At 72.7% G+C, this 54,835-nt stretch carries 53 protein-coding genes and 1 riboswitch; of the genes, 15 read left to right on the top strand and 38 right to left on the bottom strand.

Annotation, left to right across the window (positions count from 1 at the left end):
- Positions 1 to 102: 102 nt before the first annotated feature.
- The 3 genes from ACFQQI_RS04015 to ACFQQI_RS04005 all read right to left on the bottom strand — a co-directional run bounded on the left by ACFQQI_RS04015 (position 103) and on the right by ACFQQI_RS04005 (position 4,237).
- Positions 103 to 822, bottom strand: coding sequence for a GntR family transcriptional regulator (locus tag ACFQQI_RS04015; RefSeq protein WP_378558277.1), 720 nt, complete (start codon positions 820 to 822; stop codon positions 103 to 105).
- Between the two features lie 86 nt (positions 823 to 908).
- The gene (locus tag ACFQQI_RS04010; RefSeq protein ID WP_378558274.1) at positions 909 to 3,467 is read right to left on the bottom strand and encodes an ABC transporter permease; all 2,559 of its coding nucleotides are present in this window, start codon (positions 3,465 to 3,467) and stop codon (positions 909 to 911) included.
- Positions 3,464 to 4,237: an ABC transporter ATP-binding protein gene (locus tag ACFQQI_RS04005; protein WP_378558271.1), complete on the bottom strand. Its 774-nt coding sequence runs from the start codon at positions 4,235 to 4,237 to the stop codon at positions 3,464 to 3,466. The genes ACFQQI_RS04010 and ACFQQI_RS04005 overlap by 4 nt, the downstream gene beginning before the upstream one ends.
- 104 nt (positions 4,238 to 4,341) lie before the next feature.
- Here ACFQQI_RS04005 and ACFQQI_RS04000 point away from each other — a divergent pair, with 104 nt between their 5' ends.
- Positions 4,342 to 4,956, top strand: coding sequence for an alpha-ketoglutarate-dependent dioxygenase AlkB (locus ACFQQI_RS04000; RefSeq protein ID WP_378558268.1), 615 nt, complete (start codon positions 4,342 to 4,344; stop codon positions 4,954 to 4,956).
- Positions 4,957 to 5,012: 56 nt separating this feature from the next.
- A complete protein-coding gene (locus ACFQQI_RS03995) occupies positions 5,013 to 6,353 on the top strand; it encodes an MFS transporter (RefSeq protein WP_378558265.1) in 1,341 nt (446 codons plus the stop codon).
- Between the two features lie 3 nt (positions 6,354 to 6,356).
- Here ACFQQI_RS03995 and ACFQQI_RS03990 read toward each other — a convergent pair whose 3' ends face one another.
- The 22 genes from ACFQQI_RS03990 to ACFQQI_RS03885 form a co-directional block, all read right to left on the bottom strand.
- On the bottom strand, positions 6,357 to 7,070 hold the full coding sequence (locus ACFQQI_RS03990; protein ID WP_378558262.1) for an SRPBCC family protein: 714 nt from the start codon (positions 7,068 to 7,070) through the stop codon (positions 6,357 to 6,359).
- Between the two features lie 7 nt (positions 7,071 to 7,077).
- Positions 7,078 to 7,932 carry an FAD binding domain-containing protein gene (locus tag ACFQQI_RS03985; RefSeq protein WP_378558259.1) on the bottom strand — a complete coding sequence of 285 codons (855 nt, stop codon included), beginning with the start codon at positions 7,930 to 7,932 and terminating at the stop codon, positions 7,078 to 7,080.
- Positions 7,929 to 10,379 carry a xanthine dehydrogenase family protein molybdopterin-binding subunit gene (locus ACFQQI_RS03980; RefSeq protein WP_378558256.1) on the bottom strand — a complete coding sequence of 817 codons (2,451 nt, stop codon included), beginning with the start codon at positions 10,377 to 10,379 and terminating at the stop codon, positions 7,929 to 7,931. Before ACFQQI_RS03980 ends, ACFQQI_RS03985 begins: the two co-directional genes overlap by 4 nt.
- Positions 10,376 to 10,846, bottom strand: coding sequence for a (2Fe-2S)-binding protein (locus ACFQQI_RS03975; RefSeq protein WP_378558253.1), 471 nt, complete (start codon positions 10,844 to 10,846; stop codon positions 10,376 to 10,378). The genes ACFQQI_RS03980 and ACFQQI_RS03975 overlap by 4 nt, the downstream gene beginning before the upstream one ends.
- 80 nt (positions 10,847 to 10,926) lie before the next feature.
- Entirely contained in the window at positions 10,927 to 11,487 is a 561-nt protein-coding gene (locus ACFQQI_RS03970; protein WP_378558250.1) for an SRPBCC domain-containing protein, read from the bottom strand.
- Positions 11,484 to 11,795, bottom strand: a complete 312-nt coding sequence (locus ACFQQI_RS03965; protein WP_378558247.1) for an ArsR/SmtB family transcription factor — start codon at positions 11,793 to 11,795, stop codon at positions 11,484 to 11,486. The genes ACFQQI_RS03970 and ACFQQI_RS03965 overlap by 4 nt, the downstream gene beginning before the upstream one ends.
- 32 nt (positions 11,796 to 11,827) lie before the next feature.
- Positions 11,828 to 13,180, bottom strand: a complete 1,353-nt coding sequence (locus tag ACFQQI_RS03960; RefSeq protein ID WP_378558244.1) for an FAD/NAD(P)-binding protein — start codon at positions 13,178 to 13,180, stop codon at positions 11,828 to 11,830.
- A gap of 42 nt (positions 13,181 to 13,222) precedes the next feature.
- Positions 13,223 to 14,449, bottom strand: a complete 1,227-nt coding sequence (locus tag ACFQQI_RS03955; protein WP_378558241.1) for a transcriptional regulator — start codon at positions 14,447 to 14,449, stop codon at positions 13,223 to 13,225.
- A 212-nt stretch (positions 14,450 to 14,661) separates the two neighbouring features.
- A complete protein-coding gene (locus ACFQQI_RS03950) occupies positions 14,662 to 15,738 on the bottom strand; it encodes an alpha/beta hydrolase family protein (RefSeq protein WP_378558238.1) in 1,077 nt (358 codons plus the stop codon).
- Between the two features lie 2 nt (positions 15,739 to 15,740).
- Entirely contained in the window at positions 15,741 to 16,079 is a 339-nt protein-coding gene (locus tag ACFQQI_RS03945) for a cupin domain-containing protein (RefSeq protein ID WP_378558235.1), read from the bottom strand.
- Positions 16,079 to 17,263 carry an XdhC family protein gene (locus ACFQQI_RS03940; RefSeq protein WP_378558232.1) on the bottom strand — a complete coding sequence of 395 codons (1,185 nt, stop codon included), beginning with the start codon at positions 17,261 to 17,263 and terminating at the stop codon, positions 16,079 to 16,081. The genes ACFQQI_RS03945 and ACFQQI_RS03940 overlap by 1 nt, the downstream gene beginning before the upstream one ends.
- Positions 17,256 to 18,374 carry a VWA domain-containing protein gene (locus ACFQQI_RS03935; protein ID WP_378558229.1) on the bottom strand — a complete coding sequence of 373 codons (1,119 nt, stop codon included), beginning with the start codon at positions 18,372 to 18,374 and terminating at the stop codon, positions 17,256 to 17,258. Before ACFQQI_RS03935 ends, ACFQQI_RS03940 begins: the two co-directional genes overlap by 8 nt.
- Positions 18,371 to 19,270 carry an AAA family ATPase gene (locus ACFQQI_RS03930; protein WP_378558226.1) on the bottom strand — a complete coding sequence of 300 codons (900 nt, stop codon included), beginning with the start codon at positions 19,268 to 19,270 and terminating at the stop codon, positions 18,371 to 18,373. Before ACFQQI_RS03930 ends, ACFQQI_RS03935 begins: the two co-directional genes overlap by 4 nt.
- Before the next feature lie 46 nt (positions 19,271 to 19,316).
- On the bottom strand, positions 19,317 to 20,183 hold the full coding sequence (locus tag ACFQQI_RS03925) for an endonuclease/exonuclease/phosphatase family protein (RefSeq protein ID WP_378558223.1): 867 nt from the start codon (positions 20,181 to 20,183) through the stop codon (positions 19,317 to 19,319).
- Positions 20,184 to 20,256: 73 nt separating this feature from the next.
- Complete coding sequence (locus ACFQQI_RS03920) at positions 20,257 to 20,820, bottom strand: NTP transferase domain-containing protein (protein ID WP_378558220.1); 564 nt, start codon at positions 20,818 to 20,820, stop codon at positions 20,257 to 20,259.
- A 12-nt stretch (positions 20,821 to 20,832) separates the two neighbouring features.
- Positions 20,833 to 21,453, bottom strand: a complete 621-nt coding sequence (locus ACFQQI_RS03915; RefSeq protein ID WP_378558217.1) for a hypothetical protein — start codon at positions 21,451 to 21,453, stop codon at positions 20,833 to 20,835.
- Complete coding sequence (locus ACFQQI_RS03910) at positions 21,450 to 21,986, bottom strand: RNA polymerase sigma factor (RefSeq protein ID WP_378558214.1); 537 nt, start codon at positions 21,984 to 21,986, stop codon at positions 21,450 to 21,452. Before ACFQQI_RS03910 ends, ACFQQI_RS03915 begins: the two co-directional genes overlap by 4 nt.
- 132 nt (positions 21,987 to 22,118) lie before the next feature.
- Entirely contained in the window at positions 22,119 to 23,747 is a 1,629-nt protein-coding gene (groL, locus tag ACFQQI_RS03905; protein WP_378558212.1) for a chaperonin GroEL, read from the bottom strand.
- A gap of 296 nt (positions 23,748 to 24,043) precedes the next feature.
- Positions 24,044 to 24,901: a RimK family alpha-L-glutamate ligase gene (locus ACFQQI_RS03900; RefSeq protein ID WP_378558209.1), complete on the bottom strand. Its 858-nt coding sequence runs from the start codon at positions 24,899 to 24,901 to the stop codon at positions 24,044 to 24,046.
- Positions 24,902 to 24,910: 9 nt separating this feature from the next.
- Positions 24,911 to 25,948 carry a glycosyltransferase domain-containing protein gene (locus ACFQQI_RS03895; RefSeq protein WP_378558206.1) on the bottom strand — a complete coding sequence of 346 codons (1,038 nt, stop codon included), beginning with the start codon at positions 25,946 to 25,948 and terminating at the stop codon, positions 24,911 to 24,913.
- A gap of 2 nt (positions 25,949 to 25,950) precedes the next feature.
- Positions 25,951 to 26,712, bottom strand: coding sequence for an FkbM family methyltransferase (locus ACFQQI_RS03890; RefSeq protein ID WP_378558203.1), 762 nt, complete (start codon positions 26,710 to 26,712; stop codon positions 25,951 to 25,953).
- Positions 26,713 to 26,742: 30 nt separating this feature from the next.
- Positions 26,743 to 27,762, bottom strand: coding sequence for a LacI family DNA-binding transcriptional regulator (locus ACFQQI_RS03885; RefSeq protein ID WP_378558200.1), 1,020 nt, complete (start codon positions 27,760 to 27,762; stop codon positions 26,743 to 26,745).
- 397 nt (positions 27,763 to 28,159) lie between these two features.
- On the opposite strand from ACFQQI_RS03885, the gene ACFQQI_RS03880 reads away from it, so the two are divergent.
- The 3 genes from ACFQQI_RS03880 to ACFQQI_RS03870 are packed head-to-tail and all read left to right on the top strand — an operon-like array spanning position 28,160 to position 30,071.
- Positions 28,160 to 28,528: a YciI family protein gene (locus ACFQQI_RS03880; protein ID WP_378558197.1), complete on the top strand. Its 369-nt coding sequence runs from the start codon at positions 28,160 to 28,162 to the stop codon at positions 28,526 to 28,528.
- Positions 28,525 to 28,866 carry a YciI family protein gene (locus ACFQQI_RS03875; RefSeq protein ID WP_378558194.1) on the top strand — a complete coding sequence of 114 codons (342 nt, stop codon included), beginning with the start codon at positions 28,525 to 28,527 and terminating at the stop codon, positions 28,864 to 28,866. Before ACFQQI_RS03880 ends, ACFQQI_RS03875 begins: the two co-directional genes overlap by 4 nt.
- A gap of 41 nt (positions 28,867 to 28,907) precedes the next feature.
- Complete coding sequence (locus tag ACFQQI_RS03870) at positions 28,908 to 30,071, top strand: RNA polymerase sigma factor (RefSeq protein WP_378558190.1); 1,164 nt, start codon at positions 28,908 to 28,910, stop codon at positions 30,069 to 30,071.
- On the opposite strand, the gene ACFQQI_RS03865 is transcribed toward ACFQQI_RS03870, so the two are convergent.
- The 6 genes from ACFQQI_RS03865 to ACFQQI_RS03840 form a co-directional block, all read right to left on the bottom strand.
- A complete protein-coding gene (locus ACFQQI_RS03865) occupies positions 30,046 to 30,321 on the bottom strand; it encodes a MoaD/ThiS family protein (RefSeq protein WP_378558187.1) in 276 nt (91 codons plus the stop codon). The two genes, ACFQQI_RS03870 and ACFQQI_RS03865, sit on opposite strands and share 26 nt — an antisense overlap.
- A 21-nt stretch (positions 30,322 to 30,342) precedes the next feature.
- The gene (thrC, locus tag ACFQQI_RS03860) at positions 30,343 to 31,608 is read right to left on the bottom strand and encodes a threonine synthase (RefSeq protein WP_378558184.1); all 1,266 of its coding nucleotides are present in this window, start codon (positions 31,606 to 31,608) and stop codon (positions 30,343 to 30,345) included.
- Between the two features lie 10 nt (positions 31,609 to 31,618).
- Positions 31,619 to 31,766, bottom strand: a riboswitch (SAM riboswitch).
- Positions 31,767 to 31,846: 80 nt separating this feature from the next.
- Positions 31,847 to 34,159 carry an endopeptidase La gene (gene lon / locus ACFQQI_RS03855; protein ID WP_378558181.1) on the bottom strand — a complete coding sequence of 771 codons (2,313 nt, stop codon included), beginning with the start codon at positions 34,157 to 34,159 and terminating at the stop codon, positions 31,847 to 31,849.
- Between the two features lie 120 nt (positions 34,160 to 34,279).
- Positions 34,280 to 35,122: a trehalose-phosphatase gene (gene otsB, locus ACFQQI_RS03850; protein WP_378558178.1), complete on the bottom strand. Its 843-nt coding sequence runs from the start codon at positions 35,120 to 35,122 to the stop codon at positions 34,280 to 34,282.
- 33 nt (positions 35,123 to 35,155) lie between these two features.
- Complete coding sequence (locus ACFQQI_RS03845; RefSeq protein ID WP_378558175.1) at positions 35,156 to 35,647, bottom strand: LytR C-terminal domain-containing protein; 492 nt, start codon at positions 35,645 to 35,647, stop codon at positions 35,156 to 35,158.
- Positions 35,648 to 35,650: 3 nt separating this feature from the next.
- Positions 35,651 to 35,947 (bottom strand): DUF3263 domain-containing protein, encoded by a 297-nt coding sequence (locus tag ACFQQI_RS03840; protein WP_378558172.1) that lies wholly within the window; start codon positions 35,945 to 35,947, stop codon positions 35,651 to 35,653.
- A gap of 117 nt (positions 35,948 to 36,064) precedes the next feature.
- Between ACFQQI_RS03840 and ACFQQI_RS03835 the strand changes: the two genes are divergently transcribed.
- Positions 36,065 to 37,084 carry a Gfo/Idh/MocA family protein gene (locus tag ACFQQI_RS03835; protein ID WP_378558169.1) on the top strand — a complete coding sequence of 340 codons (1,020 nt, stop codon included), beginning with the start codon at positions 36,065 to 36,067 and terminating at the stop codon, positions 37,082 to 37,084.
- A gap of 6 nt (positions 37,085 to 37,090) precedes the next feature.
- Here ACFQQI_RS03835 and ACFQQI_RS03830 read toward each other — a convergent pair whose 3' ends face one another.
- Together ACFQQI_RS03830 and ACFQQI_RS03825 are read right to left on the bottom strand one after the other, a co-directional pair.
- Positions 37,091 to 37,729 carry a response regulator gene (locus ACFQQI_RS03830; protein WP_378558166.1) on the bottom strand — a complete coding sequence of 213 codons (639 nt, stop codon included), beginning with the start codon at positions 37,727 to 37,729 and terminating at the stop codon, positions 37,091 to 37,093.
- Positions 37,726 to 39,027 (bottom strand): sensor histidine kinase, encoded by a 1,302-nt coding sequence (locus tag ACFQQI_RS03825; RefSeq protein WP_378558163.1) that lies wholly within the window; start codon positions 39,025 to 39,027, stop codon positions 37,726 to 37,728. Before ACFQQI_RS03825 ends, ACFQQI_RS03830 begins: the two co-directional genes overlap by 4 nt.
- A gap of 97 nt (positions 39,028 to 39,124) precedes the next feature.
- On the opposite strand from ACFQQI_RS03825, the gene ACFQQI_RS03820 reads away from it, so the two are divergent.
- From ACFQQI_RS03820 to ACFQQI_RS03800, 5 genes are read left to right on the top strand one after another with little or no spacing between them, the layout of a single operon-like run.
- Complete coding sequence (locus tag ACFQQI_RS03820; protein ID WP_378558160.1) at positions 39,125 to 39,568, top strand: nuclear transport factor 2 family protein; 444 nt, start codon at positions 39,125 to 39,127, stop codon at positions 39,566 to 39,568.
- Between the two features lie 36 nt (positions 39,569 to 39,604).
- Positions 39,605 to 41,044 (top strand): trehalose-6-phosphate synthase, encoded by a 1,440-nt coding sequence (locus ACFQQI_RS03815; protein ID WP_378558157.1) that lies wholly within the window; start codon positions 39,605 to 39,607, stop codon positions 41,042 to 41,044.
- A gap of 29 nt (positions 41,045 to 41,073) precedes the next feature.
- Positions 41,074 to 42,225: an alpha/beta fold hydrolase gene (locus ACFQQI_RS03810; protein WP_378558154.1), complete on the top strand. Its 1,152-nt coding sequence runs from the start codon at positions 41,074 to 41,076 to the stop codon at positions 42,223 to 42,225.
- 28 nt (positions 42,226 to 42,253) lie between these two features.
- Positions 42,254 to 43,624 (top strand): MFS transporter, encoded by a 1,371-nt coding sequence (locus ACFQQI_RS03805; protein WP_378558151.1) that lies wholly within the window; start codon positions 42,254 to 42,256, stop codon positions 43,622 to 43,624.
- Positions 43,621 to 45,045 carry a pyridoxal phosphate-dependent decarboxylase family protein gene (locus tag ACFQQI_RS03800; protein ID WP_378558148.1) on the top strand — a complete coding sequence of 475 codons (1,425 nt, stop codon included), beginning with the start codon at positions 43,621 to 43,623 and terminating at the stop codon, positions 45,043 to 45,045. The genes ACFQQI_RS03805 and ACFQQI_RS03800 overlap by 4 nt, the downstream gene beginning before the upstream one ends.
- A gap of 19 nt (positions 45,046 to 45,064) precedes the next feature.
- Here ACFQQI_RS03800 and ACFQQI_RS03795 read toward each other — a convergent pair whose 3' ends face one another.
- Positions 45,065 to 45,991, bottom strand: a complete 927-nt coding sequence (locus ACFQQI_RS03795) for a carbohydrate kinase family protein (protein WP_378558347.1) — start codon at positions 45,989 to 45,991, stop codon at positions 45,065 to 45,067.
- 5 nt (positions 45,992 to 45,996) lie between these two features.
- Positions 45,997 to 46,680, bottom strand: coding sequence for a class II aldolase/adducin family protein (locus tag ACFQQI_RS03790; protein WP_378558146.1), 684 nt, complete (start codon positions 46,678 to 46,680; stop codon positions 45,997 to 45,999).
- Positions 46,681 to 46,807: 127 nt separating this feature from the next.
- Here ACFQQI_RS03790 and ACFQQI_RS03785 point away from each other — a divergent pair, with 127 nt between their 5' ends.
- The 4 genes from ACFQQI_RS03785 (at position 46,808) to ACFQQI_RS03770 (ending at position 51,773) form a co-directional block, all read left to right on the top strand.
- Entirely contained in the window at positions 46,808 to 48,292 is a 1,485-nt protein-coding gene (locus ACFQQI_RS03785) for a flavin monoamine oxidase family protein (protein ID WP_378558143.1), read from the top strand.
- Between the two features lie 24 nt (positions 48,293 to 48,316).
- On the top strand, positions 48,317 to 49,009 hold the full coding sequence (locus tag ACFQQI_RS03780; protein ID WP_378558140.1) for a uracil-DNA glycosylase: 693 nt from the start codon (positions 48,317 to 48,319) through the stop codon (positions 49,007 to 49,009).
- 27 nt (positions 49,010 to 49,036) lie between these two features.
- Complete coding sequence (locus ACFQQI_RS03775) at positions 49,037 to 49,810, top strand: dioxygenase (RefSeq protein WP_378558137.1); 774 nt, start codon at positions 49,037 to 49,039, stop codon at positions 49,808 to 49,810.
- Between the two features lie 319 nt (positions 49,811 to 50,129).
- Complete coding sequence (locus ACFQQI_RS03770) at positions 50,130 to 51,773, top strand: ABC-F family ATP-binding cassette domain-containing protein (protein ID WP_378558134.1); 1,644 nt, start codon at positions 50,130 to 50,132, stop codon at positions 51,771 to 51,773.
- A 16-nt stretch (positions 51,774 to 51,789) separates the two neighbouring features.
- Here ACFQQI_RS03770 and ACFQQI_RS03765 read toward each other — a convergent pair whose 3' ends face one another.
- From ACFQQI_RS03765 to ACFQQI_RS03755, 3 genes are read right to left on the bottom strand one after another with little or no spacing between them, the layout of a single operon-like run.
- A complete protein-coding gene (locus ACFQQI_RS03765) occupies positions 51,790 to 52,737 on the bottom strand; it encodes an aldo/keto reductase (protein ID WP_378558344.1) in 948 nt (315 codons plus the stop codon).
- Positions 52,738 to 52,769: 32 nt separating this feature from the next.
- Entirely contained in the window at positions 52,770 to 53,255 is a 486-nt protein-coding gene (locus tag ACFQQI_RS03760) for a cupin domain-containing protein (RefSeq protein WP_378558131.1), read from the bottom strand.
- A 16-nt stretch (positions 53,256 to 53,271) separates the two neighbouring features.
- Positions 53,272 to 54,831: a succinic semialdehyde dehydrogenase gene (locus ACFQQI_RS03755; protein WP_378558128.1), complete on the bottom strand. Its 1,560-nt coding sequence runs from the start codon at positions 54,829 to 54,831 to the stop codon at positions 53,272 to 53,274.
- Between the last annotated feature and the right edge of the window lie 4 nt (positions 54,832 to 54,835).

Here is a 54,835-nt window from a genome sequence, read left to right as displayed (position 1 = left end):
GTCCCGTCGGTCGCCCTGGTCTCGGCACGCCGGTCCCGACCTCGCAAGCTCGGTCGAGCGGCTCGCTCGACCGCCATCAGCGGATCCGCTGACGCGTCTCCGCTAGTCCTCTGCGCCGACCTGCAGCCAGATCGTGTAGCGGTCGGCGCGGTAGACGGTGCGCGACACCTCGACGACCTTCTCGCCCGCGAGCCCCCGACGCGAGTGCCGCAGCACCGGGGCGCCGGCGGCGACCTCGAGGTGCTGCGCCTCCTCCTCCGACGCCACGTCGGCGTTGATGGAGTCCTCGGCCCAGGTGGGGCGCAGCGCGCGCGCCTCCAGCGCGTCGTACAGGCTGGTCGGCATCCCGCTCTGCAGGAAGCCGGGGATCAGCACCTCGTTGAGGTAGGCGTCCTCGATGCACATCGGCTGGCCGTCGGCGCGACGCAGCCGGCGCCAGTGGATCACCGCGTCGCCCTCGGTGAGGTTGAGGGCGCGGGCGACACCGGGCCCGGCCTGCTCGCGGCGGGCCAGCAGCGTCTGCGACTCCGCGAGGAGGCCACGACGGCCCATCTCCTCGCTGAAGCTCGTGAGCCGGCTCGGCGTACGCCGCGGGCGGGCCACGAAGGTGCCCCGTCCGGGGATGCGCTCCAGGAGTCCCTCGACCACGAGGGCGTCCATCGCCTGCCGCACCGTCATGCGGGCGACCCCGAACCGGTGCACCAGCTCGCGCTCCGAGGGTGCTGGCGAACCGGGCGCCGCTCCCGTGACGAGAGAGCGCACGTACTCACGCACCTGGACGTGCTTGAGCGCGCGTCCCTCGGTCACCAGCAACTCGTCCACGTCCCGAACTCTAGGCATTCAACGCCCTCCGCGTCCCCGGATCGGGCGGAACGAGGTATGGCGGTCGTTACGGGCGAGCGCCGTCGCTATTCGGTCGCGATCGCGCGCAGCACGTCGAGCCGGGCCGCCCGGCGGGCCGGGAAGACCGCCGCGAGCACCCCGATGACCACCGAGAGCACGAGGAACACGGCGAGCTGGACGAACGGCACGCTGATCACCTCGAGGCCCTCGTCGCGTACGGCGTACATGAGCGCGATGCCGAACCCGATGCCCAGGATGACGCCGAGCAGCGCGCCCAGGACGGCGATCACCACGGACTCCAGCGTGATCATCCGGCGCAGCTGCCGACGATTGAGCCCGATCGCGCGCAGGAGGCCGACCTCGCGGGTCCGCTCGATCACGGAGAGGGCGAGGGTGTTGACGATGCCGAGCACCGCGATGATCAGCGCGAGCCCGAGCAGCGCGAAGATCATCAGCACGAACTGGTCGATCGGCTCCCGCTGCTCTTGCGAGAACTCCGCCTGGTTCTTGACCGTGACGATCGGCAGGTCGGCGACCACCTCGTCGAGGCGCTCCTGCACGCCGGGCGAGTCGTCGGTGAACACGATCAGGACGTTGTCGCTGGCGGGGAACCCGCCCTCGGCGAAGTCGTCGAGCGTCATCAGCACGGGTGCGGGGACGACCGGGTTGTCGTCGAACGTCCCGGCCACGACGTACGTCCGCTTGCCGGCGGGCATCTCGAGCTCGAGGTCGGCGCCGACGCCGATGTCGTTGTCCTCGGCCCAGGACTGCTGCAGCATCACCGAGCCCGTGGCCAGCGGGTCGCCCTCCGTGATGTCGAGCTCGAGGCGCTCGACGTCGGCGGGGTCGACGGCCGCGACCATCTGCCGGTCGCCGTCCCGTTCGGCGGCGGCGAACCGCTCGCGCACCAGGCGGTCGACGCCGTCGACGTCTGTCATCCGGTCCCCGATCGCCGGCGTGAAGCCGGTGCCGATGACGTTGCTGACCACGTAGTCGCCGACGAAGTTGTCCTCGACCGACTTGTCGACGCTGGCCTTCGCCGAGTCGCCGACGATCGCCATCGTGCACGCGAGCGCCAGGCCGATCATCAGGGCCGACGCGGTGGCGGCGGTACGCCGGGGGTTGCGCAGCGAGTTCTGGCCCGCGAGGTTGCCGACGGTGCCGAAGACCCGGGCGAACACCGCGCGGGCGATCGCGAGGAACGGCCGCGAGATCACCGGGCTGGCCGCGGCGACGCCGAGCAGGATGGCCAGGATCCCGCCTCCGGTCTGCCAGCCGCCGTAGGGCAGGTCGCTGAACAGCCCGAACCACAGCACGAGGAGGCCGACCGCGACGAGCGCGGCGCCGACCCACATCCGGCGGTGCAGCGTGGACTCCGGCAGCGCCACGTCGTCGCGCAGCGCCTGGACCGGGGCGATCCGGCCGGTGCGCCGGGCCGGCAGCCAGGCCGCGGTCATCGTGACGATCACGCCCACGGCGTACGACGCGATGAACGTGCGCGGCCGGAAGATCAGTGACTGGCCGGACAGGTCGAGGCCGAAGTTGGCGAACAGCGCGCGGATCCCCATCGCCAGCAGGACACCGAGCCCGAGTCCGACGGTCGCGCCGACGAGGCCGAGGACGAACGCCTCGAGCTGCACCGACCACGTCACCTGCCGTCTCGATGCACCGAGGGCGCGCAGCAGCGCGAGCTCGCGGCTGCGCTGGGCGACCAGGATCGAGAAGGTGTTGACGATGAGGAACGCGCCGACGACCAGCGAGATCCCGGCGAAGATCAACAGGAAGGTCGTGAGGAACGAGATGGCCTCCAGCAGCTCGGAGGCGGACTCGTCGGCGGCGTCGTCACCGGTGACCGCCTCGAGCCCGTCGGGCAGCACGTCCGCGACCCGGTCGCGCAGCTCCTCCTGGGAGACGCCGTCCTCGGCGGTGACCCAGACGTCGGTGTAGGCGTCCGCGCCGCCGAGGAAGAGCTCCTGTGCCGTGGGGGTGTCGAAGGCGGCGTACGTCGCGCCGTTGAGCGAGCCGCCGCTCGGGAACCCGGCGATGCCGACGAGGGTGGGCTGGAGGCGGAGCGAGGCGAGGTCGGCGCCGGGTTCCTGCTCGATCGCCGTCGACGGGATGATCGTGATCTTCTCGCCGAGGTGGTAGTCCGCGCGCTCGGCGGTGCGCACGTCGAGGACGACCTCGTCGCGCACCTGCGGCTCGCGGCCCTGGACGATGGCGAGGCCCTGGAGGTCGTGCCCGGCCGGGGCGTCGGACCAGTTGCCGCCGATCGCCGGCGGGCCGAAGCCGCTGACGACCTTGCCCTCCTTGCTGACCACGAACACGCCGAACGCGTTGACGTTGCCGTCGACCCGCGCTGCGCCGTCCACGGCCCGCATCTCCTCGAGACGGCTCGCCGGGATGGTCACGGTCGAGGGCGCGCCGTCGACCGTCGTACCACCCTCGGGCCGGACCACGACGTCGCCGACCGTCGACGCGAAGAGCGCGGTGAAGCTGCGGTTGAGCGTGTCGCTGAAGATCAGGGTGCCGGCCACGAACGCGACGCCGAGCACGATCGCGAAGGTGCTCATCAGCAGGCGCAGCTTGCGCCCGAGCAGGCTCTTCAGAGCAGCCTTGATCATGTGGTCGGGATCTGCTCGGGGACCTGCTCGGCCATCCGGTTCATCACGTCGAGCACCTGCTCGCGGGTCGGGTCGCGCAGCTCGTCGACGACGCGACCGTCGGCGAGGAAGACGACGCGGTCGGTGTACGCCGCGGCCACGGGGTCGTGCGTGACCATGACGATGGTCTGGCCGTAGTCGTCGACGCTGCGGCGCAGCAGCTCCAGCACCTCCGCGCCCGAGCGGGAGTCCAGGTTGCCGGTGGGCTCGTCGGCGAAGACGATCCGCGGCCGGCTCGCGAGCGCGCGGGCGACCGCGACCCGCTGCTGCTGGCCGCCCGAGAGCTCGTTGGGCTTGTGGCTCAGCCGGTCGCCGAGCCCGACGGTCGCGATGACGTTGTCGTACCAATCCGTGTCGGGCTTGCGCCCCGCGATCGCCATCGGGAGCTTGATGTTCTCCTCGGCGGTCAGGGTCGGCACCAGGTTGTACGACTGGAAGACGAATCCGATCTCGTCGCGCCGCAGGCGGGTCAGCGCCTTGTCCTTGAGCCGGGTGATGTCCTGGTCGCCGATCAGCACCTCCCCGGAGTCGGCGGTGTCGAGCGCCGCACAGCAGTGCATGAGCGTCGACTTGCCCGAGCCGCTGGGACCCATGACGGCGGTGAACTCGCCGGCCGCGATGTCGAGCGAGACGTCGTCGAGCGCGCGGACCAGGGCCTGGCCGGTGCCGTAGGTCTTGGTGAGGTTGCGGACCCGCGCGGCGGGCGGCGAGGTGGGAGGGGCCTCGGTCATGGGTCAAGCCTTCCGTGCCGGCACCCCGGGCGCCACCGGATTCACCCCGAGATCACCCCGATATGACATCGAACATCTGTTCGATGTCGGCGTATGCTCGGGGCATGGACTTCCAGGGCTCGCTGTTCGGGGCGCCGACGATCGAGGCGCCGACCTTCGACCGCGTCGAGCGGCGGACGCTGACCCGGGGCGCCTGGGTCGACGTCTGCCCGACCTGGCTGCCCGAGGCCGACGACGTGTTCCTCACGCTGGTGCGTGAGGTGCCCTGGCGGGCCGAGCGCCGGCAGATGTACGACCGCGAGGTCGACGTACCTCGCCTCCTGCACACGTACGGCGCGGGCGAGCCGCTCCCCCACCCGGCCCTGGCCCGGGCCCGGGGCGCGCTGTCGGCGCACTATCGGCCGGAGCTCGGGGAGCCGTTCGTGACCGCCGGCTGCTGCTACTACCGCGACGGGCGCGACAGCGTCGCGTGGCACGGCGACACCATCGGCCGCGGCAAGACGCAGGACACCATGGTCGCCATCGTCTCGCTCGGCGACCCGCGCCGGCTGGCGCTCCGGCCACGGGTCGGCGGCTCGTCGATCTCCATCGAGATGGGCCACGGCGACCTGCTCGTGATGGGCGGCTCCTGCCAGCGCACCTGGGAGCACGCCGTACCCAAGGTCGCCCACGCGGGGCCGCGGATCTCGGTGCAGTTCCGGCCGCTCAACGTCTTCTGAGATCGACGCCGATAACGATTCGCCCACTGTCGGCTCGCGCTGCGAGACTTCCGCCGATGTCCAGCGCGAACGACCCCAGCCGGCTGACCCTCCGCTCCTTCTGGCACGACCTGCCGCGCGAGGGCAAGCTGCTGCTCTCGGTGGTGGTGTTCGAGTTCATCGGCACCGGCCTGGTGCTGCCGTTCAACATCGTCTACCTCCACGAGGTGCGCGGATTCGCCCTCAGCGACGCCGGCCTGCTGCTCGCCGTACCGCCGCTCGTCGGCTTCCTGGTCGTGGGCCCGGGCGGCGCCGCGATCGACCGCTGGGGCGCCCGGCGCATCCTGATCGGCGCGCTGGCGCTGCAGGTCGTCGGCAACACGATGCTGGCGTTCGCGGCCACGCCGGCGGTCGCGGGGGTGTCGCTCCTGCTCACGGGGCTCGCGTTCGGCGTCGCGTGGCCGGGGTTCCAGGCGTTCATCGCCACGGTGATCCCGTCCGAGCTGCGGCAGCGCTACTTCGGCGTGAACTTCACCCTGCTCAACCTCGGCATCGGCATCGGCGGCCTGGTCGCCGGCACGTTCGTGCGCGTCGACGACCTGTCGACCTTCCAGGCGATCTACCTCGGCGATGCCGCGAGCTACCTGCCCGCGCTCTTCCTGATGCTGGTGCCGCTGCGCCACGTCACCGGCGGGGCCGTCCACCACGACGAGACGACCGTGAAGGTCGGGTACGTCGAGGTGCTGCGCCGCCCCGCGGTCGCCTCGCTCATGGTGCTCAGCTTCGTGTCGTCGTACGTCGGCTACGCCCAGCTCAACGCCGGGATGCCGGCCTTCGCGCGCTCGGTGGGCGAGGTCTCGACGCAGGGCCTCGGCTACGCGTTCGCCGCCAACACGCTGGTGATCGTGCTGCTCCAGCTGGTCGTGCTGCAGCGCATCGAGGGCCACCGCCGCACCCGGATCATCGCGCTGATGGCCGCCGTCTGGGCGCTGTCGTGGCTGCTGCTCGGCGCGACCGGGCTGGTGTCCGGCACCTGGGGCGCGACGATGCTCGTCGCCGCCTGCGCCTCGGTCTTCGCGTTCGGCGAGACGCTGCTCCAGCCCACGGTGCCGGCGCTGGTGAACGACCTCGCGCCCGACCACCTGCGCGGTCGCTACAACGCCGCCAACTCCGCGGCCTTCCAGGCCGCCCAGATCATCGCGCCGCCGATCGCCGGCTTCCTGATCGGCCACCACCTCGGCAGCGTCTACATCGGCACGCTCGTCATCGGCTGCGTGCTGCTCGGCGCCCTGGCCGTCGTACGCCTCGAGCCACAGCTGCCGACCGGGGTCAACGGCGTCCGCGAGGCCGAGCTCGTGGCCGACGCGGACGTCGTACCGGAGCCCACGCCGAAGACCCGCGCCAGCGCCCTCGAGTGATCCCTACCGGGTCGCCCACCAGACGATGACCCCGACCACCACGGCCGCCGCCACCGCCGGCTTCCAGTAGGTCTTCGCCAGCACCGGCAGCACCGCCGACCCCAGGTTCAGGGCGTCGTCGCGGTCGCTCGGCTCGGGGGCTTCGCGGGATGCTCCCTGACGTTGTGGGGGTTCCGTCGGCGTGTCGACCCCCGAATCGTCAGGGACTACAGCGGTGGCGGCCTCCGGCGCCGCCTCGGCCGGCGGCTCCGGGGAGGTCCCCGCGGGCTCGGCGGCGAGGCGTTGCTCGAGGCACTGCACGAACTGCCCGAGCAGCTTGTCCGAGACGTCCTGCATCACGCCGCGGCCGAACTGGGCGGGCTTGCCGGTGATCGCGAGGTCCGTGACGACCACGACGTCGGTCGAGGTGCCGTCGGCCGCCGGGGCCATGGTCAGGGTGACCTTGGCCCCGGCGGTGCCGTTGCCGCGCTTGTCCCGTCCCTTGGCGTCGACGACGAAGCGGTGCGCCGCGTCGTCCTTCTCCACGAAGGTGCCGGAGCCGTTGTAGAGCAGCGCGATCGGTCCGAGCTTGACCTTCACCGACCCCGAGAAGCTGTCCTCCTCGACGGACGTGACCGTCGCTCCCGGGAAGCACTCCGCCACCGACGCGATGTCGTTGAAGTGCGCCCAGGTGTCGTCGACCGACGTCGGGACGGTGAAGGTGTGGGTGAGGTCCATTCCTCGATCATGCCCCCGCTGCCGCGAGGACCGCGCGGCGGGTGAGGACCGTCGCGAGGTGCCGCCGATAGTCGGCGTCGCCGTTGAGGTCGCTCGGCGGGTTGGCGCCGTCGGCTGCGTGGGCGGCCGCCGCGCGTACGGCGTCCTCGGTCGCGGCCTGCCCGGCCAGGGCGGCCTCGACCGCGGTCGCACGGAGCGGGGTCGACCCCATGTTGGTGAGCCCGATCCGCGCCTCGGTGATCGTGCCACCGTCAACCCGCACCGTCGCGGCGACCGCCACGATCGGCCACTGGTGCGCGACGCGCACGAACTTCTCGTAGTGCGCGCCCCACCCGGTGTGCTTCGGCACCCGCACCTCGGTGAGGATCTCGTCGTCGCCGATGGCGGTCTCGAAGAGGTCGACGAAGAAGTCGTCGGCCGACACCGTCCTCGTGCCACCCGAGCCCTGGATGACGAACGACGCGTCGAGCGCCCGCGCGGGGGCGCCGAGGTCGCCCGCGGGGTCGGCGTGTGCAAGCGCGCCGCCGAAGGTCCCGCGGTGCCGCACCTGCGCGTCGGCGAGGTGCTCGACGGCCCTGGCGATCAGCAGCGCGTGCTCGTTGACGAGGGGGTCGGCCCCGACCACCGAGTGCGGCGTCATCGCGCCGATCACGATCGCGTCGCCGTCGTCGCGTACGCCGCGCAGCGAGTCGATCCGGCCGAGGTCGATGATCATCTCGGGTGCGTTGAGCCGCATCCGGAGCACCGGCAGCAGGCTCTGCCCGCCGGCGATGATCTTGGCGTCGTCGCCGTGCTGGGCGAGCGCGGCCAGCGCGTCCTCGACCGAGGTCGGCGCCACGTAGTCGAACGCTGCGGGAATCATGCCTGGCCGCCTTCCGCGTCGAAGTGGGGCATGGCATCCCCGGTGGTCGAGCCGCCCGAGCCCGGCCCGTTGATGGCCCGCCACACCCGCTCGGGCGTGCACGGCATCTGGATGTCGTTCACCCCGAGGTGGCGTACGGCGTCGACCACCGCGTTGACGACCGCCGGCGTCGAGGCGATGGTGCCGGCCTCGCCGACGCCCTTCACGCCGAGCGAGTGGTGCGTGCACGCCGAGACGGTGTGGTCGATGTCGAAGCTGATCGTGTCGGCCGCCGTCGGCAGCAGGTAGTCGACGAACGAGCCCGAGACGAGCGTCCCGCTCTCGTCGTACACCGCCTCCTCCCAGAGCGCCTGCGCGATGCCCTGCACCAGGCCGCCGTGCACCTGTCCGCTGACGATCAGTGGGTTGATGATGTTGCCGATGTCGTCGCAGGCGACGTACTTGCGCATCTTCAGCTGGCCGGTCTCGGTGTCGACCTCCATCGCGCACAGGTGGGTGCCGTGCGGGAACGAGAAGTTCACCGGGTCGAACGTCGCCTCCGAGTCGATCGACGGCTCGACGCCGTCGGGCAGGTTGTGGGCGGCGAACGCCGCCGTCGCGATCTCGGTGATCGCCATGCCCTGGTCGGTGCCACGCACCGAGAACCGACCGCCGGAGAACTCCAGGTCGTCGACCGACGCCTCGAGCAGGTGCGCCGCGATCGGCTTCGCCTTCTCGACGACCTTGTCGGCCGCGCGCACGATCGCCTCACCGCCGACGGCGAGCGACCGAGAGCCGTAGGTGTCCAGGCCCTTGGGTGCCACCTGGGTGTCTCCGTGCAGGATCTCGATGTCCTCGAACGGCACCCCGAGTCGGTCGGCGACGATCTGGCTGAAGGCCGTCTCGTGGCCCTGGCCGTGCGCCGAGGCGCCGGTGACCACCTCCACCTTGCCGGTCGGCAGCATCCGCACGCTCGCGTGCTCCCAGCCACCGGCGCCGTAGTCGAGCTGGCCGAGCACCCGGGACGGCGCGAGGCCGCACATCTCGGTGAACGTCGAGATGCCGATGCCGAGCTGGACCGGGTCGCCGCTGGCCCGGCGCGCCATCTGCTCGGACCGGAGCTCGTCGTACCCGAACATCTCCCGGGCCTTCGCGGTGGCGGCCTCGTAGTTGCCGGAGTCGTACTCGAGCCCGGCCACCGTGGTGAACGGGAACTCCTCGTGCTTGATCCAGTTCTTCTCCCGGATCGCGAGCGGGTCCACGCCGACCTCGGTGGCGAGCTCGTCCATCAACCGCTCGATGCCGAACGTCGCCTCCGGTCGGCCGGCGCCCCGGTAGGCGTCGGTCCAGGTCTTGTTGGTGAGCACCGTCTGGCAGGCGAAGTGGTACGCCGGGAACTTGTAGATCGCGTTGAACATGAACGCGCCGAGCACCGGTACGCCGCCGCCGACGATCGCGACGTACGAGCCGAGGTCGGCGAGCAGCTCGACCTTCAGGCCGGTGACGGTGCCGTCCTTCTCGGCCGAGAGCGTGAGCTTCTGCCACTGGTCACGGCCGTGGTGGCCGCTCATCAGCGACTCGGACCGGGTCTCGGTGTACTTGACGGGCTTGCCGAGACGACGCCCGACCGCCCACGCGATCCACTCCTCCGGCGTCACCTGGAGCTTGCCGCCGAAGCCGCCACCGACGTCGGGGGCGATCACGCGGATCTTCGACTCCGGCACGCCGGTCGTCGCGGCCAGTGCGAAGCGCAGGATGTGCGGGATCTGGGTGGCGGAGTACATGACGTACTGCTCGCCGGTCGGGTCGACAACGACCGAGCGCGGCTCCATGAACGCGGGGATCAGCCGCTGCTGGCGGTACTCCCTCTCGATGACGATGCCGTCGGTGCGCGCCTTGCTGATCGCGTCCTCGACGTTGCCGCCGGTGCCGGCCTCGCCGGAGTCGAAGACCCACAGCGCGGACTTGTTGGTGCCGAGGTCGGGGTGGGCGAGCACCTCGTCGGCGGCTGCCTTCTTCAGGTCGAGCGCAGCCGGCAGCTCGTCGTACTCGACGTCGACGAGCTCGGCGGCGTCGCGGGCCTCGGCGGCACTGCGCGCCACCACGACGGCGACGATCTCACCGGCGAAGGAGACCCGGTCGCTCGGCATCGGCGAGTGCACCGGCGCGACCTGGTCGGGCGTGATCGGCCAGGCGTTGATGCAGACGCCGAGCTCCTCGCCGAAGTCGGCTCCGCTGAGGACGGCGACCACGTTGGGCGCGGCCTTCGCGGCGCTGAGGTCGACGCTCGTGATCGTCGCGTGGGCGAACGGGCTGCGCACCATCGCGAGGTGCAGCATCCCGGGCAGGGTGATGTTGTCGGTCCAGCGGGTCCGGCCGGTGATCAGGCGCTGGTCCTCCTTGCGCCGGCGGTCGCGGCCGATCTCGCGGTCGACCTCGTCGGCGGGGCGCTCCTGGGTCGCAGTCATGACGTCACCCCCTGACCGCTCGCGTGCTGCACCGCGCGGACGATGTTGTGGTAGCCCGTGCAGCGGCACAGGTTGCCCTCGAGCCCGAGCCGGATCTCCTCCTCGGAGGGCTTCGGGTTCTCCTTCAGGAGGTCGACGCTCTGCATGATCATGCCGGGCGTGCAGAAGCCGCACTGGAGGCCGTGGCACTCGCGGAACGCCTCCTGCACCGGGTGCAGCTGGCCGTCCTGCGCCAGGCCCTCGATGGTGGTGACCTCGCCGCCGTCCGCCTGGACGGCGAGCACGTTGCACGACTTCACGCTGGTGCCGTTGAGGTGGACGGTGCACGCGCCGCAGTTGCTGGTGTCGCAGCCGATGACGGTGCCGGTCTTGCCGAGACGTTCGCGGAGGTACTGCACGAGCAGCATGCGGGGTTCGACGTCGTCGGTCACCGTGGCGCCGTCGACGGTCAGGCTGATCCGGGTCATGGACTCTCCTCGAGGACGTGACCTGCTGTGGTGCGGGTCACGCTAGGAGGGTCCGGTTGGCGAAAGGTAGGCCCGTCGGGTCAGCCGCCGTTCGCCACCAGCGCGGCGTACCGCTCCTCGAGGTCGCTGACCTCGGTCGCCGCCACCGGGGTGCGGGTGCTGCCGGTGTCGAGCAGCTCCCCGAGGGCGTCGAGGCAGGCGTGGTAGCCGGCCGCTGCGCCGGTGAGTGCGGGCGGCGACTGGTCACCGGGCCACGTGGTGAAGCGCAGCCGGGTGCCGTCACCATCGGGCTCGAGCTCGTAGCGCAGCCGGTCGGTGTCCCAGGTCAGCTCGAGCAGCCGGGGCGGCTGCCAGGTGAGGAGCTCGCCGGGGAGCGCCGGGTCGGCGAGGTCCACCCCCATCGACGCGATGGCGTCGCCGGCGGCCTCCACGGACTCGGGCCAGAACCGGATCGTGAGGCTCGCGCCCTCGCGGCGCTCGCCGAGGATGTCGGCGGGGAACCAGTGCCGCAGATGCTCGGACTCCGTCAGGGCCCGCCACACCTTCTCGGGCGGGTGCGCCAGCCGGCGCTCGTACCGGAGCCGCACCCCCTCGTCGTCGCGCACCACCGAGCCGAGCCGGTCGGTCAGGTCGTGGGTCATCGTCGGTCCTCCATCTCGTCGAGGTGTCGTTCGAGGGCGTCGAGGCGCTCCGCCCACAGGTGGCGGTACGGCGCGAGCCACGCCTCCAGCTCCGCGAGCCCGTCCGGCTCGAGCCGGTAGTGGCGACGCGGCCCGTCGACGCGCACCCGCACCAGCGCGGCCCGGTCCAGGGCCCGCAGGTGCTTCGACACGTTCGGCTGGGCCACGCCCAGGAGCTCGACCAGCTCTCCCACGGGGCGCTCGCCCTCGCGCAGCAGGTCCAGGATCCGGCGCCGGGTGGGGTCGGACACGACCTCGAACACATCCATGCACCGACCATGCCCCTACGGGCATATGCCTGTCAAGGCATGGATGCCTCGGGCGCCTTGTCGAGGACCAGCCGGGCCACCTCGGCCGCCTGCGCGCGGATCTCCGGGATGGCGGTGGACTCCCAGAGGGTGCCCTTGCGCGGCGGGCCCACGGCGTACAGGCCCTCGACGACCGCGCCGTCGGCGCCGACGACCTGGCCGGAGACCGTCGACTCCAGACCGAGCCGGAGCGGGTCGGGCGTGACGAGACCGCGCTCCTGGAGCGCCCGGAGCAGCGGGTCGTCGGTGCGGCCGATGTCGGTGAGCGGGCCCGTGCAGTTGACGACCGCGACGGCGGCCTCGACATCGACATGCGGCGTGCCGCCGGCCACGAGCTCGAGCCGGCCCTCGCGGCGGTAGCGGTCGATCCGGTCGGCGACCTCGGGGGCCATGCGGTGGCGGCGGACCTCCCAGTCGCGCGCGTACGCCGCGAGGAAGCGCCGCCGCTCGTCGATGTCGAGCCGGCGCCAGATCGACTGGGTCTGCGGCCGCAGGCCGTCGACGACGTTGCGCCAGTCGACGCCGTGGGCGCGGGCCGCATCGACCTGTCCGCGCACGAGCGAGGCGAGCCCGTCGGCGGTCAGCGGTCCGGCGGGCACGTCGGTCACCCACGCCGTGGACTGCTGGGCGATGTGGGCACACGGGAGCAACCCGCTGCGGCTGACCATCACCGCACGGCGCCTCGGCTCGTCCTCGAGCAGGGTGATCGCGGTGTCGATGGCGGTGAGGCCGGTGCCGACGATGACGACGCTCGCGTCGCCGGGCAGCGCCCGGATGGCGGCGAGGTCCCAGGGGTTCCCGATGAGGCCAGACACCCCGGCGAGCTCGGTCAGCTCCTGGGGCTTCTGGTTGCCGTACGCGAGCACGACGACGTCGGCCGCACTGGTCCGCCCGCGGGTGCGCAGCTCGAAGCCGGCGCCAGTGGGCACGATGTCGTCGACCCGGCCGGCGCTGATCGTGAGCCGCTGGTCGGCGGTGTCGGCCAGGGTGTCCTGGAGGTACGCCGAGTACTCCATCCGCGGCAGGAAGCCCTGCGGGTCGGGGTCGCGGCCGGCCCGCACGGCCCAGTCGAGCAGGTCGGAGGGCACGTCGGCGAACGCGCTCATGTGCCGGGCGCGCACGTTGAGCAGGTGCCGCGGGTCGGACGTCCCGTAGGCGATGCCGCGGCCGAGCACCCCGCTGGCCTCGTGGACGGTGATGCACAGCGCGGGGTCGTCGGAGGTGGAGAGGAGCTGGAGCGCGGTCAGCACGCCGCTGGCGCCGCCGCCGACGATCGCCACCCGGCGCGGGGACGGTGCCGCGGGGGTCGCGGCGGGGGCGGGCTGGGCGCGGTCGACGACTGCCATGGCGTGAAGTGTAGTGAATGGATTGTCTTTGATAGGAAAGGGTCAGCGCTGGGCGGCGGCGAGCCGCCCCTTGAGGAGGGGTACGGCGGGGTGGCGCAGCGGCAGCCGGGCCAGGCAGACCTCGATCACCTCGGTGTCGTACGGCGCGCGCTCGCCGTAGCGCAGCACGGCGTCCGGGTCCGGGTCGGCGAGCAGCGCCTCGCGGACGGCGACGGCGACCAGCTCGGCGAGCTCGGCGAGGGCCGGGGAGTTCGTGCCGGGCAGCAGGTCGCCGCCGTACGCCTCGACGGCCGCCGCGACCCGGCCCCGCCGGAGCAGGCCGAGCACGAGGTCGACGTCGGTCGAGACCGGCATCGTCAGGCAGTAGGGCCGCGATGCGAGCTGACCGCCGAGCGCCGCGCGCAGGTGGGAGACCTCGGCCTTGAGGGTGGAGGTGGTGACGGCCTGGTCGCCGTACACGAGGGCGTGCAGGTGCTCGAGCGACAGCCCCTCGGGGTGCATGGCGAGCAGCGCGAGGATCTCGGTCTGCCGGCGGTTGAGCAGCAGCCGCTGGCCGTCGAGCCAGGTCTCGGCGGTACCCAGCAGGTGCATCTCGAGGCCGGGCTCGCTGCTCTCGCCGGGCCGCACGACGTGCTGGTGCGTCAGCGGCATCGCCGCCTCGATCAGCCGCGCCATCACCCGTGCGGTGGCCAGGCCGATCGGGTGGGTGCGGTCCCAGGTGGTCGAGAGGTCGATGACGCCGAGCTGGGTGCCGGTCGTGGGGTCGTGGACGGGCGCGGCCCAGCAGACCCAGTTGTGCACGATCGAGGCGTAGTGCTCGGCGCTGAACACCATCGCCGGCTCGGCCAGCCGGTTGGCCAGGTCGAGGGCGTTGGTGCCGACCGACTCGTCGTCCCAGCGCCCGCCGGGCACGAAGTTGACGGTCTCGGCCTTGCGGCGCATCACGCGGCCGCCGTACGTCCACAGGATCCGGGTCTGAGGGTCGGTCACGGCGATCACGAGGTCGCCGTCCTCGGCCGTGCGGCGCAGCTCGGCCTGGACCCGCTCGACCGCGGTCTGGAGCGCCGATCCCCGCCAGTACGCCGCGGTCTCGGACTCGTCGGCGAGCGGCGCCTCGGCGACGTCCGGCCCGATCGCGGCCTCGGACCTGGTCCAGCTGGTCAGGATCTCGGGCCGCACCATGGTCGCGGCGTCATCGCCGTGCTCGACGAAGGTCGTCCACGCGCGGACGGCCTCCAGCCGACGCGTCTGCAGCTCGGTGCGTGCCATCGAAAACCCCCCAGGGTCGTGCCAAGCAACGTAGCCGACGGGGTGACGCCAGTCACGTCCCGGATGAGTGACGCCAAGGGATCGTGCAAGCGAGCGGCGCTCGGCGCCGCGCCGGCAAGGCGCCGGCGCGAAGGCAGACTGGGCGTCCGTCAAGCGTTGGCAACGCAGCCGGCGTGGATGCCGGGCGTCGCGGAGCGTGCGAGACCTTTGCGTCACTCATCGAATTGATGACGCAGGAACTGGACGGTGCGGACGATCGAGTCCTGCCAGCGCGCGTAGAACGTGTGGTCCTCGCCGGGGTAGGTGACGAGCGTGCTGTCGACGTCGGCACGGCGCAGCAGTGCCTGGGTCTCCCGGGACCAGCGTGGCGGGCAGGTCCCGTCGACCGCGCCGTGGAGGACGAGCACCGGCTCGGTGATCCGGTCGAAGTGGGTGCGCGACGAGAGCCCGCGGTAGAACGCCGGGGACCGCTGGGGCGTGCCGTACGCCGCGTAGAGCGCGCTCACCGCCTCGGGCCGGTTGGGCCTCGTGAAGTGGTTGAGGTTGTCGAGGTAGCGCGAGCTCACGCTGGCGTAGATCACGGCGGCGTCGACGAGCCCGGGCGCTGCCACCAGCGCGTTGAGCGTGACGCCGCCGCCCATCGACCGGCCGACCATCCCGGTGCGGTCGTCGTCGACGTACGGGAGCTTCTCGAGCGCGAGGACTGCGTTGATGCTGTCGCGGGCGTAGGCCAGGCGCAGCTCGCGCTCGCGGTCGCTGGCGGGGGCACCGGCGGCGTGGCCGCGGTAGTCGGTGTGCAGCACGACGAACCCGGCCCGGGCCAGCCAGTCCTGCTCGCGGGCCATCCCCTGGCCGGTGACGTAGATCGACGGCTCGATGTAGCCGTGGTTGAGCACGACCGCGGGGAACGGGCCGCGCCCGTGCGGGCGGAGGAGCACGCCGGAGACGCGGGTGCCGTTGCTGCTGTAGACGACCTGCTGGCGCGTGTAGGCGTCGGTGGTCGTCTCGGTGCGCAGCACCCGCAGGCCGCGGCCGTCGAAGTCCTCGCGCATCAGGTTGGCCAGCGACGGGGTGTCGGTGCGCGGTGGCAGGCTCTCGCCCTGCACGGCGGGGGTGGGGGGCTGGGTGGGGCCCGGAGACGGCTCGGCGGACTCCGACGAGGGGGTCGAGGACGTCGGGGAGTCCGGGGACGCTGTGGCGGACGCCGGGGGCGGGTCGGCGGCGGGCTCGTCGTCCGAGCATCCTGCGAGCACCAGCGCCAGCACGACCAGGGCCGACGCGCCCCGCACGGTCAGTCCCCGAGCCGGTTCGCGACGGTGAGCAGGACGGCGGCGTCCTCGAGCGCCTCGAGGTCGTGCCGCTCGGGCGGGATCAGCAGGAAGTCCCCGGCCTCGCCGGTCCACTGGGCGCCGCCAGCGTGCAACGTCACCCGGCCGCGCAGCACCTGGAGCGTCGCCTCGCCGGGGCTCTCGTGCTCGCCGAGCGCGCGCCCGCCGGCCAGCGCGATCAGCGTCTGTCGCAGGTGGTGCTCGCGACCTCCGTGCACGGTGACGGCGCTGCGACCGCTGCCGTGCTCGCGGGCGATCGCGAGGTGCTCGTCGGCCAGCCGGTCAAGGGAGTGTCCGTCCATCACGCGATCTCCTTGTGGATCCGTCCGTCCAGCGACGCGAGCCGCTCCCCGCTGCCGCCCCACCGTCCGGCGATGATCTCCGCGGCGATGCTGATCGCGGTCTCCTCGGGCGTGCGCGCCCCGAGGTCGAGGCCGATCGGGCTCGACAGCCGCTCGATCTCCTTGTCGTCGACGCCGGCGTCGCGCAGGCGCGCCAGCCGGTCGTCGTGGGTACGACGGGAGCCCATCGCGCCGACGTACGCCACCTCGGGCAGCCGCAGCGCCACCTCCAGCAGCGGTACGTCGAACTTCGGGTCGTGCGTCAGCACGGTGATCACGGTCCGCCCGTCGATGCGCCCCGCCTCGGCCTCGGCGGTCAGGTAGCGGTGCGGCCAGTCGACGACCACCTCGTCCGCCTCGGGGAACCGGGTGTTCGTCGCGAACACCGGCCGGGCGTCGCAGACCGTCACGTGGTAGCCGAGGAAGCTGCCCACCCGCGCGACCGCCGCGGCGAAGTCGATGGCTCCGAACACCAGCATCCGGGGCTTCGGCGCGAACGCCCACACGAACACCTTCATCCCCTCGCCCCGCCGCTCGCCGTCGGGCCCGTAGGTCAGCGTCGCGTTGTGGCCCGCCACCAGCAGCCCCAGGGCGTCGTCGTGCACGGCGTCGTCGGCGCGCGAGGAGCCCAACACCGGGATACTCCCTGACGTCTTCGGGGTCGACACGCCGCCGGAGACCCCGGAGACGTCAGGGACCATCCCCCCGTCCGGCCGTACGACGAGCCGCCGACCCAGCCGGGTCGGGTCCGGGTGCTCGATGATCGTCGCGACGGCGACCGGGCGGCCGGCCTCGACGTCGGCGGCGATCTCCTCGAGCTCGGGGAACGTCTCGCGGCTGATCTTCTCGACGTACACGTCGAGGATGCCGCCACAGGTCAGGCCGACGGCGAAGGCGTCGTCGTCGGAGACGCCGTACCGCTCCAGCACCGGGTCGCCCGAGGCCACCACGGACTCGGCGAGCTCGTAGACGGCGCCCTCGACGCAGCCGCCGGACACCGACCCGACGGCGGCGCCGTCGGGTCCGACCAGCATCGAGGCGCCGGCGGGGCGCGGCGCGGACTGGAAGGTGGCGACGACGGTACCGACGCCGACCGTCTCCCCGGCCCGCCACCAGGCCATCAGCTCGGGCAGCACGTCACGCACGCGAGATCACCTCCGACAGCTCGGCGAAGGTCGCCAGCGAGTGGCCGGCGACGAAGTCGTCACAGTGTGGCAGCGCGGCCAGCACACCCTGCTGCACCGGCTCGTAGCCGGCCTTGCCGCGGTGCGGGTTGACCCACACGACCCGGTGGGCGACCCGGCGCAGCCGGGCCATCTGCTCACCGAGAAGGGTCGGGTCGCCGCGCTCCCAGCCGTCGCTGAAGACCACGACCACGGCGCCGCGCGCCATGCCCCGCTGGCCCCAGCGGTCGAGGAAGAACCGGAGGGTCTCCCCCAGCCGCGTGCCACCCGACCAGTCCGGCACGGTCTCGCCCGCGGCGACCAGCGCCCGCTCGGGGTCGCGGATCCGCATCGCCCGGGTCAGGTGGGTCAGCCGGGTGCCGACCGTGAACGTCTCGACGACCCCGCCCTGCTCGCGGACGACCTGGGTGAAGCGGTGTGCGAGCCGCAGCAGCGCGTCGGCGTACCCGCTCATCGAGCCGGACACGTCGATCAGCAGCACCACCCGGCGCGGGCGCGCGCCGCGCCGGCGCCAGGCGATCTCGGCCGGCTCGCCCATCCGGCGCAGCGAGGCGCGCAGCGTGCGCGACGCGTCGACCTGACCGCGGTGCCAGCGCTGGTGCCGGGCGGTACGCCGCACCGGCGGCCGAGGTCGGAGGGTCGCGAACATACCGGCGAGCCGGTGCTTCTCGGACGCCGACAGCGTCGCGACGTCGCGGTGCCGCAGGACCTCGGTCGCGCTGGCGCGGGCGCGCACGACGTCCTCGTCGGCCGCATCGCCCGCGCCCGATCCCTCGGACTCCGGCAACTCGGAGAAGCCGGGCACGCTGTCGGGCTGCGCGGGCCGCGAGCGGGGCAGCCCGTCGCGGCCGAAGTAGGCGGTGAACACCCGGTCGTAGCGCTCGAGGTCGTCGGGGCCGGCGCACAGCGTCGCCCGCCCGGCGAGGTACGTCGCGCGCTGGTCGTCCATCCCCAGCACCGAGGTCGCGGCGAGGAAGCCGTGGGCGCGGTCGTGCGTCACCGCGACCCCCGCCGCCCGCAGCGCCCGGGTGAACGCCAGCAGGATCTCGTCGCCGCCGCGGTCCATGGTCATGCCCGGAGCATCTGGTCCAGCGCGTGCCGCACCCGGTCGGCGTCCTCGCGGTACTTCACCAGCGCGCCGAGCGTCGCCGACGCGGCGGCGAGGTCGATCTCCGCGGTCCCGAGGTAGGTCAGCGCCCGGGCCCAGTCGAGCGTCTCCGCGACGCCGGGCGGCTTCTGCAGGTCGTCCCGCGCACGCAGGCCCTGCACCACTCCGACGACCTGACGGGCCAGGTCGGCCGACACCTCGGGCGCCCGCGAGCGCACGATCTCGACCTCCCGCTCCAGGCCGGGGTGGTCGATCCAGTGGTAGAGGCAGCGCCGCTTCAGCGCGTCGTGGAGCTCACGGGTGCGGTTCGACGTCAGCACCACGATCGGCGGCGTCGCGGCGCGCACGGTGCCGAGCTCGGGGATGGAGACCTGGTACGTCGACAGCACCTCGAGCAGGAACGCCTCGAACTCGTCGTCGGCACGGTCGACCTCGTCGACCAGCAGCACCGCCGGGCTCTCCTGCAGCGCCTGCAGCACCGGCCGGGCGAGCAGGAAGCGCGCGTCGTACAGGCTCTTCTCCGCCTCCTCGACGCTGCCGACGTCGCCACGCGCGGCCGCGCCGGCCGCCTCGAGCGCGCGCAGGTGCAGGATCTGCCGCGGGAAGTCCCAGTCGTAGAGCGCCTGCGTCGCGTCGATCCCCTCGTAGCACTGGAGCCGCACCAGCGGCAGCCCCAGGCTCTCGGCGATCGCCTCGGCGAGCGCGGTCTTGCCGGTGCCCGGCTCGCCCTCGAGCAGCAGCGGCCGCTGCATCTTCAGCGCGAGGAACGTGACCGTCGCGAGTGCGTCGTCGCACAGGTAGCCGGTCGCGCCCAGGCGTTCAGCGACGGCCTGGGGGGCGGCGGGGGTGGACGACTCCATACGACGAGGGTAGACGCGCGGGTGTTGGCCCGCGGTCGGCGTCCGGTCAGGGAGCGCGGTACGACGACACCACGGGGAAGTGGTCGGAGATGCGGAACCGGTCCTCGCGCAGGACGTCGACCGACCTCGCCTTCCGGGTCGACCAGATCACGTCGAGGTAGGCGCCGCTGCGCGCGCCGGAGCCCTGGCCGGGCTGGAGCTGGCCCTTGCGGGCCTCCCAGGAGGCGACCAGGTCGCGGCGCCGCATGGTCGAGTACGCGAACTTCCTGTTGCGCACCGCCTTGTCGCGCCCGTAGTTGACGTTGAAGTCACCGAGCACCCAGACCGGGCCGCCCGCCCACTGCTTCTCCTTCGACACGACCTTGCCCAGGTTGCGCACCTGGTCGAGGTACATCCCGACCCGGCGCGGCACGCCCGGCAGCCGCTTGCCGGCGTTGACCGCACCGGAGAGCAGGTGGACGTTGACGACCGAGATGGTCTCGCCGCTGAGCTTGCTGCGCAGCCGCACGACCGTGGCCAGCGTGGCCTCCTGGTGCACGAGGCCGGGGCCGGTCTTGTCCTCGACCTTCCGGCCGTCGGCGATCTTGGCCGCGCGGCCGCGGAGCAGCTTGTAGGCGTCCTTGTTCCAGAAGACCGGCTCCTGGAGGAAGCGCTTCGACCGCCAGCTGCCGATCCCGGGCATCGCCTTCATGGCCGCGGCCTTCTCGGTGCCGGCCGCCTCCTGGATGCCCCCGACGTCGACGAGAGTGCTGAACTCCTGCACGGCCTGCCGCCACTGGTCGAGAGGGAGTGCCGCGTTGATGTTGAACGTGCCCACCCGCACCGCCGAGGCCCGCTCCGCGGGCGCGGAGCTGCGCCCTTCCGGCGCGGGCTGCGCCGAGGCCGGCTGGCCGCTGAGGAGGAGTGCTCCCACCGCTGCAGCGGCGATCGACGAGCGAACCGTCCCGAGTGTCGGAGTACGCATATGAGCACACGTACCCACGACCTCAGCCGTCAATCGTGTCGACGTCCCTGCCGCTCGCGAGGTCGCCGCACTCCACCAGCGCCACCGGCCGCGCCGCGAGGTAGTCGCGCGCTCCACGATCACCGGACGCGCCGCCCGCCACCGCCCCCCAGTGGTCGCGGCCGAGCACGACGGGGTGGCCCGGGCGTCCGTCGTACGCCGCCCGGCGCAGCGTGCCTGCGTCCGGCGGCTCTGCCAGGAGGCGACGGACGACGTCGGCGCCGACGTCGGGGAGGTCGACGAGCGTGACGACCGCGGCGGTCGCGTCGGTGGCCTCGACCGCGGCGAGCCCCGCCCGCAGCGATGCCGACATCCCGCTGGCCCAGTCGGCGGCGACGACTGCCGTGGCGCCGGTGCCGTCGAGCATCGGGAGCGCGTCCTCGGCGGCGGCGCCCAGCACGACGTCGACCTGGTCGCACCCGCCCTCGTGCAGCACCCGCACCCCGCGGACCAGCCACGGCTCGCCGTCGTCGCCGCGCACCAGCGCCTTGGGCCGGCCCATGCGCCGCCCGGCGCCGGCCGCGAGCAGGAGGCCGTGGACGGTCACGGGGTCAGTGTGTCAGCCGAAGGCCTGCTGGTAGATCGCCGCGAGGTCGTCGTCGTACGCCGCCGAGAAGCCGCACAGCGTGACGTGGCCGTCGACGGCGGAGACCAGGTAGCGCCCACCCTCCTCGAAGGCGACCCCGGACGCGACCCGCTGCATCTGCTCGCTCGGCGCGGTCACGCTGACCTCGTCGCTCGGCGCACCGGCGTACCAGTGCGTCGGCGCCAGCGTCACCACATCGCCCTCGATCGCGGTGACGGTGCCGTCGAACGCGACGTCGGCCTGCGCGAGCGCGTCGGCGTTCGGCACCATGCACTTCTCGGCTCCCGCCGGCTCGCCGACCGCGAGATGGGTGGTCGACGGCCCGGCCTGACCGGGGTCGCCCGGCGGGGTGCCGTCGTCGGTCAACGCGCGGAGGCCCAGGAACCCGGCGCCGGCGATCACAAGAACCGCGGCCGCCGCGACCATCCAGGTGAGCCCGCTGCGCTCGTGGGTGCCGGTCTCGCGGTTCTCGGTGGTCAGCTCGGTGCTCATGACGTCCTCCACGAGTCGGGCCACCCCGTCCGGGTCGGCCGGCGGGAGGGAGGCTGCCGGGTCGGCGGCCCGGAGCCGGGCGAGCAGCTCGTCGTCGGTCACGGTTTCCTCCCCTCTCTCGACTCCTCATGTCCGGACGACGCCCGGGTCTTTCGCAGCTGACCGCGCAGTCGTCCGCGGGCGCGGTGGAGGCGGATGCTCGCGGCGTTGGCCGAGATGCCGAGCACCGTGGCGATCTCGGCGGGCGTCAGCTGCTCCCATGCCCACAGCCGCAGCAGTTCCGCGTCGTCGGGGCGCAGGCGGCCCAGCGCCAGCGCCAGGTCGGGGTCACCCTCCGTCGGCGCGGGCTCGGGCTGGGTGGCGGTGGGTGGGTCGAGGGCGGCGACCTTCGCCGCCACCCGACGCTGCCGCCGCGCGGCCCGCTCGGCGTTGCGCAGGCAGTTCGCGGCCACGGCGTACGCCCAGGGGAGCGGCGGCTCCGGCAGCTCGCTCGCGCGCCGCCAGCAGACGAGCAGGGTCTCGGCGAGGACGTCCTCGGCGGTGTCGGGGTCGGTACGCCGCGCGAGGTAGCGCCGCAGCGGGTCGACCAGCCCCGGCGCGATCTCCTCGAATCGCTCGCGTCGGCTCTCGTCCACGTGTCCACCGTCCCATGTAGCGGCCACCGTCGCGGCACGAGTACCCGGCGGGCCTGTCCGGAAACGCCGAGCGGCCCCAGTCCGTGGACTGGGGCCGCTCGGGTCGTTCAGGTGTTCAGCGAGGCGCTGGACTCAGAAGTCCATGCCGCCCATGCCGCCGGTCGGGTCGCCACCCATGGGGGCGGCCTTCTCCGGCTTGTCGGCCACGACGGCCTCGGTGGTGAGGAAGAGCGCCGCGATGGAGGCGGCGTTCTGCAGCGCGCTGCGGGTCACCTTGGCGGGGTCGATGATGCCCTCGCCGATCATGTCGACGTACTCGCCGGAGGCGGCGTTGAGACCGTGACCGGGGGTCAGGTTCTTCACCTTCTCCGCGACGACGCCACCCTCGAGACCGGCGTTGATCGCGATCTGCTTGAGCGGGGCCTCGGTCGCGAGACGCACGATGTTGGCACCGACGGCCTCGTCGCCCGTCAGGTCCAGCTTGTCGAACGCCGTCGCCGACGCCTGCACCAGGGCGACGCCACCGCCGGCGACGATGCCCTCCTCGACGGCCGCCTTCGCGTTGCGAACGGCGTCCTCGATGCGGTGCTTGCGCTCCTTGAGCTCGACCTCGGTGGCCGCGCCGACCTTGATGACGGCCACGCCGCCGGCCAGCTTGGCGAGACGCTCCTGGAGCTTCTCGCGGTCGTAGTCGGAGTCCGACTTCTCGATCTCGGCACGGATCTGGTTGACGCGACCGGCGATCTGGTCGGCGTCGCCCGCACCCTCGACGATGGTGGTCTCGTCCTTGGTGATGACGACCTTGCGGGCCTGGCCGAGCAGCTCGATGCCGGTCGACTCGAGCTTGAGGCCGACCTCCTCCGAGATGACCTGGCCGCCGGTCAGGATCGCGATGTCCTGCAGCATGGCCTTGCGGCGGTCACCGAAGCCCGGAGCCTTGACGGCGACGGACTTGAAGGTGCCGCGGATCTTGTTGACGACCAGCGTGGACAGCGCCTCGCCGTCGACGTCCTCGGACAGGATCAGCAGCGGCTTGCCCGACTGCATGACCTTCTCCAGCAGCGGGAGGAGGTCCTTGACCGACGAGACCTTCTGGTTCGCGATGAGGATGTAGGGGTCCTCGAGGACCGTCTCCATGCGCTCCGGGTCGGTGACGAAGTACGCCGAGATGTAGCCCTTGTCGAAGCGCATGCCCTCGGTGAGCTCGAGGTCGAGCCCGAAGGTGTTCGACTCCTCGACGGTGATGACGCCTTCCTTGCCGACCTTGTCCATCGCCTCGGCGATGATCTCGCCGACGGTGGTGTCAGCGGCGGAGATGCTCGCGGTGGACGCGATCTGCTCCTTGGTCTCGACGTCCTTGGCCATGCCGAGCAGCTGCTCGGACACGGCGGCGACGGCGGCCTCGATGCCGCGCTTGAGGCCCATCGGGTTCGCACCCGCGGCCACGTTGCGGAGACCCTCGCGGACCATCGCCTGCGCGAGGACCGTCGCCGTGGTGGTGCCGTCACCGGCCACGTCGTCGGTCTTCTTGGCGACCTCCTTGACCAGCTCGGCGCCGATCTTCTCGTAGGGGTCCTCGAGCTCGATCTCCTTGGCGATGCTCACACCGTCGTTGGTGATCGTGGGGGCGCCCCACTTCTTCTCGAGCACGACGTTGCGGCCCTTGGGACCGAGGGTGACCTTGACGGCGTCGGCGAGCGTGTTCATGCCACGCTCGAGACCGCGCCGGGCCTCCTCGTCGAATGCAATCAGCTTCGGCATAACTCCAGCGATTCCTTCGCATGCTGAGTTCGTGGACCGGGGCGGCGGGTTGCCCGCGACGGACGGCCCCTGCTGGACCCGGCGAACCCTTTCTCGCCGGCGCACAGAGCCTCAACGACGCCGTTCCGGATTGTCACTCTCTGGTCGAGAGTGCCAGCGTCATGTTTAGCACTCGCCTCCTGCGAGTGCAAGCGGTCGCGGGCTGGGCGCGAGGTACGAGCACGCGGGCTGAAGCGACCGGGTCGAGCAAGCGCACGCCCGAGCCCGCGAGGGCGTGACCGCGTGTCGAGACCGGCTCAGGACCGTCGGCGGGCGCGGTCGGCGATGACGTCGGCGAACGGGCCGGCGTTGTCGGGCACCACGTCGAGGTAGAGCCCCGGCTCGATCAGCTCGAGCTCGCTGACGACCAGGCGGCCGTCGTACGTCATCAGGTCGACGCGCGCGTAGGGGAGGTCGGCCTCCAACCGGGCCGCCGCCGACTTGACGGCGTGCTCTGCGAGCCGGGCCGTCTCCGCGTCGAGGACGCCGAGCCGGGTGGTGCCGCCGTACAGCTCGTGCACCCGGATCTCGCCGTCCGCCGGGAGCTTGTCGAAGCGCGACACCGCCCGTCCGTCGAGGACGTAGACCGAGATCTCGCCCTCGGTGCGCACCGACTCGACGAGCGGCTGCACCACCCACGGCGCCTGGACCAGGCCCTCGAGCGAGGGGTCGTCGACGCCGCGCGCGACCACGACCCCGACGCCGCCGGCGCCGATCGCGGGCTTCATGACGACCGTGCCCCACCGGTCGGCGGCGGTCCCGAGCCCGGCGACGAGCGTGCGGTCGTCGAGCACGATCGTGGGGATGACGGGTACGTCGCCGAGGTCGGTCAGGTAGGACTTGTCCGCGTTCCACGCGAAGACGTCGGCCCCGTTGAGCAGGCACGTCACCTCGTCCACCGACCGCGCCCAGGCCAGGAACTCGGCGCAGCGCCGCTGGTAGTCCCAGGTGCTGCGCGCGGCGACCACGTCGGCGGCACCCCAGTCGACCGTCGGGTCGTCCCAGCACACCCAGGCGGCCTCCACGCCTCGCTCGGCGAGGGCCGCGACGAGCAGCTCGCCGCCGGGCTCGCCTTCGGGCATCAGGTTGAACGTGGCAAGGAGGGCGCGGGTCACCGGCCGAGGCTATCGGTCGGCCGGACCGCCGGACGCACGGCGCCTCCTCGGGCCGCGGCGCCGGTCGTCGACCTGACTCTCGAGCTCGTCCTTCCTGGTGCGCAGGCGCCGCACCTTGCGGCGCAGCCTCTCCACCTTCTCGGCGAGCAGCTGCTCGCTCCGCTCCAGGGTCGCGACCTGCCCCTGGAGGCGCTGGACCTCAGCAGCGCGGTCGGCGTTCAGCTCGGCGACCTGCTGCTCGAGCCCGGCGACCAGGTTCTCGCGGTGGTCGACCGCGGCAGACATCTCGCGGGTCGTGATCTCGAGCTGCCGCTGGAGCTCTCCCAGTCGGGCGGTCGGCGACCAGAGGTGGTCGGAGACCTGGAGCTGCTGGGGTCGGGGGCTGCGACCCTCGCCCGGCATCCACTCGTGCACCTCGGACCCGAAGGTGCTCAGGTCCAGCAAGCGGAAGCCGGCGCCACTGAGTGCCGCCGCCTCGACGAACGACAGCTGGTCGCGGCGGGAGTAGCGCAGGACGTGCCGGAGCCACTCCTCCCCGAAGCGACGTACGTCCGGAGTCCAGCGCCGCGCGATCAGGCCGGTCCAGGGCACCGGCTCCTGCAACCGGTCCGGCGCGACTGCGGTGTAGTGGTTGAGCTGCTCGTACAGCCGCGAGGACTCGTCCATGCCGGCGAGCAGCACCTCGACGAACTCGGTGGCGACGTCCTTGCGGTACGAGTGCCGGGCCACGGCGAGGTCACCCGTCGCCAGCCAGTCGTCGAGGAGGTCGGACGGATCCCCGCGCAGCACGACGCGCGCGTCGATCCAGAGGACCTCGTCGTAGTCGTCGAGGTCGGGGTGCCCGACGATCTTCAGCGAACGGGCGCTCCGGACGGGGTCGAGCGGCAGCAGCGGATCCACCACCCGGACGTCCCACGTCTCGCTGCGCAGCGTGGCGTCGTCGGTGAAGCAGACGAAGTCACACGCGCTGTCGGGAGCGGCGGGCTGCTCCTGCAGCAGCTCGTGTCCCCCGATCATCGCCGTGTAGACGAGCCGGCGCTTCTCCATCATCACCCCTCTATCTCGGCCAGGACGGCGTCGCTGACGACCAGGCAGTCGTGTGCGTGCAACCAGCGCTTCGCGAGCAGATCGTCCACGAGCTCGGCGTTGCCGCCCGGGACCCGCACCAGGGCCCCGGTGCGACGGTCCATCAGCAGGACCACGCGCTCCTCGGCGAGCGCCGCGAGGTAGGGCCGGGACATGTGGGCGACCTCCAGCAGCATCGCCCAGTGGCGGGCCGAGCGCATGGCGTCGGCGGCACCGGCGACGACGTCGCGCTCGAACCCCTCGACGTCGACCTTCGCGCAGAACGTCCGGCCCGGGTCGATCACCCGGTCGAGCGTCGTCACCGCCACCTCGAGGCTGCGCCACCCGACGCTGTCGGCGTGCCGCTCGTCACGCAGCGAGGACGTGCCCGACCAATGGCTGTCGACCATGAAGGTCGCCGTGCCGGCCGTGGCGGACACGGCCTCCGGGCGGATCTGCGCCTTGACGCCGCTCTCGGCAAGGGTGAGGGCGAGCAGCTCGCGCACCGCCGGGTTCGGCTCGAACCCGATCACCTCGGCGCCCTCCGGGAGCTCGACGCCGACGAGCATCTCGCCGTAGTTGACGCCGACGTCGACCACGACGTCCCACGGGTGCATCGCCAGCGCACACCGCCACAGGCGCAGCGTCCCTGGGTTCAGGTCGCCGTCGGCCTCGACCAGGCGCTCGCCCCGTGGATCAGCTGGGTCGACGTAGATGCGGCGCCCGGTCGCCGTCACGGCATGCATATTCGTCGAGGGTACCCAGACGGACGTGCCTCACGCGCTGCCGCGGACCACCAGGTGGGTGGGCAGCATCCGACCCGGTTGCGGGGTGCCTGCGCTCCGGGTGGCCTCGAGCACCATGGCCGCCATCTCGCGACCCATCTCCTCCGGCGACTGGTGGACCGTGGTGAGCGGCGGCGTGGTCGACTGCGCGACCGGAGCGTCCTCGAACCCGACGACCGCGACGTCCTCGGGCACCCGGAGCCCGGCCTCGCCGAGCACGCGCAACGCCCCGGCGGCCATCAGGTCGTTGGCGCAGAAGACCGCGTCGACCTCGCCGCCGGCGAGCAGCGCGCGCATCGCCTCCTCGCCGCTGACCCGGCCGAAGTCGCCGCGGGCGACGAGGCGCTCGTCGACCGGCAGCCCGGCGGCGGCGAGCGCGGCGGCGTACCCGTCGAAGCGCGAGTGGCCCGCGACCATGTCGGCCGGCCCGGCGATGGTCGCGACGTGGCGTCGGCCGAGGCCGAGCAGGTGCTCGACCGCGAGCCGGGCGCCCTGGACGTTGTCGACGTCGACGAAGTCGTGCTCGACGTCCGCGCCGGCACGGCCCCCGACGACCACGGGTACGCCGTGGGCGCGGATCCGGGCCGGCAGTTCGTCGTCGTCGTGGAGCGAGAGCAGCAGCACGCCGTCGACGTGCTGGCGGGTGAGGTACTCGTCGAGCGCGCCCGGCCTGCGGGAGGCCTGCGCGAGCACCAGGATGAGCTGGCGGCCGGCCTCGGCCAGGGCGGTGCCGATGCCGCGGATGATGCCGGCGAAGAACGGCTCTCCGAAGACGCGCTCCTCCGACTCGGCGATGACCAGCGCGATCGCGTCGGTCCGGCGGGTGACCAGCGCCCGGGCGGCGGCGTTGGGCACGTAGCCGAGCTCGTCGATCGCCTGCTCGACGGCGAGCCGCGCCCGCTCGGAGACCTTCTCGCCGCCGTTGATCACCCGCGAGGCGGTGCCGCGGCCGACACCGGCGCGAGCGGCCACCTCTTCGAGGGTGGGACGGGTACGCGGCGGCCGGGTCATGGCGTCAGTATGCCGACGGCGGCCGGTCCGCGAGTCCGGGTTCGACGTGCGAACGGCGGGCCCGGGAGGTCGAGGAGACCCCGGGCCCGCCGCACGTCGGGGCCCGAACCGGGACCGCGGTCCCGGACGGGCACTCCTCCACGCCGTTGCGAGGCCATCGCGCGGTCCACCCCTCGTAGCGTCGTGGATGTGGGAGCGTTCCCACCACACACTTTGCGGGTTCCGGCGGAGTGCTGTCAAGGCTGTAACGGGGTGTTGTGGCGTCCTCTCACCCGTCATGACGGGTCAACAGCGCCCACAACACCCCGATACAGCTCCAGCGCTCAGCGAGCTGTCGAATTCGTGGGGTGCCGCCCGTCATCCCGGTGTCAGACTCACAACGACGAGAGGAAACACCATGACCACGTACGTCGTCCTGCTCCCCGGAGACGAGACCGTCTGGGAGTCCGCGACCGAGGAGCAGCGCTCCGCCATGTACGCCAGGCACGGCGAGTTCTCCCGTGCCCTCGAGGAGCGCGGCCACAAGATCCTCGGCGGCGCCGAGCTCACCCACTCCCGCGAGGCGAAGGTGGTGCGGCGCACGGGCGACGGCACGACCGTCACCGACGGGCCGTACGCCGAGACCGTCGAGCAGCTCGGCGGCTACTACCTCGTCGACAGCGACGACCTCGACGACCTCCTCGACGTGTGCGGGATCCTCGCGGACGAGACCTGGCCGGTCGAGGTCCGCGCGACCGTCGGCGGTGACCTGGCGGAGGCACCGTGAAGTTCGTGCTGCTGATGGCCGAGGAGGACCACTTCGAGAGGTGGGACGCCGCGGACGAGGCCGCGCGGCAACGCGTGGTCGCCGACTTCGAGGCGTTCGACGCGGCCGTGGCAGAGCGCGGGTCGGTAGTCGGGGGCGAGGCCCTCGCCCGGCCGGCCGACGCCAGGACGCTGCGCGCGGGCGCGGTGACCGACGGCCCGTTCGCCGAGACCGTCGAGCAGATCGGCGGCTTCTACGTCATCGAGGTCGAGTCGATCGAGACGGCCGTCGAGCTCGCCGGGCTGCTGCCTCGGGACTACACCGTCGAGGTCCGACCGGTCCCCGAGGTCCCGATCTGACCCCGATCGAGCGGCTGCTGCGCGAGGAGTGGGGCCGGCTGTTGGCCCTGCTCGTCGCGCAGTACCGACGCCTCGACCTGGCCGAGGACGGGCTCGCCGACGCGTTCGAGGCCGCCGCCCGCACCTGGGACGCCCTTCCCGACAACCCGCCGGCGTGGCTGCTCACCGCGGCCCGGCGCCGCATCGTCGACCGGCTGCGGTCCGAGGCCGTCGCCGCCCGCAAGCTTCCGCTGCTCGCGGTCGAGTCGTCCCTCCAGGAGGAGGCCCAACGAGTCATGGCCGACGACGGCTCGGTGTCGCTCGACGAGCGGCTGCGGCTGGTGCTCCTGTGCGCGCACCCGTCGCTGGCACCCGAGTCCGCGGCGGCGCTGACCCTGCGGCTGGTGCTCGGCGTACCCACCGAGGACGTCGCCCGCCTCTTCCTGGTGCCGACGCCGACGATGGCCGCGCGGCTCACCCGCGCCCGCAAGCGGCTGGCCGGCGAGTCCTTCACGATCCCCGACGACCTCGGGCCGCGGGTGGCGGTGGTGGCCGACATCGCCTACCTGGCGTTCACGGCCGGCTACGCCCCGGGCTCCGGGCCCGACGTCGTGCGGACGGCGCTGGCCGGAGAGGCGGTCCGACTGGCGCGCGTGCTGCGCGCGGTCGTGCCGTACGACGACGTCGAGGTGGACTCGCTCCTGGCGCTGATGCTGCTCCAGCACTCCCGTCGCGACGCCCGCGTTGCCGATGGCCGGCTGGTGCTGCTGCCCGACCAGGATCGCACCGCCTGGCACGCCGACGAGATCGCCGAGGCGCTCGGCCTGCTGCGCCCCCTGGTCGACGCGCCGCCCTCGCCGTACCTCCTCCAGGCGCTCGTCGCCGCCGAGCACGCCATCGCGCCGTCGGCGGCCGAGACCTCGTGGGACCGGATCGTGCTGCACTACGACGAGCTGCTCGCGCTCCGCGACTCCCCCGTGGTCCGGCTCAACCGCGCGGTCGCCGTCGCCGAGGCGTCCGGCCCCGACGCCGGGCTCGCCGCCCTCGACGGACTGGTGCTGCCGGGGCACCGGCTGGCGGCGACCCGGGCCGAGCTGCTCGCCCGCGCCGGCCGCGTCGACGAGGCGCGCACGGCGTACGACGAGGCGATCGGGCGCTGCTCGAACCTCGCCGAGCGAGCGCACCTGATCGAGCGGAGCCTCAGCCTCCCGCCACCGCGGGGATGACGGAGATCTGCGTGCCGTCGGGCGTCGGCGTGGCCAGGTTGTCGAGGAACCGCACGTCGTCGTTGCCGACGTAGACGTTGACGAAGCGGCGCAGCTCGCCCGACTCGTCGAGGATCCGGCCCTTGATGCCGCTGAAGCTGGAGTCGAGGTCGTCGAGCACCTCGCTCAGCGTCGCGCCCGAGGCGGTCACCTCGGACTCGCCACCGGTGTAGGTGCGCAGGATGGTCGGGATCCGGACGGAGACGGACATGCGGGGCTCCTCGAGATGGGGTCAGGCCAGGCCGGTGGCGGCGAAGGCGGCGTACGTCGGTTCGATGGTCGCAGCCGGCCCGACCGAGCCGGAGACCGCGTCGAGGGTCTTGAGGCCGTGGCCGGTGTTGATCGCGACGGTCTCGAGGTCCGGGTCGAGCTGGCCGGTCTCGACGAGCTTCTTCAGCACCGCGACGGTCGTGCCACCGGCGGTCTCGGTGAAGATGCCCTCGGTGCGGGCGAGCAGGACGATGCCCTCGCGGACCTGGTCGTCGGTGACGTCCTCGACGGCTCCGCCGGTCTGGCGGCAGATGTCGAGCACGTAGATCCCGTCGGCCGGGTTGCCGATCGCGAGGCTCTTGGCGATCGTGTCGGGCTTGACCGGGCGGATCGCGTCGACGCCGGCCTTGTAGGCGACCGACACCGGCGAGCAGCCCTCGGCCTGGGCGCCGAAGACCTTGTAGGGCTTGTCCTCGACGAGGCCGAGCCTGATCAGCTCCTGGAACGCCTTGTGCACCTTGGTCAGCTGCGACCCGCTGGCGACCGGGATCACGATCTGGTCGGGCAGCCGCCAGCCGAGCTGCTCGGCGATCTCGTAGCCGAGCGTCTTGGAGCCCTCGGCGTAGAACGGGCGGACGTTGACGTTGACGAACGCCCAGCCCTCCTCCTCGCCGGCGATCTCGGAGGCCAGCTTGTTGACGTCGTCGTAGTTGCCGTTGACGGCGACCAGCGACTCGGTGAAGACGGCCGAGTTGACCTGCTTGGGCTGCTCGAGGTTGCTCGGGATGAAGACGACGGTCTTGATGCCGGCACGGGCGCCCGCCGCGGCGACGGCGTTCGCGAGGTTGCCGGTGCTCGGGCAGGCGAAGACCTTGGCGCCGAGCTCGCGGGCAGCGCTCAGCGCGCACGCGACGACGCGGTCCTTGAAGGAGTTGGTCGGGTTGGTCGAGTCGTCCTTCACCCAGAGGTTCGTGATGCCGAGCTCGGCCGCGAGGTTGTCGGCCTTGAGCAGGCGGGTGAAGCCGGGCTCGGTGTTGGGGCTGGTCTCGATGTCGGTCGGCACCGGCAGCAGCGCCTTGTAGCGCCAGATGTTCCGCGGGCCGGCCTCGATCTGCTCGCGGGTGACGGTGCCGAAGTCGTAGGCGATCTCCAGCGGTCCGAAGCACTCCGGACACGCATAGTGGGGACCGAGCTCGACGTGGTGCCCGCACTCGCGACAGGACAGGGCCTTCGCGTTCCCGAACGCGCCCTCGCGCAGGACCGGCTTCTCGACAACAACGGCGCTCATGAGTTCCTCCTTCTCATCTTCCCCGGCTGCGACGGTCGCGCCGGGCGGAATTGGCACCGTTTCCACGAACCGCAACCGGCTGGTCTGCCGGGGGCGGAGGCTCGTGGCGGTTGCCGGGACGTCGTAGGGCCGTATCCCTCAGTCCCTCTGGATGAGCTGTCGAGAACACTACCGGTCGTGTCTCAACATGCGTACGCCGGTCCCGAATGCTGGGCATCCGGGACCGGCGTACGTCGGGTCAGGCCGCTGCGCGACCGCTCGCCGCGGAGGCGAGCGCGCCGCGGACCACGTCGAGCACGTCGCCGACGACGTGCACGGTCAGCGACTCGAGCACGTCGGCCGGGACGTCGTCGAGGTCCGGCTCGTTGCGCTGCGGCACGAAGACCTCGGTCAGGCCCGCCCGCTGGGCGGCGAGCAGCTTCTGCTTCAGGCCGCCGATCGGCAGCACCCGCCCGTTCAGCGTGACCTCGCCGGTCATCCCGACCTCCGAGCGCACCGGGCGTCCGGTGAGCAGCGACGTCAGCGCGGTGACCATCGTGATGCCGGCCGATGGGCCGTCCTTGGGCACCGCGCCCGCCGGGACGTGCACGTGGATCGCCTTCTCGAACGCCCCCGGGTCGACGCCGAGCTCGGCCGCGTGGCTGCGGACGAAGGAGAGCGCGATCTGCGCCGACTCCTTCATCACGTCGCCGAGCTGGCCGGTCAGCGTGAGCCCGGCACTGCCCTCCGCGACGGAGGCCTCGATGAAGAGCACGTCACCGCCGAGGCCGGTGACGGCCAGGCCGGTCGCGACGCCCGGGACCGCCGTACGCTCCGCCGACTCCGGCGTGAAGCGCGGCCGGCCGACGAGGTCCTTGAGGTCGGCGACGTCGACGTCGACCCGCTCGGCGCCCGTCGCCAGCCGGGTCGCCGCCTTGCGCAGCGCCTTCGCGAGGAAGCGCTCCATCTGCCGCACGCCCGCCTCGCGGGTGTAGTTGGCGGCGATCTCGCGCAGGGCGCCGTCGGTGATCGCGACCTCGTCGACCGTCAGCGCGGCCCGCTCCAGCTGGCGCGGCAGGAGGAAGTCGCGGGCGATGGCGACCTTGTCGTCCTCGGTGTAGCCGTCGATCGTGACGAGCTCCATCCGGTCGAGGAGGGCGCTCGGGATCTGCTCGACCACGTTGGCCGTGGCGATGAAGACGACGTCGGACAGGTCCAGGTCGAGCTCGAGGTAGTGGTCGCGGAACGTGTGGTTCTGCGCCGGGTCGAGCACCTCGAGCAGCGCGGCCGCGGGGTCGCCGCGGTAGTCCGCGCCGACCTTGTCGACCTCGTCGAGGAGGACGACCGGGTTCATCGAGCCGGCCTCCTTGATCGCGCGGACGATCCGGCCGGGGAGCGCGCCGACATACGTGCGCCGGTGACCGCGGATCTCGGCCTCGTCGCGGACGCCGCCGAGGGCGACCCTGACGAACTTCCGACCCATGGTCCGGGCGACGGACTCGCCGAGCGAGGTCTTGCCGACGCCCGGAGGTCCGGCGAGCAGGATCACGGCGCCGGACCCGCGGCCGCCGACCACCTGCAGGCCGCGCTCGGCGCGGCGGGAGCGGACGGCGAGGTACTCGACGATCCGCTCCTTGACCTCGTCGAGGCCGTGGTGGTCGGCGTCGAGCACCGCGCGGGCGGCGGCGATGTCGGTGGAGTCCTCGGTCGTCACGCTCCAGGGCAGCTCGAGGACGGTGTCGAGCCAGGTGCGGATCCACGAGGCCTCGGGGTTCTGCTCGCTGGACCGCTCGAGCTTGTCGACCTCCTTGAGCGCGGCCGCGCGGACGTGCTCGGGCAGGTCGGCGGCCTCGACGCGGGAGCGGTAGTCCTCGGCGCCCTCGGGCTCGCCCTCGCCGAGCTCCTTGCGGATCGCCGCGAGCTGCTGGCGCAGCAGGAACTCGCGCTGGCTCTTCTCCATGCCCTCGCGGACGTCCTCGCCGATCTTGTCGGTGAGCTCGGCCTCGGCGAGGTGCTCGCGGGTCCAGCCGATCAGCCGGAGCAGCCGCGACTCGACGTCGGGGTCCTCGAGCAGCTCGCGCTTGCGGTCGACGGAGAGGTACGGCGCGTAGCCGGCCGCGTCCGCGATCGCGCTCGGGTCGCTCATCTGGTGCACCTGGTCGATGACCTGCCAGGCCTCGCGGCGCTGGAGCACGGCGACGACCAGCCGCTTGTACTCCTCCGCGAGCTCCGTGGCCCGGTCGGTGACGACGTCCTCGACGGGCTCGACCTCGACCCACAGGGCCGCGCCGGGACCGGTGACCCCGCTGCCGATGCGGGCGCGGGTGCCGGCCTTCAGGACGGCGGCGGGGCCGCCGCCGCTGAAGCGGCCGACGCGGTCGATCGTCGCGATCAGGCCGTACGACGCGTAGCGGTCCTCGAGCCGCGGCGCGACGAGGACCCGGCTGTCAGAGCCGGCGCGGGCCGCGTCGATCGCGGCCCGGGAGGACTCGTCGAGCGCGAGCGGGACGACCATGCCCGGCAGCACGACGAGGTCGGAGACGAAGAGAACGGGAAGTCTGGTGGCAGTCACGCGACGGCCCTCCCTTTCGGAATATTGAGTGATGACGACTCAACTTCCGGGCGGCTCCCAGTGTTCCGGAGGCCCTCTCCTGTTCGTCGACAGCGAACAACCCACCGGGATAGTCAGGGACTACCGCGACGAGCGCGCATCCACCGTCAGCTGGCGGAGCAGGTCGAGGACCCCGTCGGGGCCGGTGACGACGACATCGGAGAGCGGGACGAGGGCGCTCTCCTCGGCGGAGGCGGAGCAGACCAGGAGGGTGGGCATGCCGCCGGCACGGAGCTCGCCGATCGCCTCGAAGGCCTCGAGGTCGCCGAGGTCGTCGCCGGCGAAGAGGAACGCGCCGGCGTCGATCTCGTCGACGAGCGCGTGTACGGCGAGGCCCTTGTGCATGCCGGGCGAGCGGACCTCGATGACGTTGCGGCCCGGCTCGACGACCAGGTCGCAGCGCTTGGCGAGGTCGCCGATCGCGGGCAGCAGCCGCTGGAACGCAGCGTCGCGGTCGGGCAGCCGGCGCGTGTGGACGGCGACGGCGAGGCCCTTGTCCTCGACGTAGGCGTCGGCGGCGTCGTGGCGCCGCAGCAGGGCGGGCAGGTCGCGCTCGAACGTCGCGAGCCCCTTCGGCGGGCGGGGCGAGAGGATCCGGCGGTTGGTCGACGACCAGCGCTCGTTGCCGTACTGGCCGAAGACGTGCAGGTCGCTGCCGGCGTCGCCGAGCCGTCGGCCCACGTCCTCGAGCCCGCCGAGGTCGAGCACCTGACGCGCCGGGCGCCCGGTGATGACCGCGATCCCCGCCACCTCGCCGGCGAGGTCGACGATCACGTCGGAGGCGTCCGGGTGGATGTGGGCCTGCTCGGGGTCGTCGACGATCGGGGCGAGCGTGCCGTCGAAGTCGAGGCCGACCACGGCCCGTGACGCGGCCCGCACGAGGTCGGCGTACCGCTGCTCACCGTCGCGCGAGGTGAACTCCATGGGTCCACCCAACCACGGCGCCTGCGGGCAGGCTCAGCCGAGCGGCTCCGTCAGGATCAGCGTGAGCCGGTCCTGGCGCATCGGGTCGACCGCCGGCGCGGTGCGCTGCACGCCGAGGTCGAGGGCGAGCGTCTTCGCCGCGCGCTGGAGCTTCTGCGGGTAGTAGACCGTGGTCGACGGGATCGTGCCGTACCAGTTGTCGGTGGCGACGACCGCCCAGCCGATCCCGGTGGCGCGCTCGGCGACGCGGCCGGCCAGGCCGGTGACGCCGGAGTTGTTGTAGACCTCGACGTAGACCTTGCCGCGCTGCACGGGCGGCTTCTCGGGCTTGGCCTTCTTCGTGGGCTCGTACGTCGGGGAGGGCGACTCGCTCGGGGTCTCCTCCTGGACGACCGGGGTGACCTCGCGCTCGGTCGGCTCGCCGCCGCGGGTCGCGACGTACGCGATGCCGGCCATCGCGACGGCCAGCACGCTGAGGATGACGACCGGGGACGGGAAGACCGCTCCCCGCTGGTTGCGCGCCACGGCTCAGACCTCGAAGCCGAGGCGGCGGGCGGAGCGCTGGCGCTGCCGCGCGGCGCGGAGCCGGCGCAGCCGGCGGACCAGCAGCGGATCGGCCTCCAGGGCCTCCGGACGGTCGATCAGCGCGTTGAGCACCTGGTAGTAGCGCGTCGACGACATGTCGAACTGCTCCCGGACGGCGGTCTCCTTGGCACCGGCGTACTTCCACCACTGCCGCTCGAACGCCAGGATCTCCTGGTCGCGCTCGCTCAGGCCGGGCGTCGCGTCGCCGGCGTCGCCGTGAAGTGCGTTGGCGGCGTCCATGGTGCTCCTCCCCCGGAGATCTGCTGTCGACACTGCTGGTCAGCCTCACTATAGGGCGGCGAACCACAACGATGTGATTCGGGTGGCGGCGAGTCGTGGCCCGCTACTGTCCGGGCCATGACCGACACGACAGGCGAGATCGGGTGGGGCATCCTCGCCACCGGAAAGATCGCGCGGACCTTCGCCGAGGACCTGGCGCTGGCGCCCGGCGCCCGGCTCGCCGCGGTGGGTTCGCGGCGGCTCGGCAGCGCCGAGGCGTTCGCCGCCGAGCACGGCGGCACGGCGCACGGCTCCTACGAGGAGCTGGTCGCCGACCCGGCCGTCGACGTCGTCTACGTCGCGACCCCGCACGCGCTGCACCTCGACAACGCGCGGCTGGCGTTCGAGGCCGGCAAGCACGTGCTGTGCGAGAAGCCGCTCACGCTCGACACCGCCGACGCGGAGGAGATGGTGCGACTGGCGCAGGAGCACGACCGCTTCCTGATGGAGGCGATGTGGACGGCCTGCCACCCCACGATCCGGGCGCTCCGCGACCGGCTGCGCTCGGGCGAGCTGGGGCGGCCCCGGCACCTGCACGCGGAGCTCGGCTTCCGGGTCGAGGCCCCGCCGGAGGACCGGATGTTCGACCCGGCGCTCGGCGCCTCCGCGCTGCTCGACATGGGCATCTACCCGCTCACGTTCGCCCACTTGATGCTCGGCCCGGCCACCGACGTGCGCGCGACGGCCGACCTCAGCGCCGGCGGCATCGACCTCGACGTCTCCATGACGGGGCGGTACGCCGACGGCGCGCTCGCGACGATGACCGCCTCGGTCACCTCCTGGTCGTCGCGGCGCGCGGAGATCGCCACCGACCTCGGCCGCATCGAGCTCGACGACTTCCACCACGCGACGCACGCGACGTTCACGCCGTACGTCCAGGCCGAGGGCAGCTGGGTCTTCGAGCCCGGCGAGCCGGTCAGGATCGCCGGCGAGGAGCCGGTCATCGGCCGCGGCTACGCCCACGAGATCGTCGAGGTCGGCCGCTGCCTGCGCGAGGGCCTGCGCGAGAGCCCGCTGGTGCCACACGAGCAGACGCTGGCGATCCTGCGGACCATGGACGACGTACGCCGCCAGGTGGGCGTGACCTTCCCGGCCTGAGGCGGGTCAGCGCAGGAACTTCAGCACCGCTGCCACCCGGCGGTGGGCCGAGTCGTCGTCCGGCGACAGGCCGAGCTTCGCGAAGATCCGCTGGGTGTGCTTCTCGACGCCGCCGAGGGTGACCGTCAGCGCATCGGCGATCGCGGCGTTCGAGCGACCCTCGGCCATCAGCGCCAGCACCTCCCGCTCGCGCGGGGTCAGGTCGGCCAGCGGGTCGCGGTTGCGGCCCATGAGCTGGCGCACGACGAGCGGGTCGAGCGCGGTGCCGCCCGCGGACACCGCCTGCACCGCGCCGAGGAAGTCGTCGAGGTCGCTGACCCGGTCCTTGAGCAGGTACCCGACGCCGCCGTCGCCGGTGGCGAGCAGCTCGTCGGCGTAGGACACCTCGACGTACTGCGAGAGAACGAGCAGCCGGGCGTCGGGCCAGGTCCGGCGCACCTCGACCGCGGCCCGCAGCCCCTCGTCGGTGTGGCTGGGCGGCATGCGCACGTCGACGATGCCGAGGTCCGGCCGCTCGCCGAGCATCGCGTCGACGAACGCCGGCCCGTCGGCGACCGACCGCACCACCTCGTGACCCGACTCCGCGAGCAGCAGCTGCAGGCCCTCGCGGAGCAGGAACGAGTCGTCGGCGATCACCACCCTCATACAGGGATCCTCGCAAGGATCGTGGTGCCACCGCTCTCCGGCGACGTGACCTCGAGCGTGCCGTCGACGGCGGCGAGCCGCTGCCGCAGGCCGGCGAGGCCGAGGCCCTTGGCCGGGTGGGCGCCGCCGACGCCGTCGTCGACGACGCACACCTCGACCTGACCCGCCTGCGCGACCACGGTCACGTCGACCGAGGCCGCCTCGCTGTGCTTCGCGACGTTGGTGAGCGCCTCGGCGACGACGAAGTAGACGGCCGTCTCGACGTGCGGGGGCAGCTGCGCCGGCACGTCGATGAAGGAGCCCACGGGCACGCTGCTCTGGGTCAGCATCTCCTCCAGCGCCGCCTTCAGACCGCGATCGACGAGCAGCGGCGGCGCGATGCCACGGCTCAGCGCACGCAGCTCGGCCACGGTCTCGCGGGCCTGGGCGAGCGCAGCGTCGAGGGTCTCGGTGGCACGCTCGGGGTCGTCCGCGACCTGGCGCCGGGCGCGGCCGAGGTCCATGGTCAGGCGGACCAGCCGCTGCTGCGGGCCGTCGTGGATGTCCCGCTCGAGCCGGCGCAGCGACTCTGCCTCCGCCATCCGGGCCGCGTCGCGACCGCCCTCGACCCGCGCGACCTCGCTCTGCAGCTCGGCCCGGCTGCTGAGCAGCACCCACGCCAGGCTCGCGTGCATCGTGGTCACCAGGCGCACCACCCACGGCAGCGTCAGCGCCAGCGCGGCTCCGATGGCGAGGTTGAGCCAGCTCTCCGCCGTACGCCCCTCGCCGAGTCCCAGCAGCTCGGCGAGCCCGGTGTTGTCGGGGTCGTCGGGGATGAAGCGCTGCCAGAACCAGTAGGTGAGCCCGCCGGCCGCGCCGGCCCACCAGACGATCGCGACGGTGAAGGCGATCGTCCCCGTGACGAGCCCGACCAGCGCCCAGACGACGTCGAGCCAGGACTGCGGGTCGCGGAGCGGCGTGAGCTGGCGGCGCCAGAAGCCGTCGCCGGGGCGCGCGCAGACGTACGACGGGGTCGCGGCGCGCCGGCCGAGCATGCCCTCGAGCCGGATCCGCTCGAAGCGGGCGAAGCCCCGCGCCACCATGACGCCGACGCTGATCAGCAGGATCCCGCCGATGAAGACGGCCAGCGCGACTCCGAGCGAGAGGTCGATGACCACCACCACGAACGCCACCAGCGCGATCGGGAACGCCGACAGCGAGTAGCCGGTCTCGTAGAGCACCCGGCGCAGGCCGCGCGGGCGCTCGACCGGGCGCGCGGTGGTCGGTGGGGCCAGGGGCATGGTCAGCGTCTCCGTCATGCCATGAACGCTAGGAAGATCAGGGGTCGGCGCCGATCCTGCCAGCAGGACAGTCGTTGTCGGGCCAGCCCGACAACGCCGTACCTATGCTGTCGCCGTGACCGACGCCGTCCGCGACATCGAGAACCTCCTCTACGAGTACGCCGAGAGGGTCGACGCCGGCGACCTCGACGGCGTCGCCGAGCTCTTCGCGCACGGCCGCGTCCTCGGGCAGCAGGACGGCCCGCCGGAGACGGTCTTCGAGGGTCGAGACGGCGTACGCCGGCTCTACGGCCGGGCGGTCCGGATCCACGAGGACGGCACGCCGAAGACCCGGCACCTGACGACCAACGCGCGCATCGTCGTCGACGACGACGCCGGCACCGCGACCGCGCGCAGCACCTACCTCGTCACCCAGGCGACCGCCGAGCTCCCCCTCCAGGTGATCGTCACCGGGCGCTACCACGACACGTTCCACCGCATCGACGGCGTCTGGTGGTTCGACAGCCGGACGATGTTCCTCGACCAGGTCGGCGACGTGAGCCACCATCTCGGGCTCTGAACCCGGACCGCCCACCTCTCACCTAAGGTGAGGACCGTGGCCACCTCGGGCGGAGCAGACCTCGTCATCGTCGCGAACCGCCTGCCCGTCGACAGCGTCGAGAACCCGGACGGCTCCCCCGGCTGGCGCCCGTCGCCCGGTGGGCTGGTCTCCGCGCTCGAACCGGTGATGCGCGCGAACGACGGCACCTGGATCGGCTGGCCCGGCGGCACGGACACGGGCGACCAACCCTTCGAGGCCGACGGGCTCGACCTCGTCCCGATGTCGATGTCGCCCCAGGAGGTCGAGGAGTTCTACGAGGGCTTCTCCAACGCGACCCTGTGGCCGCTCTACCACGACGTCGTCGCCAAGCCGGAGTTCCACCGCGAGTGGTGGGACACCTACGTGACGGTCAACCGGCGGTTCGCCGAGCGCGCCGCGCAGGTCGCGGCCGAGTCGGCGACCGTGTGGGTGCACGACTACCAGCTCCAGCTGGTGCCGGCGATGCTCCGCGAGCTGCGACCCGACCTGCGGATCGGCTTCTACCTGCACATCCCCTTCCCGCCGGCCGAGCTCTTCCAGCAGCTGCCGTGGCGACGCCAGCTCCTCGAGGGCCTGCTCGGCGCGGACCTGGTCGGCTTCCAGCTGAGCGGCGCCGCCCAGAACTTCGTCCGCCTCGTCCGCCAGCGCGTCGGCCACAAGACCCACCGCGACCTCGTCTACCTGCCCGACGGGCGGATGGTGCGGGCGAAGGCGTTCCCCATCTCGATCGACTCCGCCGGCTACGAGGAGCTGGCGCGGTCCGCGGAGGTCACCCAGCGCGCCAAGGAGGTCCGCGAGGCACTCGGCAACCCGCGCAAGATCTTCCTCGGCGTCGACCGGCTCGACTACACCAAGGGCATCTACGCCCGGCTGCGCGCGTTCGCCGAGCTCATGCACAGCGGTGAGTTCGACGTCGAGGACGCCGTGTTCGTCCAGGTCGCGACGCCGTCGCGGGAGCAGGTCGAGCAGTACCGCATCCTGCGCGACGACATCGAGCGCCTGGTCGGCCGCATCAACGGCGACCTCGGCAAGATCGGGCAGCCGGCGATCCACTACCTGCACGCGTCGTACCCGCGCGAGGAGATGGCCGCCTTCTTCCGGGCCGCCGACATCATGGTCGTCACCCCGCTGCGCGACGGCATGAACCTCGTCGCCAAGGAGTACGTCGCCTGCCGCTTCGACAACGACGGCGCACTGGTCCTGTCCGAGTTCGCTGGTGCGGCCGACGAGCTGCGCCAGGCGTGGCAGATCAACCCCTACGACATCAACGGCATGAAGTCCGCGCTGCTCGAGGCCTACCACGCCGAGCACCGCGAGCTGACGCGCCGGATGAGGGCGATGCGCAAGCAGGTCATGGAGCACGACGTGGGCGCCTGGGCCGACAGCTTCCTCACCGAGCTCGGGGCGGTGCGGCCCACGCACGGCAAGAGCGTCCGCCCGGCCCGGCGTTCCTGACCGCGCCCGGCGCGAGTAGGTTCGAGGCCATGGATCTCGTGCCGAAGCCGGACCAGGTGGCCGCGGCGGCAGGGAACCTCGCTCACCTCATGGTCTACGGCGGTCTCGCCGACCTGCGCCCGATGCCGCGCACCCTGATCGACGACGGCACGCTGCGCGAGGTCTACCACTACCGCCCTGACGCCGCGGTCGAGCAGCACGGCGACCCGGTGCTGCTGGTGACCCCGCTCGCCGCCCCGGCGAGCTGCTTCGACCTTCGCCGTGGCTGCTCGCTCGTCGAGCACCTGGTCGAGGGCGGGCGGCCGACGTACCTCGTCGAGTACGGCCCGGTCTCCTTCCGCAACCGCACGCTCGGCCTGGAGCACTGGGCCGAGGAGGTCGTGCCGGCCGCGATCCGCGAGGTGTCGCAGCATGCGGACGGCCGGCCCGTGCACGTCGTCGGCTGGAGCCTCGGCGGGATCTTCGCGATGCTGGCGGCCGCCGACTTCTCCGACCTGCCGATCGCGTCGCTGTCGGTGCTGGGCTCTCCCGTCGACGTGACGAAGGTGCCGCTGGTCGCGCCGCTGCGCCCGCTCCTCACCGCCTCGGACTGGCCGGGCATCGTCACGCGCACCTACCGGGCTCTCGGCGGCGCTCCTCCCCCGCTGGTGCGCTGGGCCTTCCAGCTCACGTCCTTCCAGAAGCTCGTCACGAAGCCGCTCGCGATCGCGGTCCACCTCGACGACGCCGAATGGCTGGCCCAGGTCGAGGCCGTGGACAGCTTCACCGCCGCGATGACGGCGTACCCCGGCCGCAGCTTCGGCCAGCTCTACCACCGCTTCGCCAAAGGCAACGCGCTGGCGAGCGGCACCGTCGAGCTCGGCGACCACCCGGTGTCGCTGTCGTCGATCACCGCGCCGACCCTGGTGTTCGCCGGCGCCACCGACGGGATAGCGCCGGTCGCCGCGGTGCGCGCGGTGCTGCCGCTGCTGAGCGGAGCGCGCGACGTCCGGTTCGAGATCGTGCCGGGCGGCCACCTCGGCATGCTGGCCGGTCGCGGCGCCCGCACCACGACGTGGCAGGTGCTCGACGAGTGGTTCGAGCAGTGGGACCGGAAGCGGCGTGCGCCGAGGAAGTCGGACATCGGCGCGAACCCTCGGCGCCGACACTCCTCCGCCGCGTCGCGCGCACTCGCCCCCTGAGCGCGCCGCGGGCGCTAGCCTCCGGTCCATGCCAGCCACCTCGTCCGGGAGCGCCCTCCCGCGCGGCGTCCGGGTGGGCTACGGCTCGGGCTCCGTCGCCACCGGCGCCTTCGGCACCGTGCCGGGCCTGATGCTCCTCCCCTACCTGACCGACAGTCTGGGCATCGCCGCGATCGCGGCCGGGTTCATCGTGTTCCTGCCGAAGGCGTGGGACGTGATCCTGAACCCGATCGCCGGCCGCATCAGCGACCGCTCCGTCGACCCGCGCGGGCCGCGCCGGCCGTGGCTGCTGCGTGCCGGCCTGGCGCTCGCCGCCGGCTTCGCGCTGCTGTTCGCGGCGCCGGAGATGGCGACCGGGCTCGAGGCGCTGTGGGTGCTCGTGCTGTTCCTGGCCTGCGCCACGGCGTACGCGTTCTTCCAGGTGCCGTACGTCGCCATGCCCGCGGAGATGACCTCGTCGTACGACGAGCGCACGCGGCTGATGACCTGGCGGGTCGCGATCCTCGCGTTCACGATCATGCTGGCCGGCGCGAGCGCGCCCGCGATCCGCGACGCCGTCGGCGGCCGCGACGGCTACCGGGTGATGGGCGTGGCCATGGCCGTCATCATCCTGGTCGGTGTCGTCAGCGCCTACGTCGGCACGCGGCGCGCGCCGGTCACCGCGCCGCAGCCGGGCGCCGGGAGCCTGCGCGACCAGCTGCGGATCGTCGCGAACGCCCGCGACTTCCGGTGGCTGCTGACGTGCTTCGTCGTCCAGGCGCTCGCCACCGGGTGCATGCTCGCCGGTGTCGACTACCTCGCCTCCGACGTGCTCGGCCGGGACGGAGCGGCCACGATCCTCTTCATCTGCTTCGTCGGGCCCGCGCTGCTGCTCACGCCGGTCTGGTCGGCGATCGGGACCCGGGTCGGCAAGAAGCGCGGCTACGCCGCCAGCTCGCTCGTCCTCGCCGCCGGCGCCCTGCTCGCGGTGACCGCGCAGTCCGCGCCGACGGCCTTCGTCTACCTCGCCGTGGTGCTGGTCGGCGTCGGGTACGCCGGCTGCCAGGTCTTCCCGATGGCCATGCTGCCCGACGCGGCCGCGGTCGACGCCCGGCGCACCGGCTCCAACCGCGCCGGCGTCTACACCGGCGTGTGGACGGCCGGCGAGACCCTCGGCCTGGCCCTGGGACCCGGCGTCTACGCGCTCGTGCTCGCGCTCGGCGGCTACCGGTCATCGACGGACGGCGACGCGGCGCAGCCCGACTCGGCCCTCACGGCCATCACGCTCGGCTTCTCGCTGCTGCCGGCCGCCCTCATCCTGCTCAGCCTGCTGTGGCTGCGTCGCTACTCCCTGACCGCGGCGGACGTCGACGGCGATGCCGGGGTCTCGACGGGCTCGACCACCGGAGGACTCGCATGACCGACCCCCTCGCCCGGCTGCGCGAGATGCAGGCCGCGGACCTGCCCGTGCACGGCGGCCGCACGCTCGCCTACGTCTACGACTCCGGGCTCGCCGACGTCGACCGGATCGGTCGCGAGGCCGTCGCGGCGTACGCAGGCTCCAACGGGCTGGACCCCACGGCGTTCCCCAGCCTGCTGCAGATGGAGAACGACCTGGTCGGCTTCGCGGCCGGCCTGCTCGACGCCCCCGACACCGTCGTGGGCACCGTGACGTCCGGCGGCACCGAGTCGTGCCTGCTCGCCGTGCAGGGCGCGCGCGACAGCCGTCCCGAGGTCCAGCGGCCGCGCATGGTCGTGCCGTCGACGGTGCACGCCGCCTTCCTCAAGGCCGCCCACTACTTCGGCGTCGAGGCCGTGGTCGTCCCCGTCGGCGCGGACTTCCGCGCGGACCCGGCTGCGATGCTCGCCGCCGTCGACGAGGACCCCGAGCGGACCGTGCTCGTCGTCGTCTCCGCCCCGTCGTACGCCCACGGCGTCGTCGACCCCGTCGCCGAGATCGCACCGGCCGCCGCAGCGCGCGGGATCCGCTGCCACGTCGACGCCTGCATCGGCGGCTGGGTGCTGCCGTACGCCGCGCGGCTCGGCCGGGAGGTGCCACCCTGGACGTTCGCCGTGGAGGGCGTCACGTCCATCTCGGCCGACCTGCACAAGTACGCCTACGCACCCAAGGGCACGTCGCTCCTGCTGCACCGGACGCAGGAGCACCGCAGGCCGCAGTACTTCGCCCACGCCGACTGGCCGGGCTACACGATGCTCAACTCGACGATGCAGTCGACGAAGTCGGGCGGCCCTCTCGCCGGCGCGTGGGCCGTGGTGCAGTCGCTGGGTGACACGGGTTACGAGCTCCTTTCCCGAGAGGTCTTCGAAGCCGTCGACGCGATCGTCGCAGGCATCACCGACACTCCCGAGCTGCGCGTCGTGGTCCGCCCGGACTCCACCCTGGTCGCGCTCGTCACCGACGACACGTGCGACCCGTTCACCGTCTGCGACGAGATGGCCGCACGCGGGTGGTACGTCCAGCCCCAGATGTCCTACGCCGACCAGCCGGCCACCATCCACCTGTCCGTGAGCGCGGCGACGCTGGCCGGCGTCGGCGACTTCCTCGCCGCGCTGCGCGATTCCGTCGCGGCCGCCGTCGCCGCAGGCCCGGTGACCGTCGATCCCCAGGTCGCGGCGTTCATCGAGGCCCTCGACCCGGCGGCGCTGACCGACGACGACTTCGACGGGCTGCTCGTCGCCGCCGGGCTGGTGGGCGGCGACGACCTGGCGCTCCCCGACCGGATGGCCGAGGTCAACGCGATGCTCGACCTGGCGTCGCCGAGGATGCGCGAGGCTCTGCTCGTGGCCTTCCTCGACCGGCTGCAGCGGCCGACGCGCTGAGAACTCCGCCGACCGCCGGTTACCGCCGCGCCGCGGACGACGCGAAGGTCTCCACCGAAGCCAGGTCGTAGCTGCCCGCGTCGGTGCCGAGCCCACCGGCCACTTGGGCCGCGGTCGCGCAGCCGAGCTCGGCGGCCGCGCGCAGGTCGCGACCCAGCGACAGCCCGCGCACGAAGCCCGCCGAGAACGCGTCGCCGCACCCGGTCGTGTCGACCACGTCGACGACGTACGCCGGCACCTCGATCACCTCGTCGGCCGTGACGACCAGCGCGCCCTTCGCCCCCTGCGTCACCGCCACGCAACCGGCGCCGGCGTCGACCAGCGCCCGGGCGCCGTCGGCGAGCGACGCCGCGCCGGTGAAGCCCAGCACCTGCTCGTCGTTGGGCAGCAGGTAGTCGGTGTGCGGCAGCGCGTCGGCGATCCACGCGAGCATGTCGGGGTCGCCCGGCGCGAGGACGTCGAGCGAGGTGACCGCCCCGATCGACCGCGCGTGGGCGAGCAGCTTGCCGGCCGCCTCGCCGCCGAGGAACTCCGGTCCACCGAGGTGCAGGTGGTCGATGCCGTCGAGCCGGTCGAACGGCAGGTCGTCGACGGTGAACGCCCCGTTGGCGCCGATGCAGTGCCACGCCGGGCGGTCCCCGTTCGGCCGCACCGGCAGCACCGACGCCGACGTCTGCGCCTCGGCCTTGCGCACCAGCCCGGACACGTCGACGCCCTCGCGCTCCAGCAGCGTGAGCAGCGTGTCGGCGATCGGGTCGGTGCCGACGGCGCCGTACGACGCGACCTCGGCGCCGAGCCGGCTGAGCACGAGCGCCGTGCCGCCCGCCGTACCGGCCGCGGACATCCGGATCGTCTCGACGAGCTGACCGTCGGAGCCGCCGGGGATCGACTCGATGCCGATCACGTGGGTGTCGAGAACGTGCACGCCCACCGCGGCGACCCGCATGCCGGTCACGCGGGGTCCTCGCCGAGCGGCCCGTAGTTGCGCACCATCGCGGCCATCGCGACCGCGGCCTGCTGGTCCTCGGAGAGCAGTCGCGGTGTGCCCAGAGCGACCGCCCGATGGTGGAGCGTGGCCACCCACTCGAGCAGGTAGGCGTTCTCCACGGCCTCGTCGAGCTGCCGCCCGGTCGCCACCGCCCCGTGGTTGGCCATCAGCGCGGCCTTCCGGCCGACCAGCGCGGCGCGCACGTGGTCGGCGAGCTCGTCGGTGCCGAACGTCGCGTACGGCGCGACGCGGATCGCCCCGCCGAGCAGCAGCTGCTGGTAGTGCATGACCGGCAGCTCGTCGAGCACGCAGGCGACGGCCGTGCAGTACGGCGCGTGCGTGTGGACGACCGCGGACACGCGGTCGGTGTCGTCGTCGGCGTACACGCCGAGGTGGAGGGCGAGCTCGGAGGTCGGGGTGACGTCGCCCGCGACGACGTTGCCGTCGAGGTCGACGACGGTGATGTCGTCGGGGCGGCACCTCGCGAGCACGATGCCGCTGCCGGTGACCGCGACCAGGTCGCCCTCGCGCGCGCTGACGTTGCCGGCGGCGCCGGCGAGCAGTCCGACCTCGGCCAGCCGCAGCGCGGCGTCGGCGACCGCGGCACGCAGCGCGGTGAGGTCTGGTGTTGCGGTACCGGCTGCCACGCTCGCTCCTCGACGTCGTCGGTCCGAGAGTTCGTGGCAGATCGTAGTGCCAGACATCGGCTCTTCCGCATACCCAACTCGGTGCCTCATCGTTGGGACACCGTCCGCACCGGACCCGAGGAGCGTCATGCCCGAACCCGTCCTGTCCCGCCGGTTGCTGCTCGGCGGCGCCTCTCTGGGCGGCCTGGCCGTCGTCGGGCTCCACGACGCCGTCGCGGCGGCCACCCTGCAGGGCCCGCTCCCCGCCGACGTCGACGCCGTGGTGGTGGGCGGCGGCATCTCCGGACTGGTCGCGGCGCGCGACCTCGCGAGCCGTGGCCACGACGTGCTCCTCGTCGAGGCGCGCGACCGCGTCGGCGGGCGGGTGCTCAACCACCACCTGGCGACCGGCGGCGCGGTGATCGAGTCGGGCGGCGCCTTCGTCGGCCCGACGCAGGACCGCATCCTCGCCCTGGCCGACGAGATGGGCGTCGCCACGTTCCCCGAGTACAACGAGGGCAACAGCGTCTACGTCTCGTCGATGCTCGGTCGTCTCGAGTACTCCGGCACCGTGCCCCCGGACCCGACGATCCTCCTCGACGCCGCGCTCCTCATCGCACGGATCGACAACATGGCGGCGGGCATCGACGTCGCGGCGCCGTGGGCGCATCCCCGGGCGGCCGCCTGGGACGCGATGAGCCTGGGCGAGTTCATCCGCCGCAACACCGTCAACGCCAAGGGCATCGGCAACCTGATCAGGTCGTGGACCCAACCCGGCTTCGGCGCCGACCCCGACGAGGTCTCGCTGCTGTTCACGCTCTGGTACGTCGCGGCCTCGGGCAACGAGAGCAACGTCGGCACGTTCTCCCGCAACTCCGACACCGCGAACGGCGCCCAGGAGCGGCGCTTCGTCGGCGGCTCGCAGCTCGTCCCGCTCCGGCTCGCGGACACCCTCGGCGACGTCGTGGCGCTGGGTGCCCCGGTGCGACGCATCGAGCAGCGCGACGACCGCGTGGTCGTGCAGACCGACCGCGGCACGGTTCGGGCGCAGCGAGCCATCGTCGCCTGCCCGCCCCCGCTCGTGCTCGACATCGACTGGTACCCGCAGCTCCCGACCAGCCGGCTGCAGCTGCTGCGCCACCTCGACATGGGCCAGCTGATGAAGTGCGACGCCGTCTACGAGCGGCCGTTCTGGCGCGACGCCGGGCTCAACGGGTTCGGCGTCAACGACTCCGGCGCCGCCCGCGTCGTCTTCGACAACTCCCCTCCGGAGGGCACACCGGGCGTGCTGCTGGCGTTCGTCGGCGGCTCGACCTGGCGCACCTACGGGCCGATGGCCGTCGACCAGCGACGGCAGGCCGTGCTCGAGGGGTTCGCGGCGATGTTCGGCGAGCAGGCGCTGCACCCGGTCGAGTACGTCGAGCACGACTGGACCGAGGAGCAGTGGACCCGGGGCGGCCCGACGGCCTTCCACGCGCCGGGCACGATGACGACGTTCGGGTCCGCCGTCCGGCGCCCGTTCGGCCGCGTGCACTGGGCGGGCACCGAGACCTCGACGTACTGGAGCGGCTACATGGACGGCGCCGTGCGTGCCGGCGAGCGGGCGGCCGCCGAGGTGGCCGCGCTGTTCTGAGCGCGCTCGATAGCCTCACCGTCCATGAGCGCTCTCGCGGGACTCGTCGACAAGGGCCTGATGGCTCAGGACTGGGCCGACGCGCTCGCGCCGGTGGACGAGCAGATCGCCACGATGGGTCGCTTCCTGCGCGAGGAGCTGGCCGCCGGGCGGGGCTACCAGCCCAGTGGCGACCGGGTGTTCCGGGCGTTCGAGCGACCGCTGAGCCAGGTGCGGGTGCTGATCGTCGGTCAGGATCCCTACCCGAACCCTCAGCACCCGATCGGACTGAGCTTCGCCGTACGTCGTGACGTGTGGCCACTGCCGCCGAGCCTGGTCAACATCTACCAGGAGCTGCGCGACGACCTCGGGATCATGCCGCCGCGACACGGTGACCTGACCGCGTGGGCCGACCAGGGCGTCATGCTGCTCAACCGGAGCCTGACCGTGCAGCCCGGTGCCTCGAACAGTCACCGCGGTCGAGGCTGGGAGCCCGTCACCGAGCGGGCGATCGAGGCACTCGCGGCGCGGGGCGGTCCCTGCGTGGCCATCCTGTGGGGGGCCGACGCCCGCAAGCTCAAGCCGCTGCTCGACCCGATCCCGTCCGTCGAGTCCGCCCACCCGTCGCCGCTCTCGGCGTACCGCGGCTTCCTCGGCTCCCGGCCCTTCAGCCGGGTCAACGCCCTGCTCGTCGAGCAGGGCGGATCGGCCGTCGACTGGTCGCTCCCGTTGGAATAAAGTTGAATCTTGCATCATTATGGAGGCATGACCTCCCGGATGCCCGCCCTCTACATCGGCCACGGCGCGCCGCCGCTCCTCGACGACCCGATCTGGTCGGGCCAGCTCGCGGCGTGGGCGCAGGACCTCCCGCGCCCGAAGGCGATCCTGATCGTCAGCGCCCACTGGGAGTCGGCGCCGGTGATGCTGTCCGCGTCCGGCGCGCCGCTGGTCTACGACTTCGGTGGCTTCGACCCGAAGTACTACCGGATGACCTACGAGACCCCCGACGCCACCGCGCTCGCGGAGCGAGTCGCGGCGATGATGCCGGCGACGGAACCCGTCCACCAGCACACGAGCCGCGGCCTCGACCACGGCGCCTGGGTCCCGCTGCGGATCATGTACCCCGACGCCGATGTGCCGGTGCTGCAGATGTCGCTGCCGACCCAGGACCCGGCGCGGCTCATGGCGCTCGGCGAGCGGCTGCGGCCGCTGCGCGACGAGGGCGTGTTGATCGTCGGCTCCGGGTTCCTCACCCACGGCCTCCCGTTCCTCCGGGAGTTCCGCATCGACGCCGCGGCCCCGGGCTGGTCGGCCGACTTCGACGCCTGGGCGGGCGAGGCCCTGGCCCGCGGCGACGTCGACGAGCTCGCGCGCTACCGCACCCGTGCGCCGGGCATGCCCTACGCGCACCCCACGGTCGAGCACTACTCGCCGCTCTTCGTCACCCTCGGCGCGGCCACCACCCCGGACGAGCCCGGCCTCCAGGTCATCGACGGCTTCTGGATGGGGCTCTCGAAGCGGTCGCTCCAGGTTGCCTGAGCAGCGGTGCGCGAGGAACGAGCGCACCGCGTGGGCGAAGGCAGATTGAGCAAGCCCCGCGCCTGAGCTCGCGAAGGCGCGACGGGCGCGTCGAAATTCAGTGCGGCGCGAGGCAGCGTGTCGCCGTTCGACGATTCGGAGCGCCCCGACCCGGCCACCTAGGATTGCCCCCATGTACACCGGTACCGCCTCGATGAGGATGCGCCCCGCCGCCTGACGGCGGCGGCCCCTCGACGAACTCTCTCCGCTGCCGTCCTCGGCGACCTCGCCGGGCGGCCTCCTCGTGCTGCCCGGCTCACCTCGAGCTGCGGAGAGCACCGTGACCCACCCCCTTCCTTCCACCCATCCCGACCTGCCCGCGCGCGAGCGGGCCCAGCTGGTCGCCGACGGCGTCGTCGTACGCCGCGGCGGCCGTCTCGTCCTCGACAGCGTCGACCTGGCGCTCACCAGCCGGACCCGGCTTGCCGTCGTCGGCGAGAACGGCCGCGGCAAGTCCACGTTGCTGCACGTCCTCGCCGGCACGCTCACCCCCGACCACGGCAGCGTGCGCCGGACGGGCACCCTCGGCCTGGCCGAGCAGGAGCTCGAGGTCACCGGCGACCTGCGCGTCGGCGACCTCCTCGACGACGCCCTGCGCGGCCCGCGCGCCGCGCTCGCCGCGCTCGACCGCGCCACGGCGGCGCTGGTCGACGGCCGGCCCGGCGCGGAGGCGGCGTACGCCGAGGCCCTCGAGCGCTGCGAGGCGTACGACGCGTGGGACGCGGACCGGCGCCTCGACGTCGCGCTGGCCGCCCTCGGCGCGTGCCGCGACCGGAGCCGGTCACTGGCCACGCTGTCGGTCGGGCACCGCTACCGGGTGCGGCTCGCGTGCCTGCTCGGCACCGAGCTCGACCTGGTGCTGCTCGACGAGCCGACCAACCACCTCGACGCGGACGGGCTGGCCTACCTGACCTCCCGCCTGCGCGAGCACCCCGGCGGGATCGTCGTCGTCAGCCACGACCGCGCCCTGCTGGCGGACGTCGCCGACCAGGTGCTCGACCTCGACCCGAGCCGCGACGGGCGACCGCGGCTCTACGGCGGCGGCTACACCGGCTGGCGGGCCGGCCGCGTGGCCGAGCGCGCCCGCTGGCAGGCCGACCACGAAGAGCAGCTGGCGGAGCGCCGCCGGCTGGCCGAGTCACTCCAGCAGGCGCAGTCCCGGCTGTCGACCGGGTGGCGCCCCGACAAGGGCACCGGCAAGCACCAGCGCCAGTCCCGGGCGCCCGGCATCGTCCAGGCGGTGCACCGGCAGCGGGCCGCCCTCGAAGCCCACGAGATCACGGTGCCCGAGCCACCGCTCGAGCTGCGGATGCCGCCGCTCGGCGGACGCCGCGCGGGGACGCTGCTGCGGGTCGACGAGGTCGGCGTCGACGGTCGTCTGGCCGGGCCGGTCTCCCTGGCCATCGAGCCCGGCGACCGACTGCTCGTCACCGGCGCGAACGGCTCCGGCAAGTCGACCCTGCTCGACGTGCTCGCCGGCGTGCGCCAGCCGACGAGCGGCACCGTCCACCGTGCGGCCGGCGTACGGGTCGCCCACCTGGCCCAGGAGTCGTCACGGCTGACCGACCGCGGCCACGCGGCCGCGGCGTACGAGCGCCACGTCGACCGACTGGTCGCACACGGCCACCTCCACGCAGGAGAGGTCGTCGGCCTCGGCAGCCTCGGCCTGCTCGACCGGGAGGCCCGGCGGACGCCCGTCGGCCGGCTCTCCAAGGGCCAGCACCGCCGGCTGGAGCTCGCCCTGCGTCTGGCCGAGCGGCCCGACGTCCTCGTGCTCGACGAGCCGACCAACCACCTGTCGCTGGCGCTGGTCGACGAGCTCGTGGCCGCGCTGCGCGAGACCGGCGCCGCCGTCGTGCTCGCCTCCCACGACCGGCAGCTGCTGCGCGACCTCGCCGACTGGCCGCGACTGCAGGTGCACTGAACGTTGAACCCCCGACTCAACGTGTGGTGGCGTCCAGCTCGACGAGGTCGGCGGCGGACGGCTGCCAGCGCAGAGCGGCGGCGTTGGCGCGCACCTGGTCGCCGGAGGTCGCACCGGAGATGACCGAGGCGACGGCGGGCTGGGCGGCCAGCCCCGCGATCGCCACGTCGAGCGGGGCGAGGCCGCGCGCCTCGGCGTACTTCTCGAAGGCCTCGATGCGGTCCCAGTCGGCGTTCGCCAGCCACTGCGCGCGGGAGGGGTCGAGCGCCGCGCGCGATCCCTCCGGTGCGACCTGGCCGCGGCGGTACTTGCCGGTCAGCAGGCCGTACTCCAGCGGGAAGAACGGCAGGATGCCGAGCCCGAAGGCCTCGCACGCCGGCGTCACCTCGGCCTCGACGGTGCGGTCGAGCAGGGAGTAGCGGTTCTGCACCGACACGAAGCCCTCGAGGCCGGCGGTGCGGGCGGTCCAGGCGGCGTCGGCAACCTGCCAGCCGTCGAAGTTCGAGCAGCCGACGTAGCGGACCTTGCCCTCGCGCACCAGGTCGGTCAGTGCGGACAGCGTCTCCTCGATCGGCGTGACGCCGTCGGGCTCGTGCAGCTGGTAGAGGTCGATGTGGTCGGTCTGCAGGCGGCGGAGCGACGCCTCGACGGCGCGGCGGACGTAGCGCCGCGAGGCGCGGGCGCCGAAGTCGTTGCCGTTCGCGCCGCGCATGTCCATGCCGAACTTCGTCGCGAGCACGAACTCGTCCCGCTGCCCCTGCAACGCCTTGCCGAGCAGCTCCTCGCTCGCGCCCGGCGGGTCGCCGTAGATGTCGGCCGTGTCGAGCAGCGTGACGCCGACGTCCCGCGCCGCCGCCAGGATCCCGCGCACGCCGTCGAGTTCCACCCGCCGGCCGAATGCGTTGCAGCCGACGCCGACCGCGCTCACCATCAGGCCCGAGTCGCCCAGCGGGCGGTAGGTCATCTCAGTCACGACCCCGACAGTACGACGGGGCGTCACACCCAGAAGGTGTCGTGCCGGAGCATGAACTCCGCGCGCTGCTCCTCGGTCATCTGCTCACCGCGGGCGAGCGTCTCGAAGTAGTCCTCGCGCGGGCCGCCGGGGGCGAACATCAGCAGCATCGACGCGCCGCCGCTGCCCCGGAACCCGTGCAGGCCGCCCTCGGGAACGTAGAGGAAGTCGCCGCTGCGCGCGGTGACCCACGCGCGCCCGTCGTACAGCTTCACCTCGCCGGAGAGCACGTAGAACTGCTCCGAGATCGATCGGTGGAAGTGCGGGTCGGGGCCGGTCTCGGTGTCGCCGAAAGTCCAGCGGTAGAGCCCGAAACGGCCCGCCGTCCGGTCACCCGTGGCGACGTACTCGCAGGAGCCGCCGTTGCGGTAGGTGATCTCCGGCGGCTCGTCGCCGCGACGGATCCACGCCGAGGCCTCACCGCCCTCGCCGTGGTAGGTGTCGGGCGGGTACGGCCTGGGGAGGGACATGTCCCCCAACCTAGGGCTAGCGGATGCCCGTCTTCCGCATCATTTTCAGCCCGCCGAGCATCCCCTTGACGTACTGGTCGTAGTCCTGGCCGGGCTTCGCGCCCATCACCTGCTTCTTGAGCACCGCGAGCTGCTGCACGTCGGTGTACTTGAGCAGGCCCTGGTCGCCGTGCCGCGCGCCGACGCCCGACTGCTTGACGCCACCGGACGGCGTGCCCTTGGAGGCGAACGCCGTGGCGAGGATGTCGTTGACGTTCACGTTGCCCGACTGGATGCGCTTGCCGACCTGGCAGGCGTTGGCGACGTCGCCACCCCACACCGACGCGTTGAGGCCGTAGTCTGTGTCGTTGGCGAGCTCGACCGCCTCGTCGACCGTGCGGTAGCGGTGCAGCGCGACGACCGGGCCGAACGTCTCGGTGACCCCGGTGAGCATGTCCTTGGTGACACCCTCGAGGATCGTGGGCTCGAAGAACGCCGGGCCGAGGTCGGGCCGCGGCCGACCGCCGGTCAGCACGCGAGCTCCCTTGGCGACCGCATCGTCGACGTGCGACCGCACGCGCTCCATGTGGTCGGGCGAGACCAGCGACCCGACGTCCGGCCCGAAGTCGTACGCCGCGCCGAGGACGAGCGCCTCGGTCGCCGCGACGAACCGGTCGCGGAACTCGTCGTACCTCGACTCGGGCAGGTACATCCGCTCGATGTGCATGCAGATCTGCCCCGTGTTGCCGAACGCGCCGAAGATCGCGCCGTGCACGACCTCGTCCAGGTCGGCGTCCTCGAGCACGATCATCGGGTTCTTGCCACCGAGCTCGAGGCAGCAGCCGATCAGGTTGCGCCCGGCCCGCTCGCCGATGACCCGCCCGGTCGCCGTCGAGCCCGTGAACATGACGTAGTTGCAGTTGTCGATCAGCGTCGGCCCGACGTCCGGCCCCTCGCCGCAGACGACCTGGAAGAGACCGCGCGGGAGGCCGGCCTCCTCGAGCATCTGGACGCCGTAGAGCGGCGACAGGGCGGTCTTGTTGTCTGGCTTGAGCACGATCGCGTTGCCCGCCATCAGCGCGGAGATCGAGTCGGAGATGCCGGTGGCGAAGGGGAAGTTCCAGGGCGCGATGATGCCGACGACGCCCTTGGGATGGCGGATCTCGGTCGACGTCGACAGCAGCGGGATCGGGCCGCCACGCTTCACCGGCTTGAGCAGGTGCGGAGCCCGCTTCAGGTAGTGGCTCATCACCATCACCGGGTCGCAGGTCTCCTCGATCGCCATCCGGCGGTTCTTGCCGCTCTCGGCCTGGATCAGGTCGGCGGTGGCGTGCGCGTTGTCGATGAAGAGCGCGTGCGCGCGCTTGAACACCGCGAGCCGCTTCTTCAGCGGCCAGGCGGCCCACTCGCGCTGCGCCTCGCGCGCGGTCGCGAAGGCCCGCTCGATGTCGGCCGGCGTCGACTGCGGCAGCTCGACGAGGACCTCACCGGTGTAGACCTCGGTGAGCTTCCAGGTGCCGCCGCCGGTCGACGGCACGCGGGCGACCAGGCCCTGCAGGAAGGAGTCGGTCAGGGACGCGGGTCGCTGCAGTGACATGTTG

Origin of the sequence: Nocardioides sp. GCM10030259 (assembly GCF_042666375.1) — a bacterium.
In the GTDB taxonomy this organism is placed as follows: Bacteria; Actinomycetota; Actinomycetes; order Propionibacteriales; family Nocardioidaceae; genus Nocardioides.
Note: the sequence above shows the minus strand (reverse complement) of the source record. Positions and strands in the feature narration are given on the sequence as shown.

What these genes read in the sequence shown, in the direction of transcription:
- ACFQQI_RS03760 (WP_378558131.1), bottom strand. Translation starts at nt 53,255, where the DNA reads ATGTCCCTCCCCAGGCCGTACCCGCCCGACACCTACCACGGCGAGGGC.
- ACFQQI_RS03780 (WP_378558140.1), top strand. Translation starts at nt 48,317, where the DNA reads ATGAGCGCTCTCGCGGGACTCGTCGACAAGGGCCTGATGGCTCAGGAC.
- ACFQQI_RS03960 (WP_378558244.1), bottom strand. Translation starts at nt 13,180, where the DNA reads ATGGCAGTCGTCGACCGCGCCCAGCCCGCCCCCGCCGCGACCCCCGCG.
- ACFQQI_RS03975 (WP_378558253.1), bottom strand. Translation starts at nt 10,846, where the DNA reads ATGACCCGGATCAGCCTGACCGTCGACGGCGCCACGGTGACCGACGAC.
- ACFQQI_RS03955 (WP_378558241.1), bottom strand. Translation starts at nt 14,449, where the DNA reads ATGGCACGCACCGAGCTGCAGACGCGTCGGCTGGAGGCCGTCCGCGCG.
- ACFQQI_RS03830 (WP_378558166.1), bottom strand. Translation starts at nt 37,729, where the DNA reads ATGAGGGTGGTGATCGCCGACGACTCGTTCCTGCTCCGCGAGGGCCTG.
- ACFQQI_RS03795 (WP_378558347.1), bottom strand. Translation starts at nt 45,991, where the DNA reads ATGCGGGTCGCCGCGGTGGGCGTGCACGTTCTCGACACCCACGTGATC.
- ACFQQI_RS03785 (WP_378558143.1), top strand. Translation starts at nt 46,808, where the DNA reads ATGCCCGAACCCGTCCTGTCCCGCCGGTTGCTGCTCGGCGGCGCCTCT.
- ACFQQI_RS03865 (WP_378558187.1), bottom strand. Translation starts at nt 30,321, where the DNA reads ATGTCCGTCTCCGTCCGGATCCCGACCATCCTGCGCACCTACACCGGT.
- ACFQQI_RS03800 (WP_378558148.1), top strand. Translation starts at nt 43,621, where the DNA reads ATGACCGACCCCCTCGCCCGGCTGCGCGAGATGCAGGCCGCGGACCTG.
- ACFQQI_RS03930 (WP_378558226.1), bottom strand. Translation starts at nt 19,270, where the DNA reads ATGGAGTCGTCCACCCCCGCCGCCCCCCAGGCCGTCGCTGAACGCCTG.
- ACFQQI_RS03890 (WP_378558203.1), bottom strand. Translation starts at nt 26,712, where the DNA reads ATGCATGCCGTGACGGCGACCGGGCGCCGCATCTACGTCGACCCAGCT.
- ACFQQI_RS03985 (WP_378558259.1), bottom strand. Translation starts at nt 7,932, where the DNA reads ATGATTCCCGCAGCGTTCGACTACGTGGCGCCGACCTCGGTCGAGGAC.
- ACFQQI_RS03995 (WP_378558265.1), top strand. Translation starts at nt 5,013, where the DNA reads ATGTCCAGCGCGAACGACCCCAGCCGGCTGACCCTCCGCTCCTTCTGG.
- ACFQQI_RS03880 (WP_378558197.1), top strand. Translation starts at nt 28,160, where the DNA reads ATGACCACGTACGTCGTCCTGCTCCCCGGAGACGAGACCGTCTGGGAG.
- ACFQQI_RS03765 (WP_378558344.1), bottom strand. Translation starts at nt 52,737, where the DNA reads ATGACCTACCGCCCGCTGGGCGACTCGGGCCTGATGGTGAGCGCGGTC.
- ACFQQI_RS03990 (WP_378558262.1), bottom strand. Translation starts at nt 7,070, where the DNA reads ATGGACCTCACCCACACCTTCACCGTCCCGACGTCGGTCGACGACACC.
- ACFQQI_RS03810 (WP_378558154.1), top strand. Translation starts at nt 41,074, where the DNA reads ATGGATCTCGTGCCGAAGCCGGACCAGGTGGCCGCGGCGGCAGGGAAC.
- ACFQQI_RS04000 (WP_378558268.1), top strand. Translation starts at nt 4,342, where the DNA reads ATGGACTTCCAGGGCTCGCTGTTCGGGGCGCCGACGATCGAGGCGCCG.
- ACFQQI_RS03970 (WP_378558250.1), bottom strand. Translation starts at nt 11,487, where the DNA reads ATGACCCACGACCTGACCGACCGGCTCGGCTCGGTGGTGCGCGACGAC.
- ACFQQI_RS03945 (WP_378558235.1), bottom strand. Translation starts at nt 16,079, where the DNA reads ATGGACGGACACTCCCTTGACCGGCTGGCCGACGAGCACCTCGCGATC.
- ACFQQI_RS03825 (WP_378558163.1), bottom strand. Translation starts at nt 39,027, where the DNA reads ATGACGGAGACGCTGACCATGCCCCTGGCCCCACCGACCACCGCGCGC.
- ACFQQI_RS03980 (WP_378558256.1), bottom strand. Translation starts at nt 10,379, where the DNA reads ATGACTGCGACCCAGGAGCGCCCCGCCGACGAGGTCGACCGCGAGATC.
- ACFQQI_RS03805 (WP_378558151.1), top strand. Translation starts at nt 42,254, where the DNA reads ATGCCAGCCACCTCGTCCGGGAGCGCCCTCCCGCGCGGCGTCCGGGTG.
- otsB (WP_378558178.1), bottom strand. Translation starts at nt 35,122, where the DNA reads ATGGAGTTCACCTCGCGCGACGGTGAGCAGCGGTACGCCGACCTCGTG.
- ACFQQI_RS04010 (WP_378558274.1), bottom strand. Translation starts at nt 3,467, where the DNA reads ATGATCAAGGCTGCTCTGAAGAGCCTGCTCGGGCGCAAGCTGCGCCTG.
- ACFQQI_RS03755 (WP_378558128.1), bottom strand. Translation starts at nt 54,831, where the DNA reads ATGTCACTGCAGCGACCCGCGTCCCTGACCGACTCCTTCCTGCAGGGC.
- ACFQQI_RS03885 (WP_378558200.1), bottom strand. Translation starts at nt 27,762, where the DNA reads ATGACCCGGCCGCCGCGTACCCGTCCCACCCTCGAAGAGGTGGCCGCT.
- ACFQQI_RS04005 (WP_378558271.1), bottom strand. Translation starts at nt 4,237, where the DNA reads ATGACCGAGGCCCCTCCCACCTCGCCGCCCGCCGCGCGGGTCCGCAAC.
- groL (WP_378558212.1), bottom strand. Translation starts at nt 23,747, where the DNA reads ATGCCGAAGCTGATTGCATTCGACGAGGAGGCCCGGCGCGGTCTCGAG.
- ACFQQI_RS03965 (WP_378558247.1), bottom strand. Translation starts at nt 11,795, where the DNA reads ATGGATGTGTTCGAGGTCGTGTCCGACCCCACCCGGCGCCGGATCCTG.
- thrC (WP_378558184.1), bottom strand. Translation starts at nt 31,608, where the DNA reads ATGAGCGCCGTTGTTGTCGAGAAGCCGGTCCTGCGCGAGGGCGCGTTC.
- ACFQQI_RS03835 (WP_378558169.1), top strand. Translation starts at nt 36,065, where the DNA reads ATGACCGACACGACAGGCGAGATCGGGTGGGGCATCCTCGCCACCGGA.
- ACFQQI_RS03895 (WP_378558206.1), bottom strand. Translation starts at nt 25,948, where the DNA reads ATGGAGAAGCGCCGGCTCGTCTACACGGCGATGATCGGGGGACACGAG.
- ACFQQI_RS03840 (WP_378558172.1), bottom strand. Translation starts at nt 35,947, where the DNA reads ATGGACGCCGCCAACGCACTTCACGGCGACGCCGGCGACGCGACGCCC.
- ACFQQI_RS03775 (WP_378558137.1), top strand. Translation starts at nt 49,037, where the DNA reads ATGACCTCCCGGATGCCCGCCCTCTACATCGGCCACGGCGCGCCGCCG.
- ACFQQI_RS03935 (WP_378558229.1), bottom strand. Translation starts at nt 18,374, where the DNA reads ATGACCATGGACCGCGGCGGCGACGAGATCCTGCTGGCGTTCACCCGG.